Raw genomic sequence first — 56,199 nt, 5'->3', positions numbered from 1 at the left:
TGCGCATGGATGCGCTCGAGCCCGACGCTGTCGACATAATCGATCGCCGCGTGCAGCCCGACGACGCCGACGATATGCGGCGTCCCGGCCTCAAAGCGTGCGGGCGGTGGTGCATAGGTGGTACGCTCGAAGGTGACGCGATCGATCATCGATCCGCCACCCTGATAAGGCGGCATCGCGTCGAGCAAGTCGGCCCTGCCCCACAGCACGCCGATCCCGGTTGGGCCGTAGAGCTTGTGGCCCGAGAAGGTATAGAAATCGCAGCCTAGATCAGCGACGTTGACGGGCAACCGCGGCACCGCCTGACAGCCGTCGACCAGCAATTTCGCACCAACGCCATGCGCCAGCGCGACCGCACGCTTCACGTCGAGCACCGAGCCGAGCACGTTCGAGACATGCGCCAGCGCAACCAGTTTGTGCTGCTCGGTCAGCATCGCCGCCATCGCGTCGAGATCGATCCGGCCGTCGCCGGTCAGCGGCACGACGTCGATTGCGGCACCCACACGCTCGGCGACAAGCTGCCACGGCACGATATTGGAATGATGTTCGAGCATCGACAGCAGGATACGGTCGCCCGCGCGAAGCTGCGTCCCCGCCCAGCACTCAGCGACGAGGTTGATTCCCTCGGTCGCGCCGCGCACGAACACCACCTCGTCCGCCGACAGCGCACCGATGAAGGTGGCGACTCGCTTGCGTGCAGCCTCATAGGCCAGCGTCATATCCGCCGAGCGCTGATAGACGCCGCGATGGACCGTGGCGTAGGTCTCACCATAAGCCCGCGTGATCGCATCGACGACGGAGCGCGGCTTCTGCGCGGTCGCCGCGCTATCGAGATACGCCCAGCCCGCCGGGATCGCCGGAAAATCGGCCCGCACATCAAGCAGGCCGTTGGCGGGAAGATCAGGCGTGCGTGTCGCCAACGCCGTCGTCATAATGCCTTCTCCAGCCAGCGTTCGGCATCGGCGGCGAAGGCGTCCCTGACCGTTTCGTTGTCGATCCAGTCGAGCGCATCCGCGACAAACGCCCGCGTCAACAGGCCGCGCGCGCGCGCCGGTGCGATTCCGCGGCTTTCGAGATAGAACAATGCGCGGGCATCGAGTTCGCCCACCGTCGCGCCGTGCGCGCATTTGACGTCGTCGGCGAAAATCTCCAGTTCGGGCTTGAGGTTCACCGTCGCGGTGCGATCGAGCAGCAGCCCGCGTAACGATTGCTCGCCATCGGTCTTCTGCGCAGCCCGTGCCACCTCGACCCGCGCCGCCAGGCTCACCGCCGATTTGTCCTTGGCCACCGCGCGCCAGACCTGCCGGCTCTTGCCGCCCACCGCATCGTGACGCACCGCCACCGCGCATTCCTGATGCTGCTCGCGCTCGGTCAGCAAGGCACCGCCCATTTCGGCGAACGCCGTGTCGCCATGAACATTGATCGCGCCATCGATGCGGCAATCCATCCCGCCCGCGCCAAGGAAGATCGACACGAGGTTGGCATGTTTGCCCACCAGCGCCTCGTCACGCACCGATACGAAGCCCGATGCCTGCAACAGCCGCACCGAACGCATCAGCCGCGCCGAGCGCGCGAGTTCGATCTGCGTCAGCCGGTTCGACCAGCCCGCGCCGACATAGGTTTCGACGATCGACGCCACCGCCCCCTCGGCGAGCATGATGCGCGCGGGCAGATGATTGGCGCCCCCCGAAGCGACGTGGACGATCTCGATCGGCTCGGCAGCCTGTTCGGCGTCAAGCGTCAGCGACCAGCCCGCTCCGGTCGCGTGCCGGCCAAGTGGATGATCGGTGACCAGATCGAGCGCCTCGACGCTGACGCGGCCGGGGACACTCGCCCCCTCATCGAGCACGCCATCGACGAACACGAGTTGCGGGCCGCCGAGACCGATGAAATGCTGTGCAGCATCCTGCGCCGAACCACGCGGCGTCGCGGCGAGCGCCGGCAGCGCATCGAGCCGCGACCAGCGCCATTCCTCGTGCCGGCGCGTGGGGAGATCAAGCACGTCCGTCATAACGCCTCCCGATCTGTGAAGCTTCCATCACGCCGTCACCTCGGCATAGCCTTCGGCTTCGAGCTGCTGCGCCAGTTCGATCCCGCCCGAACGGACGATCCGGCCGTCGGCCAGGACGTGGACGCGATCGGGCTTCACATATTCGAGCAGTCGTTCGTAATGCGTGATCAGCAACACCGCCTTGTCGGGTGCGCGCATGATCCGGTTGATGCCCTCGCCCACCGCCTTCAATGCGTCGATGTCGAGCCCCGAATCGGTCTCGTCGAGGATCGCGAATCTGGGGCCGATAATCCCCATCTGGACCATCTCGTTGCGCTTCTTCTCGCCGCCCGAAAAGCCGACATTGACCGGGCGTTTGAGCATGTCGTGATCCATGCCGAGCAGATCGGCCTGCGTCCGCGCGAGCTTGAGGAATTCGCCCCCCGACAGCACCGCCTCGCCACGCGCCCGGCGCTGGCTGTTGAGCGCCTCGCGCAGGAACTGGACGTTCGAGACACCGGGTATTTCGACGGGATATTGAAAGCCGAGAAACAACCCCAAGGTAGCGCGTTCGTGCGGGTCCATGCCGAGCAGATCCTGCCCGAGCAAGGTCGCGGTGCCTGCGGTCACCTCATAGCCGGGCCGCCCGCCGAGCGCATAGCCCAGCGTTGATTTACCCGCGCCGTTCGGCCCCATGATCGCATGGATTTCGCCCGCGTTGACCTCGAGCGACAGGCCCTTGAGGATTTCGTTGCCGTCGATTTCGACGTGGAGATCAGTGATTTTGAGCATTGGCTTCCGTCTTCAATCTACTGAGCGGCGGCATCCGCCTGCCGCAAATAACGAGAATGTTGTTTCGCCACCCCGGACGTGTTCCGGGGGCCAACTCTCCACGAGCGCCAGCGCTTGCGGCTCATTGAATGCCGGAACAGGTCCGGCATGATGGCAGGCTGCGATCATCCGACCGACCCCTCCAGCGAAATGCCCAGCAATTTCTGGGCCTCGACCGCAAATTCCATCGGCAGTTGCTTGAGCACATCGCGCGCGAAACCGTTGACGATCAGCGCCACCGCCGCCTCGCTGTCGAGCCCGCGCTGCATCGCGTAGAACATCTGGTCGTCGCTGATCTTGGAGGTCGTCGCCTCATGCTCGATCTGCGCCGACGGGTTCTTGACCTCGATATACGGCACGGTGTGCGCGCCGCACTGGTCGCCGAGCAACAAGCTGTCGCACTGGGTGAAGTTGCGGACATTCTCCGCGGTCGGCCCCACACGCACGAGGCCGCGATAGGTGTTGTCGCTGCGCCCCGCGCTGATCCCCTTCGAGACGATCGTCGAACGGCTGTTCTTGCCGAGGTGGATCATCTTGGTGCCGGTGTCGGCCTGCTGGAAATGGTTGGTGACCGCGACCGAATAGAATTCGCCGACGCTGTTCTCGCCCGCGAGCACGCAGCTCGGATATTTCCAGGTGATCGCGCTGCCGGTCTCGACCTGGGTCCAGCTTACCTTGCTGTTCCTGCCCTGGCACAGCGCGCGCTTGGTGACGAAATTGTAGATTCCGCCCTTGCCCTCCTCGTCGCCCGGATACCAGTTCTGGACGGTCGAATATTTGATCTCGGCATCGTCGAGCGCGACCAGTTCGACCACCGCGGCATGGAGCTGGTTCTCGTCGCGCATCGGCGCGGTGCAGCCTTCGAGATAGCTGACGTGCGACCCCTTGTCGGCGATGATCAGCGTGCGTTCGAACTGCCCCGTATTCTCGGCGTTGATGCGAAAATAGGTCGATAGCTCCATCGGGCAGCGCACGCCTTCGGGAATGTAGACGAAGGTGCCGTCCGAAAAGACCGCGCTGTTGAGCGTCGCGAAATAATTGTCGCGCTGCGGCACGACCTTGCCGAGCCATTTGCGGACCAGATCGGGATGTTCGCGCACCGCCTCGCTGATCGACAGGAAGATCACCCCTGCCGCGGCCAGTTCCTTGCGGAAGGTGGTCGCCACCGAGACGCTGTCGAATACCGCATCGACCGCCACCTTGCGCGCGCCCTCGACGCCCGCGAGCACCTTCTGCTCCTCGATCGGGATACCGAGCTTTTCATAGGTCCGCAAAATCTCGGGATCGAGTTCGTCGAGCGACTTAAGCGACGGCTTTACCTTGGGCTCGGCGTAATAATACGCGTCCTGATAATCGATCGGCGGAATATTGACCTTGGCCCAATCGGGCTGCTCCATCTCCAGCCACATGCGAAAGGCCTTGAGCCGCCAGTCGAGCATCCATTCGGGCTCGCCCTTCTTGGCCGAGATAAACCGAACGGTGTCTTCGTTCAGCCCCTTGGGCGCGAATTCCTGTTCGAGATCGGACGAAAAGCCCCACTCATACTTCCTGTTCGCGGCGGCGAGCGCCTCTGCATTGCGGGTAGCCATCAGTTCAACACCTCTGCACCTGCCCGGCGATGGCCGGGGGCGATATGTGCGCCGCCCAACGCGGGACCGGCAGCGGGAAAAGAGGAAAGCGATGCCAGGCTCACCGCGGCGAGTGCATCACGCACCGCACTGTTGACGATGCTCCAATGCGGCTTCACGCGACAATTCTCCTCGATGCAACATTCGGCGCGCCCCTGTTCGAGACAGGTCGTCATCGCAATCGGGCCTTCGACCGCTTCGATAATGTCGGCGAGGTTGATCGTCGCCGGCGGCCGCGCCAGGCGCAGGCCGCCGCCGGTGCCGCGCAGCGTCTCGATCAGACCCGCACCGGAGAGCTTGCTGACCAGCTTCTGCACCGTGGGCAGCGGGATCCCCGTTTCCTCGGCGAGCATTGTCGCGTTCAACCGCCCACGCGCCCCACACCGGCGTGCGGCGGCGCTCAGGATCACGATCGCATAATCGGCGAGGCTCGAAAGACGCATGACATTCCCAAATGGCGCGCTTCCAGCGAAAACCGGTTTCCGCTCCATCCGGAAGCGCGCGATCCAAATCGGACTGATTCGTTCCGATTGGTCAAATGGGAGCGCGAGAGGCTTACGTCAACCGTCAAAACCGATGAGAATCACTCGCAACTCAGGTGTCGCTGATCAACGGGTTGACCAGCCCGCCCAGTGCGTGGCGCTGCGCGAAGGTCAGTCGGGCGAGCGCCGACGGCTCGGCCTTGATCTGGCGCGGCGTCAGCCCGGTGAATTGCTTGATCTCCCGAATCAAGTGCGACTGGTCGTAAAAACCGCGTTCGAGCACGTCGTCGAGCGACGCATCGTTGGAAACCAGCGCCACCGCCGCGCGCAGGGCGCGGTATTTTCGCGCCAGCAACTTGGGTGGCGCGCCATAGAGCGCGTTGCACTTGCGCTCGACCTGACGCCGCGACAGCCGCGTCACGGCCACCAGGTCCTCGATCTGCGGTGAAACGCTATCGGCAAGCCACGCGTCGACATGGCTGACGAAAGCATGCGCGCCCCCATCGCGGCGGGCGACGAGCGTGCTGATCAGTTCCTCCCCGATCCTGGCCATCGCCGCCATGTCGGGCGCGTCGATCAGCGCACGCCGCGCACGGCGCAGCACGTCGCGGCCGAACACGTCGTGCGCATCGACCACGCGGTTGATCATGCCCGAGGCGTCCACCCCCAGCATCGTCGCCCATCCGGTCGGCGTAATGCCGCATCCGAAGGCGTGCACCGGGCCTTCGACCGAAACCTTCATCGCCCCCGTCGTCGGCCCGATGATGTGGATCGGCCCGCCTTCCTGAACGCTCCCGTCGGGCATCACATAGGTCGCAACGCCTCCTGTCAGCCGAAAGCGCAATTGTGCGTGATCGGCCCGCTCGGTATCCTCGAACGACTGGATGTCGGCGCGAAAATGATAGAATAGCGTCACGAAGTCGGCGGCGTTGGCCGATGGGATGGCGTATTCCAACTCGATTTCAGGCATGACCCATTTTCACCCGGCTTTTATTGCCGAGTTTAGGCCGATTTGGCCGCGAAGAAAAGCGGCCCGGTCGGCTGAAGCCGCCGGGCCAGCTAAGGTGAGAATTCCCAAAACGAGAATTCTTTGGGTCGCGCGGTAGTTCTGGCCGCTATCGCGCGCGTTGTATTGGAAGAATCCGACACTCATCGCTTTGACGCACCGCACCGCCGGTGCCATGGACGCGCGATGACTGGAGGACTTTCCCGCGCGTTGTTCGCGCTCGATGCCGAACGCGCGCACGGCGTCGCGATCGAATCGCTCGCGGCCTGGGGCATGCTGGGCACGCCGTTCGGCGCGCGCGCGCCCGACCCGTTGCTCGCCACCGAACTGGCGGGGCTGCGCTTCGCCAGTCCGATCGGGCTCGCGGCCGGGCTCGACAAGGACGGGCGCGCGATCGACGGGCTGTTCGCGCTCGGCTTCGGCGCGGTCGAGATCGGCACGCTGACCCCGCTGCCCCAGCCCGGCAACCCCCGCCCCCGCCTGTTCCGCCTGACCGAGGACCATGCCGTCATCAACCGGATGGGGTTCAACAACGGCGGCATCGACGCCGCGCTGCACCGTGTGGGCAAGGCGAAACGCCGCGGCATCCTCGGCATCAACGTCGGCGCCAACAAGGACTCGCGCGATCGCATCGCCGATTACCGAACCGGCGTGACGCGCGCCGCACCGATCGCCGATTATGTGACGATCAACATCAGCTCGCCCAACACCCCCGGTCTGCGCGATCTGCAACACGGCGCCGCGCTCGACGAGCTGCTGACGGCGGCGCACGAAGCGCGCGGGACGACGCCGCTGTTCCTCAAGGTCGCGCCCGATCTCGATCCCGCCGCGATCGAGGCGATCGCGCACGCTGCGATCGCGCACCGTGTCGATGCGCTGATCGTCGCCAACACCACGATCTCGCGCCCCGCGCTGCACGCCCGCCACCGCGGCGAAGCAGGCGGGCTGTCGGGTGCCCCGCTGGCACCGCTCGCCCGTGCCGCGCTCGCCGGTTTCCGCCGCGCGACCGGCGGCGTCCTGCCGCTGATCTCAGCCGGCGGGATCGGCGACGCCGAGGAAGCCTATGCCCGGATTCGCGCCGGCGCGAGCCTGATCCAGCTCTATTCGGCACTAGTCTACCAAGGGCCGGGGCTGCCGCGCCGGATCGCGCGCGGGCTCGCCGAGCGGCTACGGCGCGATGGGTTCGCAAGCGTTGCACAGGCCGTGGGAACAGGCGCATAGCATAGCATCTTGCCAGTGCGACGCAGCACGCTAGGCTCGACATCCTAAGGCGGCGATAGCCGGCCAGGAGAGACGATGCGCACGCTCGAACATTTCCCCAACCTCGTCGCGATGTTCTTCAAACGAGCCCGCGAGGGCGGGGACAAGCCGTTCCTGTGGCGCAAGCAGAATGGCGGCTGGGTCGCAACGACCTGGGCCGAGGCCGCGCGCGACGTCGCGAGTCTCGCCACCGCGCTTCGGGCGCTGGGGCTCCAGCGCGGCGATCGCGTGATGCTCGTGTCCGAAAATCGCCCCGAATGGTGCATCAGCGACCTCGCGATCATGGCCGCGGGCTGTGTGACGGTGCCGACCTACACCACCAATACCGAACGCGATCACGTCCATATCATCGAGAATTCGGGCGCGGCGGCGGTGATCGTCTCGAACGCGAAGCTCGCCAGAACGGTGCTGCCCGCGGTGATCCGATCCTCGCACGCCCGGATCGTGATCGGGATGGAGGATCTGCGCGCGGCTCAATCGGGCGCCTACGAGGCCCATGTGTGGGCCGATCTGATGGCCGCGCATCCCGCCGATCCCGACGCGGTCGCGGCGAAAGCCGATTTCGCGCGCGAGGATCTGGCGTGTATCATCTACACCAGCGGCACCGGCGGCGCCCCGCGCGGCGTGATGCAGCATCACGGCGCGATCCTGCACAACGTCAACGGTTGCGCGCGCCTGATCGCGGAGGATTTCGGGTGGGACGACGAGGTTTTCCTGTCGTTCCTCCCCCTTTCCCATGCGTACGAACATACCGGCGGCCAGCATTTCCCGATCGGGCTCGGCGCGCAGATCTATTATGCCGAAGGGCTGGAAAAGCTCGCCTCGAATATCGAGGAAGTCCGCCCGACGATCATGGTCGTCGTGCCGCGGCTGTTCGAGGTGCTGCGCACGCGCATTTCCAAGGCAATCGAGAAACAGGGCAAGCTGCCGGCATGGTTGCTCGATCGCGCGCAATCGGTGGGCGCGCGCGATTATGAGGGGCGCCGGCGCGTCATCGATGCGCCAATGAAGCTGCTGCTCCACCGCACGCTGATGCCCAAGATCGCCAGGCGCTTCGGCGGCCGGATGAAGGCGATGGTCTCGGGCGGCGCGCCGCTCAATCCCGAAATCGGCATCTTCTTCCAGTCGCTGGGGCTGACCTTCCTGCAAGGCTATGGCCAGACCGAGGCGGCGCCCGTCATCTCGTGCAACCGCCCCTCGGCGGGCCTCAGGATGGATACGGTCGGCCCGCCGCTCGCCGATACCGAGGTCCGCATCGCCGAGGATGGCGAAATCCTCGTGCGCGGCGAACTCGTGATGCACGGCTATTGGCGCAACGAGGATGAAACCGCGCGCGTGCTCAAGGATGGCTGGCTCCACACCGGTGACATCGGCGAGATCGACGCCAAAGGGCGGATCAAGATCACCGATCGCAAGAAAGACCTCATCATCAACGACAAGGGCGACAATATCGCCCCGCAGAAGGTGGAGGGGATGCTCACGCTCCAGCCCGAGATCATGCAGGCGATGATCGCGGGCGACCGCAAGCCCTATATGGTCGCGACGCTGGTGCCCGATCCCGAATGGACCGCCGAATGGTGTGCGAAAAGCGGCGACCCCTGCAATTTCGCCAACCTCGCCCACGATCACGATTATCGCGCCGCGCTCGGCGCCGCGGTCGAACGCGTCAACAAGGATCTGTCACAGATCGAACGCATCCGCCGCTTCATCATCGCCGACGAGCCGTTCACGATCGAGAACGAGCAACTCACGCCCTCGATGAAGATCCGGCGGCATATCCTGAAGCAGGTTTACGGCGACCGGCTCGACGCGCTCTATCGAGGGTGAGGGTGCTTTCGCCCAAAGCCGTCATTGGTGGAAATACTTGATCGTCAGGCATCGGGGCGGGAAAGGCGATGATTGGTGGTAAGCGGAAATGGGGCTCTTGGTGCGGAGCCGAATATGTCGCCATGCGAGGATGACGCGGATGTTTTGTAACATCTATAAATGGGGGGATGGGGTAGCGATGAAGCGCATAATGTTCATATCGGCCCTGGTTGGCGTGATGTTGCCAGTTAACAGCGTCGCGCAGGACACAGGTAGCCAAGAGGTCATTGTTACCGCCAAGCGTAGCGAAGGGATCGACTATTCGGCAGCTATGCCAGTGGTGGGATTACGACGCAGCGCCGATTTTGCGGTGCAGGAAGTCACCATTACAGGTGATACGCGTGATGGAAGTCTCCGTCAGGACGAGATTTATAAGACGCTCGCAAACGCTATTGCGGCAGCGCCTCATGCAGGCGTTCAGATCGCATCCGGCGATGAAACATTGCAGATCGTCACATTGGAAAATTACCGCAATTTATCGCTCAAGAAGGACAGTCGGCCGGACAGTCAAAAATTGTCGTTCCTTGTGAAGGCTCCTCTTGGGGCCGGAAATGATGCGAGATCGGCTCAGGCGAAGATAGCCAGTTTTGTAAAGGTGGTGAAACCGGTTGGGCGCGCATTGATGGAAACGAGCGACGATTTGACATTTTCGGTTGTTGCACCAGACCAGTACCGCGGTGCGATCACTGATATCATCGCCGCAGACGCCAAATCCATGGCAGCGAAGCTTGGCGATGAATATGGCGTTGAGATTGAAGGGCTAAATCGCCCAGTCGAATGGGCGCGCTCCGGGTTATCCGAAGTGCTGCTCTACATTCCCTACAAGCTGGTGATCGTCCCGAAGCATTGAGTGGCCGCTTCGTGGTGCGCGGAACTTACTCCCGATCGATCACCACAGAGCGACGACCATCCATCCAGCGCTTCAGCATGCAATTCTGGGAAATGCGCGTCACAAACTGTGCTGTGTTGTCGTGTCGTCCGCTGACCTGTCCAGGCAACACTGCTGGATTGAAAACGTCGCCGAGAATGCGGGTCGAGGCGTTTTCCTCCATCGCATAATGATGTCTATCGGCTATCTGTCCCCTTAGAAACTGGCCTTCCGCCTTTCACTGCAGACGATCGCTGTGCTTCGATCACGGGCACGATTGCTCAGCCCTGCGGCTTTTCGGTTTTTATCGCCGCCGCGACCTGTTCGGGCACCACCTCCAGCGTCCAGTCCCTGTCGGGGCGCAGATATTTAGCCGCGGTGGCCTGAAGCGTTGCCGGGTTCAGCGCGCGCAGATCGCCGACGATCCCCTTGGCGGCCGCAACACGCCGCGGATCGCTGGTCGCGCCACCCAGTTGCTGCATCCAGAACTGGTTGCCGGTCGAGGCGCGCAGCACATATTGCGCGAGCGGGCCGACGGTGCGCTGCAATTCGTCCTCGCTGATCGGTTTAGCGACGAGATCGGCGGCGATCTTGCGCGCCAGATCGAAGAAGAATGCGGTCTTGTCGGGCGGCACCTGCCCCACCGCGATCATCCGCCCCCCCGATGCCAGCCCCACCGGCCAGTCGCTCGCCACCTGCGGGCTGTAGCTGACCCCCGCCTGCGAGCGGAGCTGGTCGATCAGCCGATCGCTGAACACCGCCGCGAGCACATCGAGCCGCCGCGAATCGGCGATCTGCTCCACCCCGCCGCCGGTCGGCCAGGCGATCACCGCCGCCGCTTGATTTTCGGGGCCGCTGTGCGTCCGCACGACCGGGGTGACATTGTGCTTCGGAAAGGCGATCGGCGCGGCGGGTGTCTTGCTCGCCGCGCGCGGTTTGAGCGCGCCGATCGTTGCTGCCACCTCGGCGATCGCGATGTCGGCGGGAATGTCGCCGAACACCTGAACCTCGATCGGCCCCTGCCGCAGCAACGGTTCCCACAGGGCGCGGAACGATGCCGGGGTCAGCGCCGAGATCGTCTTGGGATCGGGTGTGCCCCAGCGCGGATCGTCATTGTGGAGCAACCCTTCGAGATCGCGCGCGAGCACGCCGGCGGGGGAGCCGCCAAGGCTCGGATAGCCCGCGAGCATCACCGCGCGCGCCCGCGTGACCGGGTTGGGGTCCCAGCCCGGCACGGCGAGCTTGCCTGCGATCAGCTTAAGCTGATCGGCAAGGTCGTCGGGCGAGGTCATCGCGGAGAGCGAGAAGGCATCGTTGTCGATGCTGAAATTCATGCCGATCCGCCGCCCGGCGGTCAGCGCGTCGAGTTCCTCCTGCCCCAATGTGCCGATCCCGCCCGAGACCAGCGCAAGATCGGCGGCCCAGGCCGGGGTCTGCTTATCGGCGGGCAGCGCGTTGTACCCGCGCCCGAAGCGCACGTTGACATAGACCCGGTTCGCCTCGGCGTTGTTGGGAAACAGCAGCAGCCGCGCACCGTTGGCATAGACCACCTGCTCCATGTCGAGCCCGGTGACCGGCGTCCGGCTGACAACCTTGCCCGGCGTGCCGAGCGCGGGGAGTTGCGAAAAGGCGGTCGCGGCAAGTGCGCTTCGTTTCCCCGCCAGCCCGGACACGTCCTCGGCCATCACCGCGGCCAGCTTGGCAGCGGCGTTGGCGTCGGGCGCGCGCGTCGTCACCACCGCGCGCTCGATGCCCTCGAAGATCTTCGCGGTCGAGGCGAGCACCGAGGCGGGGGTGAACATCTTCTTGTCCTCGGCCCCGGTCAGGATCGCGTAGCTGGTCGCCGCCGAGGTGGTGGTTTCGCGAATGTCGAGCGCACCGACCATCATATCGGCGAGATCGGTGCCCTGCTCGGCCGCGGCGGTCTGCACGCCCTGCTTCATGATCGAATCGAATTCGGCCACCGCGCGGTCGATCTCGGCCTGATCGGGCGGGTTCGCGAGCGCATCGGCGATCACCGCGCGTACATCACGCACCGCGGCCTCCCAATCGTCGCCGATCGGCATGATGTTGACGAAGGTGCCGTTGACCGATCGCGATACGTCGTCGAGATCGACCTGCGCCTGAATGAAGCTGCCCCCCGCCCGCGCGCGCGTCTCCAGCCGCCGGTTGATGATCCGCGCCGCCAGCATGTCGATCATGCGCTTCTGGTTGAAGATCACCGTATCCTGGTTGAAATGCCACGGCCTGACCGTCGCCATCACCACCATCGGCGGCAACCCCGGCTCGGCGAGCGCGCCGCCTGCGGGCTGCGTCGCATCGGGTGTGCCGAAATCGGGATCGGCGGGATCGGGGCCGACGCCCTTCCAAGCGCCGAAATGCTGCGCGATCAGCCTGCCGGCGAGCACCGGATCGATGTCGCCGACGAGCACGACGACGGTCCGGCTCGGCCGATACCAGCGGTCGTGAAACGCCTGGACGGCATCGGGAGTCGCGGCCTCGAGCGCCTTGATGTTCCCGATCGGCGACCGGTCGGCAAGCGGCTGGCCCGCGAACAGCGTCGTGCGCACCAGATCGCTGAATTTGACCTGCGGCCCCGGCTGCTCGCGCTGTTCGGCAAGCACCACCGGTCGTTCGGCGGCCAGCGCGCCGGCGTCGAGGCTGGGCTCGGCCATCATGCCCGACAGCAGGCGCAGGCTCTCGCCCACCGAGGCTTCGGTCGCGGCGGGCAGATCGAGTTGGTAGACCGTCTGCGTCGGCGTGGTCTGGGCGTTGGTATCCGATCCGAAAGTCGCGCCCAGCCGCTGCCAGATGCGCCGCGCCTCGCCGTCGGGCACGCCCTTCGAGCCGCGGAACGACAGATGTTCGATCAGATGCGCGAAGCCGCGCTCGGTCTCGCTTTCGGCAAGCGACCCGGCGTCGATCCGTACCCGGATCGCCACCTGCCCCGGCGGCACCGAATTACGGCGCACGGCATAGCGCAGGCCGTTGGGCAGCGTCCCGAAATACCAGTCGGGATCGGGGGTGATGTCGCTGCCCTCGTACAGCCAGCCGGGCTGCTGGAAGATCGTCGACGTCGTCGCACTTTCGCGCGGGGCGAGCACCTTCGACTGCGCATCGAGCGCGCCGGGTGCGACGAACAACAGAAAAGGGAGGAGAAGCGACAGGCGCGGCGCGCGGGGGAAAGCGAACATCGCGGTGATCTACCCCGAATTCATGGCCGCCGCCAAGCCATGGCTGACGAACCTGTGCCCGGTCTCGGCCATGATTTGGACCAACAGCGCGCGTAGAGGGGCCTTCCAAGAAGCCGCCCCGATGCGGCCGGGCCGGGCGATCCCGGTGTGTTGTCGAGAGAGTGAGCGTGCACGCCGAGGTCAAGTCCAACGTACCAACCCTGTGGCACAATTCGGGCACATTGCTGACGGAGCCGGGGCGCGCGTCGCCCGCTCGCGATGTCGCCCCCGCCCCGCCCCTGCCGCGCGTGGCCGATGGCCGAAAACCCCTGCCGTCGCGACCGCTGGTGATCCGCATCGGCAAGCATCTGCGCCGGCTGATCGATCCGATCATCGCCGCCTCGTCGCTGGTCCCCAACGGCCCGGTGCTCGACGTGCGCGGGTTTGGCTGGACCGCCGAATTGCGCGCGCATTGGCGCGCGGTGCGCGACGAGGCGGTCGCGGTGGCACTCGACGGCGAGGCGGCGCCGCCGTTGACGGCGATCTCACCCGATCAGCAGGCGATCGCGGCCCCCGGCGAATTGCGCTCGTTCTTCCTCCAGGCCTACGACTACCGAATCGAGGAGAATCTTGCGCGTTGCCCGCAAACGGCGGCGCTCGTCGCGGCGATCCCGCAACTCCACAGCGCGCTCTTCTCGATTCTCGCGCCGGGCACGCACCTTCCCGCCCGCCGCGGCGTGACCAAGGGGCTGATCACCTGCCATCTCGGGCTGATCGTGCCGCGCGACGGCGACGCCCGCATGAAGATCGGCGACCGCATCGTGCGCTGGGCCGAGGGCGAGACCCTGGTGTTCGACGACACTTACCCTCATGAAATCTGGAACGAGACCGGGGGCACGCGGATGGTGCTGTCGATCCAGTTCCGCCGCCCGCTGCGCCAACCGGGGCGGCTGATCGCCGATCTGTTCCTCGACGCGGTCCGCCGCTCGCCCTTCGTGCAGGAGGCGCGCGCCAACCTGCGCCGCTGGAACGACGCGATCCGGCGGCGCGACATCTGATCGGTAGAGCGGCCCCGGCCCGCTCCCCCACCCCACCTCCCATGCAGTATAATGACTTGGGAGGTGGGGTGGGGGCGTAACCCCACAAAGTAATACTTTGTGGGGCCCCCGTGGGGGAGCGGGCCGGGGCCGCAATGCGCCGAAAGGCGCATCGAACGGACCTCTATTGCCCCGGGAACAGCGCCTTCGGCTCGGCTTCGTCCATCATCGCCTGCCGCACCAGTGGGATCGGTGGCCCACCATAGCTCAGGAACTGGTCGTGGAACGCCTTCCACGCCTTGCGCCCGCCGCGGCTCGCGGTCCAATCGTCGCGCAGCCGCAGGATCATCAGCTTGCCGAGCGTGTAGTTGAGATAGGCGGGATCATAGGTGCCGCGCGCCGCCTGCTGGCGAGCGGTGCCTTCGTCCTGATAACATTCGTCGACGAACAGCTTGCGCGACTGATCCTGCGTCATCCCCTTGGTGTGCAGCCCGATCGCCGACTGGAAGCGGCAATCGCGCAGCAGCGCGTTGGAAAGCTGGCCGATGTGGACTTCCGGATCGCCGTTCGAATAGCCGGCGTCCCACATCATCTGCTCGGCATAATGCGCCCAGCCCTCGGCATAGGCATAGCCGACGAACAACTGGCCGAAGATCGACGGCGAACGGTTCGCATGCAGGAATTGCACGAAATGCCCCGGCATGATCTCGTGGATCGTCGTGAACAGCAGATCGTCCTTCGCCGGAATGAAATCGAGCTGGACCTGCTTGGGCCACGCCGGATCGGGCGGCGAGATATAATAGACCGACGGAATCCCCTTATCGAACGGCCCCGGCGGATCGATATAGGCCGAGTTCTGCCGGTTGTAGGGCGGACTTTCCTCGACCTTGGCTTCCTCGGTGCCGGGGATGCTGACGATATCGTGGCTGACGACGAAATCGCGCAATTCGGGGATCTGCTTGCGCGCCGCGGCGACCGGGCCTTCGGGCGGCTTGTTCGCCTTCATCTTCGCGGTGCACGCGACGATCGTCGCGCCGGGCGCGAATTGCGCGCACGCCTGTTTGAGCGCGACCTGGTTCTTCGCGAGATCGGCCTTGCCGATCGCTTCGAGTTGATCGAGCGGAATATCGACGCCCTCGGTCGCGCGCAGCATCTTCGAAAAGCGCTCGGGGCCGAGCGCGAAACCGGTGTTGGCGGACGCCTTCTGGCTTGCCAGCCACGCGCCGAGATCGTGCATTGCCTTGGCCGCCCTGGCCGACGCGTCGGCGAATTGCTGTTGCAGCCTCTTGTCGTCGACATCGGCAAATGCCTGTCTCGCGTCGCCAGCGTAGAAATCGCCCAGCCCGTTGAAGCCCGCGACGCCATAATCGATGAAGCTTCTGGGCATCGGCGTCTTGAGATTGGCCCGGATCGCCTCGGCCGCGCTCGGCACCTGCCCGAAAAAGGCGATCATCGCCTTCATCCGGGTCGGCTTATCGGCATAATTGCGCGCGATATAGACATTGGGGTCGAGCCCGCCGCCGACATAATAAGCGGGGTTGGTGTGGGGGCTGTCGGCATCTTCGAGCCAGAACAATTTCCCTTCGGCCACCTGCACCAGATAGTCGCGTTCGAACCGTTGCTCGGGGCTGAGCGTCTCGGGCGTGAATTGTTGCGCCTTCTCGATCGCCTGATGGAGGAACGCCGCCTGCTTCTTCAGCCCCGCATCGCTCCAATCGGGAAGCTGGCCGTCGAATTCATGCTTGCCCTGATAGACCGCGAATCCCGGATCGAGCCGGAACCACCCGGCGATGAAATCATCGACGAACGGGGTCCATTTGGGGTCGCCGGCCTGTTTGTCGACGATGGTGAGATCGGTGTTGCCATTGCCGTCGCCCGGCGAGCAGGCCCCCATCGCGACCAGCGCCGCCAGCGCAATTCCCGTCAACAATCCGTTGCGCATCAATCCACTCCCGATTCGCGGTTGCAGGGGTTTTGGCATCTCGGGCCGATACGCGCCAGATAAAGCCCGTCATTCCTGAAACCTGAGCCACGCCAGTGCCAAGCGAAGCCTCACTTGCCGCGATCGCCCATCGCGCCCTAAAGCGAGCGCCAATGTCGACGGCCCCCCATCCTTTCCGCATCGCCAATTTCCGCGCCTATTGGGCGGCGCGGTTGACGATGACGCTGGCCCAGAATTCGATGATCATCGTCATCGGCTGGCAGACCTACACGATCGCGCGCGATACGATGTCGATGCCCGCGGCGGCCGCACAGCTTGGCCTGATCGGGCTGCTCCAGTTCCTGCCGCTGTTTTTTACGACGCCGATCACGGGGCTCGTCGCCGACCGGTTCGATCGCCGCTGGATCACGCGCGTCACGCTGTGCCTCCAGATCTTCTGCGCGCTGGTGCTCGCGATCGTCACGCATCAGGAAGCGATGAGCCTGCCGATATTGTTCGCCATCGCGGTGCTGCTGGGGGTCGGGCGTGCTTTCGCCGGCCCGGCATTCTCCGCGCTCGCGCCCAATCTGGTGCCGCAGGAGGTGCTGCCCACCGCGATCGCGCTCAGCTCGATCTCGTGGCAGGCCGGGGCGATCCTGGGGCCGGGGATCGGCGGCTATGCTTATGCCTGGACGCCCTCGGCCGCGTATTATTTGTCGGCGGCGCTGTTCGGGGCCGCACTCGTCTGCATGATGCTGGTGACCAGGGTGGCGCGCGACATCGCGATCAGCACCGCGCATCCGCTGCGGCAGATCGTCGAGGGGCTCGCCTATGTCGGGCAGAACAAGCTGATCCTCGGCACGATCACGCTCGATCTGTTCGCGGTGTTCCTCGCCGGCACCAACGCCCTCCTGCCGATCTACGCGCACGACATTCTCAAGGTCGGCACGCGCGGGTTGAGCGCGCTTGCCGCGGCCCCCGCGGTGGGCGCGACGATCACCGCGCTCTATTTCTCGATCCGCCCGCTCAAGACCAATGTCGGGCCGAAGATGCTCGCCGCGGTGCTCGTCTACGGCACCGCGACCGTCACCTTCGGCGTATCGACCTCGATGGCGCTCAGCCTCGGCGCGCTCGCGGTTGCGGGCGCATCGGACATGTTCTCGGTCTATGTCCGCCAGTCGCTGATCCAGCTTTACACCCCTGACGACAAGCGCGGTCGCGTCGGCGCGGTGTCGCAACTCACGATTTCCGCGTCGAACGAACTGGGTGAGGCCGAATCGGGCTTCCTCGCCGCGCTGCTCGGACCGGTCGGCGCGGTGCTGGTCGGCGGCGGCGGCGCGATTGTCGTGACGATCCTGTGGACCTATCTGTTTCCGAGCATCAGAAACGCAAAGACTTTCGATCCCCCCGAAACACTCCGCGACCCCGCGGCCATCGAGATGGAGACCGTACGATGAAAGCCAACACGATCCTCGAGACGATCGGCAACACCCCGCACATCCGCATGAACAAGCTGTTCGGCGATGCCGAAGTATGGATCAAATCCGAGCGGGCGAATCCGGGCGGCTCGATCAAGGACCGGATCGCGCTGTCGATGGTCGAAGCAGCGGAAAAGGACGGCAGCCTTCAACCCGGCGGGACGATCATCGAGCCGACCAGCGGCAATACCGGGGTCGGGCTGGCGATGGTCGCCGCGGTCAAGGGCTACAAGCTCATCCTCGTGATGCCCGAAAGCATGTCGCTCGAACGGCGCCGGCTGATGCTCGCTTATGGGGCCAGCTTCGATCTCACCCCCAAGGAAAAGGGGATGAAGGGCGCGATCGAGCGCGCGCTCGAACTGGTCGAGCAGACCGAGGGCGGCTGGATGCCGCAGCAATTCGAGAACCCGGCCAATGTCGAGATCCACGCACGGGCGACCGCGGGCGAAATCCTCGAGGACTTCCGCGAGACGCCGATCGATGTGCTCATCACCGGGGTCGGCACCGGCGGGCATATCACCGGGGTGGCCGAGACGCTCAAGAAGCACTGGCCGGGGCTCAAGGTCTATGCGGTCGAGCCCACGCTGTCGGCGGTGATCTCGGGCGGCAAGCCCGGCCCGCACCCGATCCAGGGGCTCGCGGCGGGCTTCATTCCCACCAACCTCCACACCCAGGCGCTCGACGGCACGATCCAGGTCGAGGGCGATGACGCCAAGGCGATGGCGCTCAGCGCCGCGCGGCAGGAAGGCATGCTGGTCGGCATCTCCTCGGGCGCCACGCTCGCCGCGATCGCACAGAAGCTGCCCGATCTGCCCAAGGGCAGCCGTGTGCTCGGGTTCAATTACGACACCGGCGAACGCTATCTGTCGGTGCCCGACTTCCTGCCGGAGCGCTGAGCGGGTAAAGCCGCCCGCCGATGACGACCGCTCCGCCACCAGCGCCCGACGCGCCCGGCTTCGTGCGCACGCATCGCGTGCTCACGGCCTTGCTGGCGCTCATCGGGCTGGTGGCGCTCGCGTTGCCGGCAGTGGTGGTGCTGACCACACCGACCCCGGTCAAGATCGCCAAGAAGCTCCAGAAGCACCAGCGCGTCGTGCCGCCGGCCGAGCTTCCGCCGGTCGAGCCGCTGTCGTACATCAACCTGACGCCCGACGACGCGCGGCGGATCAACGCCGCGGTGCCGTTTTCGAGCGATCCCAATCCGGCGGCGCGGCCGTTCCGCCTGCCCGGCGCCGATACCGATGCCGAACGCGCCCGCGCGCTCGATTGCCTCGCGGCGGCGGTGCTCTATGAAGCGGGCGACGATGCCGAGGGCGAGCGGGCGGTGGCGCAGGTGGTGCTCAACCGCGTGCGCCACCCCGCCTTCCCCAAAACGGTGTGCGGCGTCGTCTTTCAGGGATCGGAGCGATCGACCGGGTGCCAGTTCACCTTCACCTGCGATGGCGCGCTCGCGCGGCGCTGGCCCGATGCCGCATGGGTGCGTGCCCGCGCGATCGCGCAACTCGCGCTCACCGGGCATGTCGACAAGGCGGTGGGTCACGCGACGCATTACCACACCGACTGGGTAGTGCCGTATTGGAGTGCGAGCCTCGACAAGGTCACCGCGGTCGGCACGCACCTGTTCTTCCGCTGGACCGGCTGGTGGGGCACCCCGCCCGCGTTCAACCGCAATGTGCTCTCGGCCGAACCCGTGATCGCCGCGCTGGCGCCGCTCTCCGAGGCGCATCGCGATGCGAGCGGGTTGGCGGCCGCACCGGGCAGCGTCGATGCCGCGACGCTTGCCAACGCCGCGCTGCCGGTCTCGACCGCTGCCGATCCCGACAGCTTCCTCGTCACGCTCGACAAGAGCATCGCGCCCGCCACCTATCCCGCGCTGGCGGCGCGCGCGTGCGGGGCGCGGCCCTATTGCAAATTCATGGCCTGGACCGAGGCTAGCGCGACCCCCGCCGGACTGCCGCTCAACCCGCAGCAGGTGGCGACGATGGCGTTCAGCTACCTCCGCGATACCGCCAACGGTTATGACAAGCCGCTGTGGAATTGCGGCCAGTTCGAACGGCCGCAGCCCAGCCAGTGCATGAAACTGCAAGTGCTCGTGCCCGCGGCGCCCAAGCGCGTGGAGGACATTTTCCTGCGTGACCTTGGCCGCGATACCGCGCCGATCCCGATGATCGAGCAACCGGCGAAACGCACGCCGGCGCCGCTCGCGGGTGTCCACCACAAGGACGAACCGCCCGCCATCACCGTTCCGCAGATTGCACTGCCTCGCGAGCGCTAATCGCGGCCGTCACCCCGCCGCGAACATCTCCGGCGGCAAGGCCATCATCGCCTCGCTGCCGCCTTCGATCTTGCGCCGCAGCGCGCCCGCCTCGGGCATGATCCGATCGGCGAAATAACGCGCGGTGACGAGCTTGGCCTCAAGGAACGCCTTGTCCTCGGCGCCCGCCGCCAGCCCCGCGCTCGCGGCCCTGGCCATGCGCAGCCACATCAGCCCCAGCGCGACGATCCCCATCAGGTGCATATAGGGATGCGCGCCGGCACCCACCTGATTGGGGTTCTGCATCCCCTGCCCCATGAACCACATCGTCGCCGCTTGCAGTTCGCCGAGCGATTTCTCGAGCTTGCCCGCGATCCCGACCAGCGCCTCGTCGCTTTTGGCGGCGGCGGCTTCCTCGGCCACGAGCGAGAAGAACGCCTGTACCGCGCGGCCGCCGTTCTGCGCCAGCTTGCGGCCGACCAGATCCATCGCCTGCACGCCGTTGGTGCCTTCGTAGATCATCGCGATCCGCGCATCGCGAACATATTGCTCCATCCCCCATTCGACGATGTAGCCGTGTCCGCCATAGACCTGCTGCGCGTTGGTCGCGATCTCATAGCCCTTGTCGGTGCCATAGCCCTTGATGACCGGGGTCAGCAGCCCGACCAGATCGGCAGCGGTCTGCCGTTCCTCCTCGCTTGCCGCGCCATGCTCCAGATCGACCTGCAACGCCGCCCACAGGCACAAGGCGCGGAGCCCCTCGATGGTCGCCTTGGCATCCATCAGCATCCGCCGCACATCGGGATGGACGAACAGCGGATCGGCCTTTTCGCCTGGCTCGGCCGGCCCGGTGAGCGCGCGGCCCTGCCGCCGGTCCTTCGCGTATTGGACCGCGTTCTGATACGCGACCTCGGCGACCCCCAGCCCTTGCAGCCCGACGCCCAGCCGCGCCGCGTTCATCATGATGAACATCGCCGCGAGCCCCTTCATCTCCTCGCCGACGAGCCAACCGGTCGCGCCGTCATAGTTCATCACGCAGGTCGAATTGGCGTGGATGCCCATCTTATGCTCGATCGACCCGCACGACACCGCGTTGCGCGCGCCCAGCGAGCCATCCTCGTTGACGATGAACTTGGGCACCACGAACAGCGAGATACCCTTGGAGCTGTCGGGCGCGCCGGGCGTCTTGGCGAGGACGAGGTGGATGATGTTCTCGGTCAGATCGTGCTCGCCCGACGAGATGAAGATCTTGGTCCCGGTGATCGCGAACGATCCGTCCGCCTGCGGCTCCGCCCTGGTCCGGATCAGCCCCAGATCGGTGCCGCATTGCGGCTCGGTCAGGTTCATCGTCCCGCCCCATTTGCCCGAGACCATGTTGGGGACGTATTTCTGCTGCTGCTCGGGCGTTCCCTTGGTCAGCAAGGCCGCGATCGCACCATGGGTCAGCCCCGGATACATCGCGAACGCCATGTTCGAGGAAATCATATATTCCTGAAACGCGGTCGAGACGACGTGCGGCATCGCCTGCCCGCCGAACTCTTCCGGCGCCGAGAGCGTGCCCCAGCCCGAATCGACGAACTGGTCATACGCCGCCTTGAACCCGGCGGGCGTCGTCACGCTGCCATCGTCGTGGCGCGTGCACCCTTCGGCATCGCCGGGCTGGTTGAGCGGAAACAGCACTTCGGCGACAAACTTGCCGCCCTCGTCGAGCACCGCATCGACCACGTCGGGGGTGGCGTTGGCGAACCCCGGCAAATTGGCGTGCGCGCCCAGCCCGACGACATGTTCGAGAACGAAGCGCGTATCGCGCACCGGCGGGATATAATGGGGCATGGGTATCAGTCCTTGGCTGGGTGCGCGGCACGCGATTGCTCGAGCATGGTGACGAAATCGTCGATTTCGCCGATCGCGGCATCGATGTCGCGCTTCTGCGCCTGAAGCGTCGCGATCCGCTCCCGGCAGCGCGCGATCGTCACGTCGCGCTGGACGCGGCGGCCATCGCCGACATCGTAGAGATCGATCATCTCGCGAATCTCGCCGAGCGAAAAGCCGACGCGCTTGCCGCGCAGGATCCACGCGAGCCGCGCTCGATCGCGGTGCGAATAGATGCGTTGCGTGCCGCGTCGCTCGGGGGCGATCAGCCCTTCGTCCTCATAGAAGCGCAACGCGCGCGGGGTGACATCGAACTCGGTCGACAGGTCCGATATGGAGAAATGATCGCGATCGTGTCGCGGCGCGATCGGCGCATAGGCGGCGAGTACGGGCATAGCGTGAAACTAGAACGAGCTTACGTAAACGTCAACCTTGCCGCGCGCGCGTCAAGCGCGCGCGTCGAGCACCATGTTGAACGGGCCTTCGCAGGCCCGCCGCACGCGGCTGAACCCCGATTCGGCGAGCAATGCGGCAAGCCGCTGCTCGCCGGCCTGCGCGCCCAGCGCCTCGCCCACTTCCTGCGCGAGGGAGGTTGGCACGCAGATCATCGTCGAGGCATTGTAGAACAGCCGCGTCACCGGGCTGTCGAGCGCGGCCGTGGGCTCGTCGGCCGCGATCGGCTCGACGATCATCCACACCCCGTCGTCGGCCAGCAGCGAGCGCACGTGGCGCGCACAGCCACGCGGATCGCCCATGTCGTGCAGACAATCGAACATCGTGATGAGGTCGAAATCGCGCTCGGCAATGTCCTTCGCCACCGTTGTTGAAAAGGCAACCCGATCCCCCAGCCCATGGGCGCGGGCATGCGCCTTGGCCTCGTCGATCGAGGGGGCGTGGAAATCGTAACCGGTGAAGCGGCTGTTGGGAAACGCCTCGGCCATGAGCAGGGTCGAGAACCCGACGCCGCACCCGATATCGGCGACCTTGGCGCCCGCTTCGAGCCGCGGCACCACATCATCGAGCGCGGGTAGCCATGACGGGACGATCGCGTTGACATAACCGGGCCGGAAGAACGCCCCCACCGCGCAGAACAGGCACCCCGCGCTGTCGCCCCACGCCACCCCCTCGCCGGTGCGGAAACCGGCCTCGACCTTGGGTTCGCCCTCGATCATCGCCGCCGCAAGATCGAACGCGCCTTCGAGATAGACCGGGCTGTCCGGAATCGCGAAGATCATCGCCTGTTCGGGACTGAGGCTGAACCGCTGCGTCGCGCGATCGATCGTTACATAGCCGTTGGCCGCCTGCGCCAGCGCCCATTCGCGCACGTACCGCGGCGCCAGCCGCAGCCGCGCGGCGAGGTCGTCGGCGGTCAGCGGCCCTTCGGTGTGCAGCGCATCGAACAGGCCGAGACGGAGCCCGATCCGTACCGTCGGCACGCTATACGCCCCGCCCAGATCGCCCAGCATCTTGCCCACCAGCTGGTTGAGTTTGTCGCCGTCGAGTTCGGCCATCGCGGACCTCCATCGCATGCCACCGGCGATGCCGCATGCCGATGTGCAGCAAACGATATGCCGCTTGTCCGCGCGCCAATTCTATCCGGTACATCCCCTAAGGGACGATACCTGCCCAGCCCCGCGCCCTGAACGAGTGCCCTGAACGGGTGCCCTGAACGAGCGCCGCTCACGCCCCGCACAGCAGCCGCCCGCGCGCATCGCGCATCGCGCGTGCCTCGGCGGCGGAATCGCTCAGCCGATCGACCTCGACACCGGCCAACGACGCGCGACCGGTGCAATAATTGGTGCACCCCGCAGGCAAGGTTCCGGGCAGGACGATCCGATCGCCCTCGAAGCGCGCCTCGAACGCGCAAGGCTGCTTGCCGTCAAAACTGATCCGCAGCGTCTCGCCGTGGCGGCGCGCGGTGCCCGAGGCGCTGCAATGCTGGCCGTCGCCATAATCCATGTCGATGCCGATCGTGAAATCCTCGGCCGCCGGCAGCACGCAGATCCGATCGGTATCGCGCGCATAGAGGCCGGTGGGATCGGTGCTGTTGGGATCGGCGATCACCCCCGCCGCGATCGCCGCCGCTTCGAGGTCGCTTGTGCCATTCGTGGCCACCCTGTCATCGCCCGCCCCGCCGGAGCAACCCGCGAGCACGGCCAGCGCGATGACCGGCCATAACCTCATTCGACGGGTGCGAGGGCGTCACCCTCGATACGACGGAAAAAGCATGTGCGCTGGCCGGTGTGGCAGGCGGGCCCGGCGGGCTCGGCGATCACCCACAAGGCGTCCTGATCGCAATCGATCCGCAGCTCGCGCACCCGCAACACATGGCCCGAGCTTTCGCCCTTCTTCCACAGCCGCGCCCGGCTGCGCGACCAGAAATGCGCCTCGCCGGTCTCGCGGGTCCGGGCCAGCGCCTCGGCATTCATGTGCGCCACCATCAGCAGCGTGCCGTCCGCCGCATCGGTCACGATCGCCGTGATCAGCCCGTTGGCATCATATTTCGGATCGAGCGTCAGCCCGGTGTCGCGCGTATCGGTCATGGCGCCTTGCTATACCGAAGCAGGCGCGTGCGTCACCCCACCGCCACGCCGTCGAAAAATTGCTGTCCTACAACCCGGCGGATGCGGCATATACTGGTCGATGAGCGACCCCGATCTTTCCGACGACGGCGACGATCCGTTCGATTTCGCCCCCGTCCCCAGCGCGTCGTCCCGCCGCGACGGCTGGACGCCCGCGCGTCAACGCGCCTTTATCGCCAGCCTGGCGTGCCACGGCGGCGTCGCGGCGGCCGCGCGGGCGGTGGGCATGACACCGCAATCGGCCAACCGTCTCCGCAAACGAACCGGGGCGGACGGATTCGTCCGTGCCTGGGATGCCGCGCTCTGGCAGGGCAAGATGGAAGCACGCGATGAAGCCGTGCGGCGCGGGCGCGACGGCTGGTGGTCCCCGGTGCGGCGCAACGGCCAGATCGTCGGCCACCGCCATCGCGTCGACAACCGGCTGCTCTTTGCTGCCTGCTACGGCGTGCCCGCATCGCGCTTCGAGCCGCGTTGATGTCGTTTTCCCGGAACCTTCGGAACTTTCGATCATCCCTCGCGCGCCACGGCAGCACGGTGCTCATCCGGCGGACGACGGGGTGCCCCGGCGTGACGACAGCGGCAGCGCGACGCTCTTCACCGGTGCCGAATCGCGGCGATCAATTGCTCCTTGGTCATGGTCGATCGTCCCGCGATCCCGATTGCCCGCGCTTCGCGGTACAATGCCGCTCTGGTGCGGTTCTCGAGATGCGTGCTGTTGCGGTCGAGCGTGCCGGCCGCTTTGGCGTTCGCGATTCGCGCCGCTTTCTCCTTCGACGCGCCTTCGCGGCGCAAATCCTCATAAAGTTTGGCGTCTTTCACGCGCGATCCTTGGGCCTTTGCCATCGTCCTTCTCCTGCGATTGCCGGCGATTCCAACGGGCGGCGGCGGGGTTGGTTCGACGGCGAATGACAATTGTAAGACAAAGGGCGACAAACGCGGGGTCAGCTCCTATATGGCGGCCACCGGCAACCCTTAGGGCGGCAATGCTGACCACCAATCCATTCGATGACGACAAGCTGCGCGAAGAGTGTGGCGTTTTCGGCGTTTCGGGCGCGGCCGATTCGGCTGCCGCGCTCGTCGCGCTCGGGCTTCATGCCCTCCAGCATCGCGGGCAGGAGGCCGCCGGCATCACCAGCTTCGATGGCGCCCACTTCCACACGCATCGCGCGATGGGGCACGTCGCGGGCAATTTCGACAAGGACGACGTCATCCGCGCGCTGCCCGGCAACGTCGCAATGGGGCATGTCCGCTATTCGACGACCGGCGAAACCGCGCTGCGCAACGTCCAGCCGCTCTACGCCGATCTCGCCACCGGCGGTTTCGCGATCGCACATAACGGCAACCTTTCCAACGCGATGCGGTTGCGGCGCGATCTGGTTCGCTCGGGCTCGATCTTCCAGTCGACCTCGGATACCGAGACGATCATCCATCTCGTCGCGACCTCGAGCTACCGCACCCTGCTCGACAAGTTCATCGATGCGCTGAAGCGCGTCGAGGGCGCCTATTCGCTGATCGCGATGACCCCCGAAGGCATGATCGCCTGCCGCGATCCGCTCGGCATCCGGCCGCTCGTGATGGGGCGCCTGGGGGAAGCCGTCATCTTCGCGTCCGAAACCGTGGCGCTCGATGTCGTTGGTGCGAGCTTCGAACGCGAGGTCGAACCCGGCGAGTTGATCGTCGTTCAGGGCGAGTCGATGCGGTCGATCCATCCGTTCGCCAGGCTGCCGGCACGGCCGTGCATCTTCGAATATGTCTATTTCTCGCGCCCCGATTCGATCGCCGATGATCGCTCGATCTATTCGGTGCGCAAGGCGATCGGCGCGCAACTGGCGATCGAGAACCCGGTCGAGGCCGATCTGGTCATCCCGGTACCCGATTCGGGCGTGCCCGCCGCGATCGGCTATGCGCAGGAATCGGGGATTCCGTTCGAACTCGGGATCATCCGGTCGCATTATGTCGGCCGCACCTTCATCCAGCCCGGCGACAAGGTCCGCCACCTCGGTGTCAAACTCAAACATAACGCGAACCGTACGCTGATCGCGGGGCAGCGCGTCGTGCTGATCGACGATTCGATCGTCCGCGGCACGACCAGCCTCAAGATCGTCCAGATGATGCGCGAAGCGGGCGCGGCCGAGGTGCATATGCGCATCGCGAGCCCGCCGACCCGGCATTCGTGCTTCTACGGCGTCGACACCCCCGAGCGCGCCAAGCTGCTCGCCGCCAAGATGAATCTGGCGGAAATGAGCAAATATATCCAGGCCGACAGCCTCGCGTTCGTGTCGATCGACGGGCTCTACAAGGCGCTCGGCGAGACGCATCGTGCCGATATCCTGCCCTCGCATTGCGACGCCTGCTTCACCGGCGATTACCCGACATCGCTCACCGATCAGGATGACGCGGTGGAGGTCGATCAATTTGCGTTGCTCGCAGAGCGCGTGAACTAAAGCGGATAACCTAATGACTGACCAAGCTCTTTCGGGGCGCCTTGCGCTCGTCACCGGCGCCAGCCGCGGGATCGGTGCCGCCACCGCCAAGGCGCTCGCCGCGCAAGGGGCGCACGTCGTCCTCACCGCGCGCACCGCGAGCGACCTCGAGCAGGTCGAGGAAGCGATCTTCGCCGCCGGCGGCAGCGCGACGATCGCGCCGCTCGATCTCGCCCAGAACGACAGCATCGCCCGCCTTGCCACCGCGCTCGGCGAGCGTTGGCAGGCGCTCGATATCCTCGTGCTCAATGCCGCGATGCTGGGCACGCTCGCCGCCGTCCCCGCGTTCGACGCCCGCGAACTGGCCAAGGTGCTGACGCTCAACATCAGCGCGCAGGCCGCGCTGCTGGCGGCGTTCGATCCAATGATGCGTGCATCGAATGATGCGCGGGTGATCGCGCTCACCTCGTCGGTCGCGCGCAATCCGCGCGCTTTCTGGGGGATGTACGGCGCCTCGAAGGCCGCGTTCGAGAATCTCGTTTCGGCCTATGGCGACGAGGTCGGGAATGTCAGCAAGATCCGCACCGCGATCATCGACCCCGGCGCAACCCGCACCAAGATGCGCGAGCACGCCTTTCCCGGCGAAGATCCGGCAACGCTCAAATCACCCGATGTCGTGGGCGCGCGCATCGCCGCGCTGGCGATCACCGGTTTCGACTCGGGCCATTTCGAGCGGATCGACGGGTAACGTCGGCACCGCTCAGAGCAGGTGCGGCTCCTTCTCCACCTGCCAGGTCTGCCCCTTGGCGAGCAGTTTCTGAAGATCGCCGACCTTGCCCTCGCTCGCCGCGCGATTCTGTTCGACGACGGCGCTTTCAAAGGTCGGCGCAGGGCTATCGTAAAGCACACCGAGCGCGACCGGGAAGCCCGCCTCCGGCATCTCGACCAGCATATGCGCCAGCCCGCGGTTGGTCTGGTCGTGGACGATGACCCCGGCGGCCTGCCAGTCGCCATCCGTGACATCGACAACCTTGAGCGTCAGATGCTCGCTATCCATCGTCAGCCCCCTGGTGCCGCCATCGAACAGCAAGGGTGCACCATGCTCGACCCACAATTGATTGGCGGCCGCATTGGGTTTGGCGGTGAAGGGCGCGAACACGTCGTCGTTATAGACGATGCAATTCTGGAAAATCTCGATGAACCCCGTGCCCTTATGGGCATGCGCCGCCTTCAGCACCTTGGGCAGGTTCTTGTGAACGTCGATCGCGCGCGCCACGAACCGCGCCCCCGAGCCAAGCGCAAACGCGCACGGCCGCGCGGGCCGGTCGATCGAGCCGAACGGCGTCGATGGCGAGCGCGTACCGACGCGACTGGTGGGTGAATATTGGCCCTTGGTCAGACCGTAAATCTCGTTGTTGAACAACAGCACCTGACAATCGAGGTTGCGCCGCAGCAGGTGCATCGTGTGGTTGCCGCCGATCGACAGCGCATCGCCATCACCGGTGATGATCCACACATCGAGATTGGGATTGGCGAGCTTGACCCCCGTCGCCACCGCCGGCGCGCGACCGTGGATGGTGTGGAAGCCGTAGGTCTCCATATAATAAGGGAAACGCGACGAGCAGCCGATACCGGACACGAACACCGTCCTGGCCGGATCGGCGCCGATCTCGGGCAAGGTGCGCTGGACGGCCTTGAGGATCGCGTAATCGCCGCACCCCGGGCACCAGCGAACCTCCTGATCCGATTCCCAATCCTTGATCGTGGTGGTGATGGGCGTCATTTCATTCATTCGTCTTCTCCACGTCATGCCAGCGACCGCTGGCATCCCTCGGCCAAGAGCCCCCGGCTTGCGCCGGGGTGACGCATCAAGTGGCCAGTGCCGCGTCGATCGCGGCCTCGATCTCGGCGATGCGGAAGGGCTGGCCCGACACCTTATTGAGCGGTTTGGCATCGACGAGGAACTGGTCGCGCAGCACCGTCTTGAGCTGCCCCGTGTTCATCTCAGGCACAAGAATATGCTCGAAACCTTTGAGCAAGCCTCCCAAATTCTTCGGCATCGGCCAGATGTGGCGCAGATGCACATGGCTGACATCGAGCCCCCGCTTGCGCGCGCGGCCGACCGCCTGATGGATCGGCCCGAAGGTCGAGCCCCAGCCGACCACCACGAGCTTGCCCGAAGCCTCACCGAGGTCGACCTGCTGATCGGGGATCGCGATCCCCGCTACCTTATCGTGGCGCAGATCGGTCATGAACTGGTGGTTCTCCGGCGAATATTCGATATTGCCGGTGTCCGCTTTCTTCTCGATGCCGCCGATGCGGTGGAGCAGCCCCGGTGTTCCCGGCTTGACCCACGGCCGCGCCAGTTTGGCGTCGCGCGCATAAGGCAGGAAGCCGCCTTCGGGGACATGATCGAGGAAAGTGACAGGAAACGGCTCATACCCACTGATATCGGGTACTTTCCACGGCTCGGCCGCGTTGGCGATATAGCCGTCTGTCAAGAGCATCACCGGCGTCATATATTGCGTCGCGATTCTGCACGCCTCGATCGCGCAATCGAATGCATCGGCGGGCGAACGCGCGGCAATCACCGGCATCGGCGCGTCGCCGTTGCGACCGTAGACCGCCTGATACAGATCCGATTGCTCGGTCTTGGTCGGCAGGCCGGTCGAAGGGCCGCCGCGCTGTGAATTGACGATCACCAGCGGCAACTCGGTCATGATCGCAAGCCCGATCGCCTCGGTCTTGAGCGCAATACCGGGGCCCGACGACGACGTAACCCCGAGTTGACCCGCATAAGACGCCCCGATTGCGGCGGCGATCGCGGCAATCTCGTCTTCGGCCTGAAAGGTCGTGATGCCGAATTCCTTGAGCCGCGACAGATGGTGCAGGATCGCCGAGGCCGGGGTGATCGGATAGCCACCGAAGAACATCCGGACATTGGCAAGCTGCGTCCCCGCGACCAACCCCAGCGCAATCGATTCGGCGCCGGTGACGGTGCGATACAGCCCCGGCTCGACCGGCGCGGCGGGCACGCTCATCTGGCCGATCTGGCCGCCCAGTTCGGCAGTTTCGCCATAGGCATGGCCGGCATTGAGCGCGGCGATATTGGCTTCGGCAAGCTCGGGCGCCTTGGCGAACTTGGCCTTGAGCCAGTCGGTCACCGGCTTGCGCTCGCGATCGAACATCCACAGCGCCAGCCCCAGCGTCCACATGTTCTTGCAGCGCAACGCTTCCTTGTTGCCGAGCCCGAACGGCTTCACGGCATCGAGCGTGAGTTGCGAGATATTGAGCTTGAGCAGCCGCCAGTCGGCAAGGCTTTCGTCATCGAGCGGGTTGCGATCATATTTGGCCTTGGCGAGGTTGCGATCGGAAAATTCGCCCTCGTCGGCGATGATCAGCCCCCCCGGCTTCAACGCCGCGACATTCACCTTGAGCGCCGCCGGGTTCATCGCGACAAGCACATCGGGCGCATCGCCCGCGGTATCGATCGCCGCCGAGCCGAAATTGATCTGGAAGGCCGAGACGCCGAACAGCGTGCCTTGCGGCGCGCGGATCTCGGCAGGAAAATCGGGGAAGGTCGCCAGATCGTTACCCGCCAGCGCGGTCGATAGCGTGAATTGCCCCCCGGTTAGCTGCATACCGTCGCCACTATCGCCTGCAAAGCGTACGACGACCGATTCGGAGGGGGGATGTGCGTTCGCCTCTTCGGGCGTGACCTGATGGGCAGCGGTGGCCATGGAACCTTCCTGCTAGCGAACGATGCCGGCCCCTATGCCTGGACCGTTCCGGCCCAACGTAGAATTTCCGGGCGCGCCTGCAAATGGTTCTTTTTCGGACGCTCGCGATGGCGCCGCGACAGGGGGATTGCCCACTTCGCCCATGGCCGTTGCGAATGGCGCTGTGACCTCGATTCGGTCGAGCCAGACCGCGGCATTGCGCAGTGCAGTACGGTCTCAATCAAGCATGGCGACGGCAGCATCGATACGCGCTGTCCTCGCTGAACGGCCTTAGTGCGCCCCCGGAGGCGGGGCGCCCATCCCACCCATCATCTGCTGCTGCATCTGCATCTGGCGGATAACGGCCTTGGACAGGAAATCGATCATCTCGATATCGAACACGAGCACCGAGTTCGCCGGGATCACGACATTACCAGCGCCATCGCGCCGCTCGGCAGCGCCATACGCCAGATCGGGCTTGATCCAGAACCGGTATTTCGCACCCTTGGGCATCAGCTTCAGCGCTTCCTCGAAGCCCGGAATCGCGGCTTGCTCGCCGAGCGGGAACGGCGTCGGCTGCTGCGACTTGTCGAAGCGATTCCCATCGGTGAGCGTGCCGTCATAATTGACGAGCGCGACATCCTCGTCGGTCGGCGCAGCGCCAGTGCCCTTCGTGAGCACCTTATATTGCAGCCCCGACGCGGTTTCGACCACACCTTCCGCGCGCGCATTTTCGGCAAGGAAGGCGCTGACCGCGTTGGTCGGCGCGGCAAAGGCGAGGCTCGCCGCGATCGCGACGGCCGCGATGATGCCTGCCCACAACATCACGACGAAACGTCGCGGTGTGGGCTGCAAAGGAACGGCGGTCACAGACATGAACAGGCCTCGCTGGCACGATCAGAGGGAAAGCGACGGGATCACTGCCCGGCGGCAGCGCAACGGCAACTCAGCCGTCGCGTTCCATCCGCTTACGCTCGAGCTTGCGGGCGCGACGAACGGCCGCCGCACGCTCACGCGCGCGCTTCTCGCTCGGCTTTTCATAATGCCGGCGCAGTTTCATTTCGCGATAGACGCCCTCGCGCTGCAGCTTCTTCTTGAGCGCGCGCAGCGCCTGGTCGACATTATTGTCGCGAACGATGATCTGCATAAACCCTTCAGTCTCCGGCTCGATGGCTCAATAGAAAATGGTCGTCGCGAGCAAGCCCGCGCCGTGTGTCGCGCGCCGTACCAGCGGTGCGGCTGTTGATCAAGCGAATTGCCGCAGCGCATGGTTCCCGGTTGCACGGGCGTGCGGCTCGTTTATGTCGGCGGGCATGACCGGGACGCCACTCAACCTTTATAACAGCCTCACGCGCCACGTCGACCGCTTTACGCCGATCGATGCCACCAACCTGCGCGTCTATTCGTGCGGGCCGACCGTCTACAATTATGCGCATATCGGCAATCTGCGCGCTTATGTCTTTACCGACACGCTGTCGCGCACGCTGACGTGGAAGGCCAAGGCCATGGGCTGGGGGCCGCTCACGCATGTCATCAACATCACCGATGTCGGCCATCTGACCTCCGACGCCGATGCCGGCGATGACAAGATGGAGGCCGCCGCGCGCGCCGCGGCCAAAAGCATCTGGGACATTGCCGCGCACTACACGCAGGCGTTCAAGCAGAACCTCGTCGATCTCAACATCCGTGCACCGAGCCGCTGGTCGGTCGCGACCGACCATATCGACGACATGATCGCCTTCGCCGAACAGATTGCGCCCACGCACTGCTACATGCTCGACAGCGGCCTGTATTTCGACGTGTCGACGGTGCCCGATTATGGGGCGCTGGCTGGCGGGCGCGACGATGCCGCGGCCAACCGGATCGACGCCGTCACCGGCAAGCGCCATCCACAGGACTTCGCGATCTGGCGTACATCGGCGCCAGGCGAGAACCGGCAGATGGAATGGGAGTCGCCCTGGGGCCGCGGCGCGCCGGGCTGGCACCTCGAATGCTCGGTGATGAGCAAGAAATATCTCGGCAGCCAGTTCGATATCCATACCGGCGGCATCGACCATCGCGAGATCCACCACCCCAATGAGATCGCGCAGAACCAGGCGCATTGCGATTGCGCGGACACCGGCGCGAACTGGTGGATGCACAACAATTTCCTGCTCGAGCGTAGCGGCAAGATGTCCAAATCGGCCGGTGGCTTCACGACGCTCCAGAGTTTGATCGACAAGGGTGTCCATCCCCTCGCCTATCGCCTGATGTGTCTGTCGGCGCATTATCGCAGCGAGCTCGACTTCTCGGGCGAGGCGCTGGCGGCGGCGGTGACCCGGCTCAAGCGGCTGGCGATGACCGTGGCCACGTTGCGCGACCGCGCAGCGGCCGATCCCGCGGTCCCCGGCGCCGAGCGCGCGCTCGGCTATCGTGAACGACTCGATCAGGCGATGTCGGACGATCTCAACACGCCAAAAGCGCTGCCGGTGCTCGACGAGATGCTCGCCGACAAGAAGCTCTCCCCCGCCGAGCGGATCGCCGCGCTGGCCGATTTCGATGCGGTGCTCGGGCTCGATCTGGCGACGATCACGCGCGAAATGCTGCGGGTGCGCCCCAAGACCGCGACGATCGCCGCCGAGGCGATCGCCGGTCATCTCGCCGAACGCCGTGAGGCGCGCGCGGCCAAGGATTTCATCCGCTCCGACGCGATCCGCGATACGTTGACGGCGGCGGGGGTCGAGGTGATGGACGGCGATCCGCTGGGCTGGGACTGGAGGCTCGAACTCGACCGTTGAGCGCGCCCCAAAGAGCGCCAGGCCCTTGCGAACGACCGGTGTGTTGTCGATACAAGCCGCCTTATAGGGAGGGTCACGAATGCGCGGACAGGTGCTCGGGGTCGATCGAGAAACGGGAAACGGCCAGATTTCCGGCGATGACGGTCAGCGTTATGTCTTTCGACCGCGCGACTGGAGCGACCCGATAGGCCCCTCGGTCGGCGCATTGATCGATTTCGAAGCCGAAGGGACGACCGCGCGCCGCATCTATCGGCAACCCGGCACCACCATGATGCCCGTCGCCGCACCACCCCAGGCGGGCGGGCGCAACAAATATATCGCTGCCATTCTTGCCTTTCTGTTCGGCATGCTCGGGGTCCACCGTTTCTACCTCGGCCGCAACGGATCGGGCGTCGTGATGCTGGTCCTCAGCCTGACCGTCGTCGGGCTGCCGGTCAGTTGGCTATGGTCGATGGTCGATACCATCCGCTATCTCGTCATGCCCGACGATGAGTTCGCCGCGCGTTACGGGCACCGGCCGCAATGAAGGCCGTTCTCCCCGCTTTCGCGCGGCCGATGGTCGAAGCGCAACTTCCCGCCGATCTCGAAGTCGCGTGGTTCACGACCCCCGACGAGGCGAATGCCATGGTGGTCGATGCCGATATCGCCTGGGTCGACATGCAGCAGCCGCTCTACGCCGGTGAAGCCGTCGCGCGCGGGACGCAGATCAAATGGCTGTCGACGATCTTCGCCGGGCTCGATGCCTTCCCCCTGCCCTTGCTCAAGGAGCGTGGGGTGATCGTCACCAATGGCAACGGGCTCAACGCGCACACGGTGGCCGATTATGCGGTGATGGGGATCCTCGTTGCCGCCAAGCGCTTCGACGAGGTCGTCCGCACCGCCGACCGGCACGAATGGCCCTTTGTCGCGCCCGGACAGGCCGAACTGGCGGGCAGCCGCGCGCTGGTGATCGGCTACGGCACGATCGGGCGCCTGATCGGCCAACGGCTCGCGGCATTCGATGTCGCGATCACCGGCGTCACCCGGACCGGCCGTGAAAATACGCTCAGGGGCGATCAATGGCGCGCCCGGCTAGGCGAATTCGATTGGGTCGTGCTCGCGGCGCCCTCGACGGGTGCCACCAGGGCAATGATCGGACCCGACGAACTGGCGGCGATGAAGCCCGATGCATGGCTGGTCAACATCGCGCGCGGCGATATGATCGACAAAGCGGCGTTGATCGATGCGCTGACGACGCGACGCATCGCGGGCGCGTTCCTCGATACCGTCGACCCCGAGCCCCTGCCTCCCGCCGATCCGCTGTGGAACGCGCCCAACGCGATCCATTCGATGCACCTCGCCGGGCGCAGCCAGCGCTCGATGTTCCCGCGCGGCGCCGCGCTTTTCCTCGATAATCTGGCTGCCTTTCGCGCGGGACGGCCGATGCGCAATGTGGTCGATCTCGACGCAGGCTATTAGGCTCCCGGAATGGCGCCCCGCAGTGTGCGGCCGCGCGCGGTTGCGCGGGAGCAAGCATCGACCCCATCGCGGGCACCGCGGCGGGCTCGGGCGCAGGAACATCATACGCTCCGCCATCGCCGCCACGATCGCGACGATCAACATCGCGCCGCTATTCCTCCCGCGGCGTGCCATGCTCTTGGCGAATTGGGTTCAACACACGATATCGGCCTTTCGGGCGGATGCAATTTCGCCTGATCGCGCGCCTGCAGTTTTCATTGATTGCGGGCCCTGTCTTTTTCCCGCATGGACGCGGGTTGCTTTCACATGAGGATCGACATGGCCGCCAAATGGGCTCCCGACAGCTGGACCGCCGCCGAAGCTCGCCAGCTTCCCGACTATCCTGACGCCGCTGCGCTCGATGCCGCGACCGACCAGCTCGGCAATTATCCCCCGCTCGTCTTTGCCGGCGAAGCGCGCAACCTGACCGCCGACCTCGCGCGTGTCGCGGCGGGCGAAGCGTTCCTGCTTCAGGGCGGCGATTGCGCCGAATCCTTTGCCGAGTTCCACCCGAACAACATTCGCGATACGTTCCGCGTCATCCTGCAGATGGCGGTCGTGCTCACCTATGCCTCGAAGCTGCCGGTGGTGAAGGTCGGCCGGATGGCGGGGCAGTTCGCCAAGCCGCGCTCGGCGCCGACCGAGACGATCGATGGTGTCGAGCTTCCCAGCTATCGCGGCGACAATATCAACGACATCGCCTTCACGCCCGAGGGGCGGACCCCCGACCCGCAGCGGATGCTGCGCGCCTATGCGCAATCGGCGGCGACGCTCAACCTGCTGCGCGCGTTCGCGCAAGGCGGCTATGCCAACCTTCATCAGGTTCATCGCTGGACGCACGATTTCATGGGCCGCAGCCCGTGGGCGAAGAAATATGCCGAGATGGCCGACCGGATCGGCGACGCGCTGGAATTCATGGAAGCGTGCGGCATCAACGCCGAAAGCGTGCCGCAGCTCTCGCAGACCCAATTCTATACCAGCCACGAAGCGCTGCTGCTGCGTTACGAACAGGCGCTGACCCGGCAGGACAGCCTGACCGGCGACTGGTACGACACGTCGGCGCATTTCCTGTGGATCGGCGATCGGACGCGTTTCGAGGGCTCGGCGCATGTCGAGTTCCTGCGCGGGATCGGCAACCCGATCGGGATCAAATGCGGGCCGAGCCTCGAGCCCGATGCGCTGCTCTCGATGCTCGATACGCTCAATCCGGCGCGGATTCCCGGCCGGATGACGCTGATCACGCGCTACGGCCACGACAAGATCGAGACCGGGCTGCCCAAGCTGGTCCGTGCAGTGCTGCGCGAAGGCCATCCGGTGGTGTGGAGCTGCGATCCGATGCACGGCAACGTCGTCAAGGCCGCGAATGGCTATAAGACGCGCCCGTTCGACCGGATTCTGGCCGAGGTACGCGGCTTCTTCGCGGTGCACCGCGCCGAGGGCTCGATTGCGGGCGGCATCCATGCCGAGATGACGGGGCAGAACGTCACCGAATGCACCGGCGGTGCGGTGGCGGTGACCGAGCAGAGCCTTGCCGATCGCTATCACACCCATTGCGACCCACGCCTCAACGCCAGCCAGAGCCTCGAACTCGCTTTCCTGCTGGCCGAGATGCTCAACCGCGAAATGGCCGAGCGCCGCAAGGCCGCAGCCTGAACCGAAACGAGCGACCGGGCCGGCATCCGGTCGCTCACTCCGGCGGCGCAAGCACTTGACGCTTACGCACAAGCCCCGTAATCGCCCGCTTTCGCTGCCCAGCGCGGCCCCTTCGTCTAGCGGTCAGGACGTCGCCCTCTCACGGCGAAAACACGGGTTCGATTCCCGTAGGGGTCACCAGACAGCCGCTTCGGCGTGGTGGCGATGGACGTTGGTTGGTCGAAGCCGTGCCCCGACACACGACGGCGGGCATTTCCCAAGCGCGATGCTTCTGCTAGATGGCGGTTATGAGCCGCCTTATCGCATTGTTGACAGCCTGCGCGCTTGTCCTCGCTTTGGGGCTGGGATCAATAGCGCACGCCATGGAGCCGATCGGCTGCGTTGATGCGGCGACAGAAGCGGCGGTCGGCCACCTCGAGGGCAATACCGACCAGAATTCGGGCGGCGCTGAGGCCCCCTTGCATCATCACGGCGGGTGCCACGGCCACCATATTTCGACGACCTCCGATGGTTCGCCATCGGTGCCGCATGTTCTGACGTCCGCGCTGGCACCCTCCCATGATGCTGCCGCGCTGCCGGGTCGCGGTGCCGGCCCCGCCCTCAGACCCCCTATCGCCTGACGGTCCTCCGCTCGCCTGCGCCGATGCGCGGGCTGGTTTGAACCGTCAGGAGTTCTTTCATCATGCATCGATTAATCGCGGCCTTGCTGGCTGCGGCGTCGTGCGCCGGTATGGCGCAGGCGCAAAATACGCCGCCTGCCGCAGCAGGCGCTTTGCTCACCCTCGAGCACGCACTCGACCTGGCCGGCGCCGCCTCTCCGTCGCTTGACGCGGCGGCGGCGGACCGTCGCGCGGCGGCGGCAGGGCAGCGGATCGCGGCGCTGCGCCCCAACCCCAGCGTTACCGTCGATGCCGAGAACATCGTGGGCACCGGCCCCTATCGCGATATCGAGAGCCTCGAAACGACCGCCTCACTTGTCCTGCCGATCGAACGTGGCGGCAAGCGATCGGCGCGGATCGCGGTTGCCGATGCGTGTTCCGATCGAGCCGCCGTTGCGGCTGCGATCGCACAGGCCGATCTGCGGCGCGCCGTCATCACCGCTTATGCCGAGTTGATCGCTGCGGAGCGGCGGCTAGAAACCGCGCGCGATCAGGCGGTTCTTGCGGCTGAGTGGCTGCGTGGCGCGGACGTTCGCGTGCGGGCCGGGCGTGCATCGCCGATCGAAATCCAGCGCGCGGCCGTGGCACGGCTCAACGCCGATGCCGCGGTCGAGCGGGCTGCGCGGCTTGCCGATGTCGCGCGCTTCACGCTCGCGCGGCTGATCGGGCAACCGGTCACGGCACCACTCGACATGGCATGGTTCGCGCACGTGCCCTCCGGTCATGGCCCAGGCGCTCCGATCGACAGTCGCGGCACGCTCACGCTGGCGGCTGCCGAGGCCGATCTCGCGACGGCTGATGCCGGGGTTCGGCTCGCGCGATCGCATCGCGTGCCCGACCTGACGCTGAGCGCGGGTGCGCGTCGGTTTGAGGCAACCAGCGACACCGCAGCGATGTTCAGCCTGTCGATCCCGATCCCGGTGTTCGATAACGGCAAGGCCGCATTGGCGGAGGCCACGGCCGAACACCAGCGTGCCGAGGCGTTGCGCCGCGCGACCGCGATCGAGGTCGATCAGGCGATCGCCCGCGCGCGGGCCGATGCCGCCAATGCCGCCACGACCGCAGCGACCGCCAGCGGACCGGCGCTGCGCGCGGCCGAGGAGAGCGCCCGCATCGCCCGCATCGGTTATCGCGAAGGCAAGTTCGGCCAGCTCGACCTGCTCGATGCCGAGCGCACACTCGCCGAGACGCGGACGGCCGCGATCGACGCCTTGCTCGCATACCATATCGCGCAAGCGCAGCTCGACCGCCTCACCGCGCGCGCGCCGATCCAGGATCAATGACCATGAACACCATTTTCAAGGCGGCACTGCCGCTGACCCTCGCCGCGCTGGTCGCGTCGGGCTGCACCGGCCAGGACGCCGCGCCCGACAACGCCACGATTGAAGAGGCCGGCCACGCCGAACAAGAAGGCGTGATCGACCTGACACCCCAGCAGATCGCCGCGGCGGGAATCGAGATCGTGCGACCGACGACGACCGGTGGCGGGATGCTGACGCTTCCGGCGACGATCGAGGGCGATCCGCAAAAGACGCACGTCGTGTCGGCGGCGATCGGGGGACGTATCGTCACGCTCAACCGCAATCTGGGCCAAAGCGTGGGGCGCGGTGAGACGCTGGCCGTGATCGAGAGCCGCGAGGCCGCCTCGCTCAAGGCCGAGATCGAGGCCGCGCGTGCGCGGCTGGCGCTGGCGCAATCCAATTTGCGCCGCGAGGAGCGCCTGTTTGCCGAACGCGTGTCGCCTGAACAGGATGTGATCGCCGCACGCACCGCCGCCACCGAAGCCGGGATTGCGCTGCGCCTCGCCCAGCAACAACTGTCGGCGGCCGGTGCGGGTGGCGGCGATTTCAATCGCCTTGGCATCGCCGCGCCGATCGATGGCCAGATCACGTCACGCAGCGTGACGCTTGGCCAGACGGTCGCGGCCGATGCGGAATTGTTCCGCGTTGCCGATCTCTCGCGTGTCGCGGTCACGATGGCGCTCTCGCCGGCCGATGCCGGGCACGTCAAACCGGGGGCGACGGTGGACGTGGTGTCGGGCGACCGGCGCTCGGCGGCACAGATCAGCTTCGTATCGCCGGTGCTCGACGAGACCAGCCGGCTCGTCACCGCGATCGCCGCCATCGACAATCGCGCGGGCCAGTGGCGCGTCGGCGAGCCCGTGACGGCCTCGATCAGCACGCCCGAGACGACCAGCGGCGCGCGAGTGCTCGTTCCTTCGCTCGCGGTCCAGACGATCGAGGGGCGCCCCCACGTTTTCGTGCGCACCCAAAACGGGTTCAAGGCCGTGACCGTCACACTCGGCCAGCCGAGCGGTGACCATGTCGTCGTCACCTCGGGGCTTTCCGGCGATGAGCAAATCGCGGGCAACGGCAGCTTCACGCTCAAGGCCGAACTCGGCAAGGGCGATGCCGAACACGGGGGGCATTGATCGATGATCGATCGTATCGTCACCCTCTCCGTCGAACGGCGCTGGTTCGTCCTGCTGATGACGCTCATCGCCGCCACGATCGGCGGCTGGGCGATCAGCCAGTTACCGATCGACGCCGTGCCCGATATCACCAACAACCAGGTGCAGGTGAACGTCCGCGCGCCTGCCCTCTCCCCCGAACTGGTGGAAAAGCAGGTCGCTTTCGCGATCGAAACCGCGCTCGCAGGCGTTCCCGGGCTCGATCACACCCGATCGCTCAGCCGCAACGGCTTTGCGCAGATCACGGCGGTCTTCACCGACGCCACCGACATCTATTTCGCCCGCCAGCAGGTTGCCGAGCGCCTGCGGATCGCCGAAGCGAGCCTGCCCGACGGGGTGACGCCCGAAATGGGGCCGATCGCCACCGGACTCGGCGAAGTCTATATGTGGACCGTCCACCTCCAGCATCGCCGCGAAGACCGGCACAAGCCCGGCGAACCCGGCATCCAGCCCGACGGCAGCTACATCACCCCCGAGGGCGAGCGGTTGATCAGCGAGGCCGACAAGGCGACCTATCTGCGCACGACGCAGGACTGGATCGTCGCGCCGCTGCTCAAGAACACGCCCGGCCTTGCCGGGGTGGACACGATCGGCGGCTATGTGAAGGAGTTTCAGGTGATCCCCGACGTCCAGCGCCTCGCCGCGCTGGGCATCAACCTCAGCGATCTCGCCCGCGCGCTGGAGGAAAACAATGTCGGAGTCGGCGCGGGCGTGATCGATCGCGGCGGCGAAGGTCTTGCGGTGCGATCCGACGCCCGCATCCGCAACGCGCAGGAACTCGCGGACACTGTCATCGCCACGCGCGACGGCGTACCGATCAGGCTCGATCAGGTCGCGCAAATCCGCATCGGTCAGGCCATCCGCTACGGCTCGGCCTCCGAAAACGGTCAGGAAGTCGTCGTCGGGACCGCCGTGATGCGGATCGGTGAAAACAGCCGCGCGGTCGCCTTGGCGGTGGCCGAGCGGCTCGAGGAGATCAATGCCTCGCTGCCCACCGATATCGTGGTCCAGCCGGTGCTTGATCGCACCGCGCTGGTCAATTCGACGATCAAGACGGTGGCGAAAAACCTCAGCGAAGGCGCGTTGCTGGTGGTCGTCGTGCTGTTCGCGCTGCTCGGCAATTTCCGGGCGGCGCTGATCGCGGCGCTGGTGATCCCGTTGACGATGTTGCTCGCCAGTTTCGGGATGCTCAGAGGCGGTGTCTCGGCGAATCTGATGAGCCTGGGGGCGCTCGATTTCGGCCTGATCGTCGATGGCGCGGTTATCATCGTCGAGAATGCGCTGCGCCGGATCGCCGAACGTCAGCATCAATACGGGCGCACATTGGCGCATGACGAGCGGCTGTCGGTCGTGGCGCAGGCCGCGCGCGAGATGATCCGGCCATCGGTATTCGGGCAGGCGATCATCATGCTCGTCTATGTCCCGCTGCTGATGCTGACGGGCATCGAGGGAAAAACCTTCACGCCGATGGCGCTGACCGTCATCATCGCGCTCGCCTGCGCCTTCGTCCTGTCGCTGACCTTCGTGCCCGCGATGCTCGCCATCTGGCTGTCGAAGCCGGTGGCGGAGAAAGAAGGGCGCATCATGGCCTGGCTCACGCGCAAATATGAGCCGGGCATCGATCGCGCGATGAAGCGGCCGACGCTGACGCTGGGGATCGGGATCGGCAGTTTCGCCGCCGCCATCGCGCTCTTCTCGCTGCTCGGGCAGGAATTCCTGCCGCAGCTCGATGAAGGCGATCTGACCGCCCAGATGCTCCGCATTCCGGGAACCTCGGTCGATCAGAGCCAGGCGATGCAATCGCGGATCGAACGCGCGATCGGCACATTGCCCGAAGTCAAGTTCGTATTCTCGAAAACGGGCACGGCCGAACTCGCCTCCGATCCGATGCCGCCCAACATCTCGGATACGTTCATCGTCATGAAGCCGCGCGCCGAATGGCCCGACCGGCGGCTGCCCAAGGCCGCGTTGATCGCCAAGGTCGAACGCGTGCTCGATGGCATACCGGGCGGGGCCTATGAGATCAGCCAGCCGATCCAGATGCGGTTCAACGAACTGATCGCGGGCGTGCGGGGTGACATCGCGGTCAAGGTGTTCGGCGACGATTCCGATGCAATGAACGCCACTGCCAATGCCGTCGCCGCGATCCTGCGCCAGACCGACGGCGCCACCGATGTTCGCGTCGAGCAGACCGAGGGCTTGCCGATGCTCGACATCCGCCCCCGCCGCGACATGATGGCACGGCTGGGCATTACCGCGCAGACCGTTCAGGATACGGTTTCCGCTGCGATCGGCGGGCGTGATGCCGGGGTGATCTTCGAAGGCGACCGCCGCTTTGCCGTGACGATCCGCCTCTCGGATGCCGCACGCGCCGATCTTCAGACGCTCGGCCAGGTACCAGTGCCGCTGCCTGACGGCGGCTTCGTGCCGCTTCAGAGCGTCGCGGCGATCGGCGTTACCGATGGCCCCAATCAGATCAGCCGCGAAAACGGCAAGCGGCGCGTCGTCGTGCAGGCCAATGTGCGCGGCCGCGATGTCGTCAGCGTGGTCGCCGACGCGCAGCAGCGGATCGACAAGGAGGTGCGGCTGCCGGCCGACGAATATCTCGAATGGGGCGGACAGTTCGAGAATCTCCAATCGGCGACCAAGCGGCTGATGCTGGTCGTTCCCGCCTGTTTCGCGCTGATCCTGTTGCTGCTCTACAGCGCGCTGCGGAGCGTACGCGATGCGGCGATCGTGTTCACCGGGGTTCCGCTGGCACTGGGGGGCGGCGTGCTGGCGCTGTTCCTGCGTGGGATGCCGTTCTCGATCTCGGCGGCGGTGGGGTTCATCGCCCTGTCAGGGATCGCGGTCCTGAACGGGCTGGTGATGGTGACATCGATCCAGACGCTGATGGCACGCGGGATGGCGCGCACGCAGGCCGCGCGCGACGGGGCGATGATGCGCCTGAGGCCGGTGGTGATGACCGCGCTGGTGGCAAGTCTGGGTTTCGTGCCGATGGCGATCGCAACCGGCGCGGGCGCCGAGGTACAGAAACCGCTCGCTACCGTGGTAATCGGCGGGCTCATCTCGGCCACCTTGCTCACGCTGTTCGTGCTGCCGACGCTCTATGCCCGTTATGGGCAGCGCGAGGCCGCCGCACCGCCCGTGCAGATGGACGAAGCGATGGAGATCGGGGCCCGCTGATCGCCGCGACGGACAGCCCGCATCAGCCAGCGCCGGATTGCCAACTTGCGTCGGCGATCAGGGCGATCGGTCCGGCGCTGCGGGCTGTCCAGAGCTGCATGGTGTCGGCCTCGGCCGCGCCGGCATGCAGGACGAAGGGCGTGCCATCGAACAACGGTGACTGGCCACGGAAAATGAACCGATCGGGCGGGATACCGTCCCGTTGCCGGGTCGCGAACTGGAGCAGCAGCGTCGCCTGTAACGGCCCGTGGACGATGAGGCCGGGATAGCCCTCGCTCTCGGTCACATGAGGGTGATCGTAGTGGATACGGTGCCCGTTGAAGGTCAGCGCCGAGTAGCGGAACAACAGCGTTGGCGTCGGATCCACGGTCTCTGCGACGACGCCAGTCGGGGCGACATCCTCGACTGGTGCTGCCGGTGCGCCCGCAGTGTCCGCAGCGCGATAGACGATCGTCTGCCGGTCCTCGACCCGCATTGTGCCCGCGCTGTCGATATGATGATCGACGGTAACGAAGCACAACAGCCCGCTGCGCCCTTGCTTGACCACGACATCGGCGACACGCGACCGACGCCGGACAAGATCGCCCACGCGCAGGTCGCCGGAAAAACGGATGTCGCTCCCCGCCCACATCCGGCGCGGCAAGGGGACTGGCGGCAGGAATCCGCCGCGAGCGGGATGCCCGTCTTCACCCAATGCGCCGGTGGGAGCAGCGGGCTGGCAAAGGCAGAAGTGAATCAGGCGCGGCGCGATGTCGCCTGGTTGCGGAGGCAGCCCGGCAAGATCGAAGGTCGCCTGGAAGCGCTGGACCAGCGCGGGCGTCAATTGCTCTTCGGCGACCTCCTCGCCACCGATCCATGTCCGAAGATGGCCCACATCCAGTTTTTCGATCACCGCATCGCTACCATTTCGTTGTCCCCAATGCCGCAAGGGCATTGGCCGGTCCTGTAGCCGCATGTCTCGGGCGGAGGAATGCCTGAGAGGATAATGAACCGAATGCCCGGCGGATGGTTGTCCGCCTGAAGAAGCGTGCTGCTCTCGCAGCCGGAAAAGGCTCCCCGATCGTCACCCGTCGCAATCGCCGGATGGGGCAGATCGAGGCCGCAAGCAGCGATCGTTTCCGTAACCTGATCGGAGAAAGACGATGGCGGCCAGCAAACAGTTCGAGACGTCGCGCGGCAAGGGCGGCGAGACCCATCAACACATACCCGAAGGCGGTCCGCACGATGGCATCCACCATCTGACCACCGATCAGGGTATCCGTATATCCGACAACCAAAACAGCCTGAAATCTGGCATGCGTGGCGCGACATTGCTGGAAGATTTCGCGCTGCGCGAGAAGATTTTCCACTTCGATCACGAACGCATTCCCGAACGAATCGTCCATGCTCGCGGCAGCGCAGCGCACGGCTATTTCGAGCTTTATGACAGCCTGTCGGACATCACCAAAGCCGATCTGTTCCAGCGCAAGGGCGAGAAGACGCCGCTGTTCATCCGTATGTCCACCGTGGCCGGCGGCGCGGGATCGGTCGATACGCCGCGCGACGTGCGCGGCTTTGCGGTAAAATTCTACACCAAGGAGGGCAATTGGGATCTGGTCGGCAACAACATCCCGGTGTTCTTCATCCAGGATGCGATCAAATTCCCCGATCTGGTCCACGCGGTAAAAATGGAGGCCGACCGCGGCTACCCGCAAGCCGGCAGCGCGCACGACACCTTCTGGGATTGGGCGTCGCTGATGCCCGAATCGACGCATATGCTGATGTGGGCGATGTCCGATCGCGCCATTCCACGCTCGCTGCGGATGATCGAGGCGTTCGGCGTCCACACCTTCCGCATGGTGAACGCGGCGGGGAAGGAACATTTCGTCAAATTCCACTGGAAGCCCAAATTGGGGATGCAATCGACCGTCTGGGACGAGGCGTTGAAATTGCAGGCGGCCGACAACGATTATCACCGCCGCGACCTGCGCGAGGCGATCGACGGCGGCGACTATCCCGAATGGGAACTGGGCTTGCAGGTGTTCGACCAGAAATTCGCCGACGCCCAGCCTTATGACGTGCTCGATCCCACCAAATTGATTCCCGAGGAGGATGTGCCCGTGCGGCGTGTCGGGCGGATGGTGCTCGATCGGAACCCTGACAATTTCTTCGCTGAGACCGAGCAGGCCGCGTTCTGCCCCGCGAATATCGTGCCCGGAATCGATTTCACCAACGATCCGCTGCTGCAAGGGCGGCTGTTCAGCTATCTCGACACACAGAAATCGCGGCTCGGCACCGCCAATTTCCATCAGATCCCGATCAACGCGCCCAAATGCCCGGTGATGAACTTCCAGCGCGACGGCATGATGCAGACGCAACTACCCAAGGGTCGGGCCAATTACGAACCCAACAGCCTTGCCGAGCACGGCGAGGAAGGCGGACCGCGCGAATGCCCGGCGACGGGTTTTACCACCTTTACCGGCCGCACCGATCATGACGAGACGGGGGAGAAGCTGCGCGTCCGCCCCGAATTGTTCGCCGACCACTACAGCCAGGCGCGGCTGTTCTGGATATCGCAGACCGACAGCGAGCGCGCGCATATCGCGTCGGCGTTCGTGTTCGAACTGTCCAAAGTGCAACTCGAGCACGTGCAGTCACGAATGGTCGCGAATCTGCGCAACGTCGATGACGATTTGGCGAAGCGCGTCGCCGACGGCCTTGGCATTCCGCTCCCCAAAAAGGCCGAGGCCGCACGCGCGCCGTTCGACATGAAGCCTTCGGACGCGCTGTCGATCCACAAGAACATGAAGCCGACGCTTCAGGGGCGGCAAGTCGGCGTGCTGATCGCCGACGGCAGCGATGCCGGCCTCTTCAAGGCGGTACAGGCCGCGATTACCAAGGCGGGCGGCAGGTGCTTCGTTGTCGCGCCCAAGGTCAATGGGATCACGCTGTCCGACGGCAAAGCCGTCAAACCCGATGGTCAACTTGCGGGTTCACCCTCGCAATTGTTCGATGCGGTCGCGATCCTGCTGGCGCCCAAAGCGATCGAGACCTTGCTGGACGATGGGGCTGCGGTGCAATTCGCGATGGACGCTTTTGGTCACCTCAAGGCGATCGGCCACAATCCGGATGCCAGGCCGTTGCTCGACAAAGCGGGGGTGAAGCCAGACGCGGGCGTGACCGATCTTGGCGACGCTTTCGTCAAGGCAGCAACCAAACGCTTCTGGGACCGTGAACCGAGCGTCCGCACGCTGGCTTAAAGGTTAGGGTATCGGCTCCAGACGCAGCGTCCGGAGCCGGATATCGCCGTCCTTCACCGCGATCTTCACGCGGTTGATGCCGGGGAGCAGCGCCACCTCGATTGGCTGCGTCGTCGCCCAGCCGCGCGCAGCGCGCATCGCGATAGACTTTTCTGACCCACCGTTGACCTCCACGCCGAGTGTTGCCGGTCGGATCGCGCTGCCGGTGAGCACCAGTCGCGTGGGGCCGCCTTGCGCAGCGCTGATCGTGAAGTGCAGCCACTCGCCGGCCTCGAAATGATCGACGAACGGTGCGCCATCGGCGTCGCGAGCGATGTCGACGCCGTCGTTGCGATAGGTGCGGCCGTCGTTCCATGCGGCGCGTCCACCGCCGGTCGCGATATGGTAATTGGCGTCGACGCGGTCGTGATAGGCCACCCCCGCGGGGCCCATGTCGTAATCGACCGCCGCGATCGTCAGCGGGGCCGCGCCAAACCAGTGCGGCACGAAGGGAATCGCGCGATCCGAATGCGGCAACCGAAACATCGCGTCGATGACGTCGGGGTGCTGGATGTTGTTCGCGAAGGCGATGTCGTGCGTGGCAAGGCGCATCAATGCCTGCTCCGCTTCGGCACGGGTCGGACGCGCGCCATTGTGCAGCCAGTAATCGACAAGCTTTTTCCATCCCGGATTGGGCGCAATTTCGAGCGGGTTGTTGAAACCGATCTTCTTGAGCGGCCACCATGACCAGCCGATGCCATGGCGCTCGACCAACGCAATCGCGTCGCGGAACCAGACGTTTGAATTTTCGCCCGATTCGCCGAGCCAGACGGGTATTCGATATGTGTCGCGCAAGGCCAGAATGTCGGCGAGTTCGGCGTCGGTGTTGCGGTTCCAATATTTGTGGAAGCTCAACACCATATTGTCGTCCCACGCCGGCAACATCCCGGCATAATTATTGCCCCAGCAATTGCCCTCGATCACGATCAGATGCTGTCGATCGACCGCGCGGATCGCATGCGTGATGCGCTTGAGCAGCGCCGTCAGCGGGGCGTTGCGTTGTTCCTTGCAGCCATGCCCGCCGCCCTCGCCGTCAAAATCCCAATTGGGCTCGTTGAGGATGTCGTAGCCGCCGATCCACGGCTCGTCGGCATAACGCGCGGCGAGCTTGCCCCACAAGGCGACGGTACGGCGCTGGTTTTCGGCGCTATCCCACAAAGACGGCACGCCCGGATCGCGGTCGGCGATCGGCAGATCGCTCCCCTGCCCGCCTGGTGCAGCGTGCAGATCGAGGATGACGTACATCCGGTTGGCGCGCGCCCAGGCGACCAGCGCGTCAATCCGCGCGAACCCTTCCTCTTGCCAGCGGTCAGTACCGACCGGCGCCGTATCATCGAGCAGGAGGTTGTAATGGAGCGGCAGCCGGATCGAATTGAAGCCCCAGCGCCCCATCGCATCGACATCGGCCTTGGTGATGTAATGATCGAGCCACGCGCGATAGAAATCGGCGGTGCGATCAGCCCCGATCAGGTCGGCGATGTGCCGCCGGATGACATGCTGCTGGCCCTTTTCAAGATCACCCAGCCCCAGCATATAGCCTTCCTGGAGCATCCAGCCGCCCAGCCCCATCCCGCGCAACAGCACCGGGTTGCCGTCGCCGTCGACGATCTCGGTATCACGCGTATGGAGGAAACCCTGCGCCTGCGCCGCGGCGCTCGACAGGCACAGCAACGCGGCGGCGATCAGGCGAAACAGCATCATTCCGGCTCCCCTCTGGCGAGGGATATAGACTAGGCTTCAGCCAAAGTGAACGTTCTCACATCTCGCCGCGTGCGCGGCGGATCGCATACCATTTGGCGACATTGGCGTTGTGCTGATCGAGCGTGTCGGCGAAAACGTGCCCGCCCGTGCCGTCGGCAACGAAATAGAGCGCGTTGGTTGTCGCCGGATCGAGCACTGCGTCGATCGAGGCGCGGCCGGGATTACAGATCGGCCCCTCGGGCAGCCCCGCCATCGCATAGGTGTTATAGCCGTTTTTGGCTCGCAGCTCGGAGCGCAAGATGCGGCGGCCAAGCGGCTTGCCGTGGGTGATCGGATAGATCACCGTCGGATCGGCCTGAAGCGGCATCCCGCGCTTGAGGCGGTTGGTATAGACCGCCGCCACCGTGCGGCGCTCCGAAGGCTTGCCGGTCTCCTTCTCGACGATCGAGGCTAGAATCAGCGCCTCACGCGGGGTTTTCACCGCGATCCCCGGCTTGCGTCGTTGCCACGCCGCCGCGAGATAATCGTCCATCGCCCGCGTCATCCGCGCGAGCACCGCAGCACGGCTATCGTCGCGCTGATAGCTATAGCTGTCGGGCAGTACCGAGCCCTCGGCCGGCACCGCGACATCCCCCGTCAGCTTGGGCGCCTCGATCAATCGCTGGTGGACATAGATCGACGCCATCCCTTCGGGAATCATGACCAGCCGCTGGAGCGTCTGGCCGGCCTGCATCGCCGCGAGAATGTCCGACTGGCTGACATGCGCGGGCAATTCATACTCGCCCGCCTTGATCGGCGCCGCACCGCCAAACACCTTGGCGAGCAGCAGGAAGCGGCGGGCCGACCCGATCGCCCCCGCCGCCTCGAGTTGATCCGCCGCGCGCGTCAGCGTCGCGCCCTGCGGCACGACGATGGTAACGGGCTTGTCTGCCGGCCCCGCGCCGCTCCAGCTCTGGGCGACAAGGAACGCCCCGAGGATCGCGACGAGCGCGATCAGCAGGCCGAGACAGCCGGGCTTGCGCATCGAACTAGAGCGCCCGCATCACCAGCGAGGCGTTGGTGCCGCCAAAGCCGAAGCTGTTGTTGAGCACGGCCTTCACCTTGCGCTTCTTCGCCGTGTGCGGAACGAGATCGACCCCCGTGCACCCCTCGCTCGGATGATCGAGGTTGAGCGTCGGCGGCACGATCTGGTCGCGCATCGCAAGGATGCAGAAGATCGATTCGACCGCGCCGGCGCCGCCGAGCAGATGCCCGATCGCCGATTTGGTCGAGCTCATCGACAGGTCGCCGATCGCATCGCCGAACAACCGCCGTACCGCGCCCAGTTCCAGTTCGTCACCGAGCGGGGTCGAGGTGCCGTGGGCGTTGATATAATCGATGTCCGACAGCGCGAGCCCCGATTTGCGGAGCGCCATCTGCATCGAGCGGAAAGCGCCCGAACCTTCGGGATGCGGCGCGGTGACGTGATAGGCGTCGCCCGACAGGCCGTAGCCGATCACCTCGGCATAGATTTTCGCACCGCGGGCCTTGGCGCGCTCATATTCCTCGAGCACGACAACGCCCGCGCCCTCGCCCATCACGAAACCGTCGCGATCGACATCGTAGGGACGGCTGGCCTTTTCGGGCGTATCGTTGAAATTGGTGCTGAGCGCGCGCGCCTGCGCAAAGCCGGCGATGCCCAGCGGGCAGATCGCGCCCTCGGCGCCGCCAGCGAGCATGACATCGGCATCGTCCATCGCGATCATCCGCGCGGCGTCGCCGATCGAATGCGCACCCGTCGAACAGGCGGTGACGACCGCATGGTTGGGGCCCATCAGACCGTATTTGATCGAAACCTGCCCGGAAATCAGGTTGATCAGGCGGCCATGAACGAAATGCGGGCTGACGCGGTTCGGCCCCTTTTCGTGGAGCACGATCGATTCGCTGGCGATCCCCGGCAAGCCGCCGATCCCCGAACCGATCGAACAGCCCGCGCGGAAACGTTCTTCCTCGCTCATGTCGGTGAGCCCGGCATCTTCGATCGCCTGCCCGGCAGCGTCGATACCATAGACGATGAACGGATCGACCTGACGCTGCACCTTGTGATCGACACGCTTCGAAGGGTCGAATCCATAAGCGTGGTCGGCAGGCTTCACCTCGCACGCGATCCGACACTTCTGGTCGGACGCATCGAAACGGGTGATCGGCCCCGCGCCTGAGCGGGACGCGATGATATTGGCCCAACTCGTCTCGACATCGGCACCAAGCGGGGTGACCAGGCCAAGACCAGTGACGACGACACGGCGCATGCCGCTTCTCCTAGTGCGTCACCCCGACGACGTGCCGGGGTCTCTTGGAAACAACGTGCGGCCGACGATTGCCGACAGCGCGTCGATGAGCAAACAGAAACGGCCCCCGGCACCGGAAACCGGGCGGGAGCCGTCTATCGAGCGACCAAGCCTGAAAGCAGGCTTCGATCAGCCCTTGTGCTCGTCGATATAGGTGATCGCGTCCTTGACGGTCGTGATCTTCTCGGCAGCATCATCGGGGATTTCGACGCCGAATTCTTCCTCGAACGCCATCACCAACTCGACGATGTCGAGGCTGTCTGCACCGAGATCGTCGATGAAGCTCGCGTCTTCGGTGACCTTGTCGGCCTCGACGCCGAGATGCTCGACGACGATCTTCTTCACGCGATCGGCGGTCTCGCTCATGTCCCTAGTCCCTCTCTAGCTTGGGGGTTGAATTTCCTGAACGCACCTAGAACGCGTGTCCCGCCGTGGCAAGTCCGGACGTCAGATCATCGCCATGCCACCGTTGACGTGGAGCGTCTGACCGGTGACGTAGCCGGCTTCCCTGCTGGCCAGATAGACCACGGCCGCGCCGATATCGTCGCCGGTGCCAAGATCGCCCGCCGGGATGCGGCCGAGGAGCGCCGCTTTCTGCGCATCGGGCAGCACATCGGTCATCGCCGAACGGATAAAGCCCGGCGCGACGCAATTGACGGTGATGTTCCGGCTGGCGAGTTCCTGCGCCAGCGCCTTCGACATGCCGACGAGCCCCGCCTTGGAGGCGGCGTAATTGGCCTGCCCCGGATTGCCGGTCTGCCCGACGACCGAGGTGATCGAGATGATCCGGCCAAAGCGGGCCTTCATCATCGGCCGGGCCGCGGCGCGGGCGAGGCGGAACGCCGCCTCCAGGTTGACGCGGATCACCTGATCCCATTCGTCGTCCTTCATCCGCATCGCCAGATTATCGCGCGTGATGCCGGCATTGTTGACGAGGATGTCGAGCTTGCCGCCCAACGCCTCGACCGCGGCCGGCACGAGCGCATCGACATCATCAGCATCCGACAGATTCGCCGGCACCGCGACGTGATCGCCACCAAGCGCATCGCGAAACGCGTTCAGCTTGTCGGCATTGGAGCCCGATACGGCCAGCCGCGCGCCCTGCCCTGCCAGCGCCGTCGCGATCGCCGAGCCGATCCCGCCCGACGCTCCCGTCACCAGCGCGGTCATGCCTGTCAGGTCGAACATCATGTTACTCCAGAATTGTCATATGCGTGGTCGAGCGTGCGGCGCTCAGATGTCTTTCACCAGCGATTCGATGTCATCCATCGTGATGACGCTGTGGGTGCCGGCATCGGGGGTCGTCCGCTTGACCATCGCGCCAAGAACCTTGGCACCGAATTCGACGTACAGCGACACCCCGACATCGCGCATCGCGAGCACCGATTCGCGCCAGCGCACGCGCCCCGTGACCTGTTCGACCAGATGGGCGCGGATCGCGGCGGGGTCGCTCACCGGCGCAGCGGTGACATTGGCGTAGAGCGGCACCAGCGGCGCGTCGATCCGGGCGTCGGCCAACGCCGCGTGCATCGCATCGGCGGCGGGCTGCATCAGCGGGCAATGGAACGGTGCCGACACCGGCAGGGAAATTGCGCGCTTGGCGCCCATATCCTTGGCGAGCGCGATCGCGCGCTCGATCGCCTCACGCGCTCCCGACAGCACGACCTGGCCGGGATCGTTATCGTTGGCGACGGTGCAAACCTGCCCCTCAGCGGCCGCATCGGCGATTTTCTGCGCCATCACCACATCCGCACCGAGCAGGGCCGCCATCGCGCCTTCACCCACCGGCACCGCAGCCTGCATCGCGCGCCCGCGCAGCTTGAGCAGCCGCGCGGTGGTGGCAAGATCGATCGCACCGGCGGCGCACAGCGCACTATATTCGCCAAGGCTGTGCCCAGCGACGAAATCGGCCTTGTCGGCGAGCCGGATACCGCCTTCCTGTTCGAACACCCGGAGCGTCGCGATTGCATTCGCCATGATCGCGGGCTGCGCGTTCTCGGTCAGCGTCAGTTCGTCCGACGGCCCGTCGAGCATCAGCCGGAACAGATTCTGGCCAAGCGCCTCGTCGACCTCCTCGAACACCGCACGCGCGACGGGGCTGGCATCGGCGAGCGCGCCGCCCATGCCGACGGCCTGGCTACCCTGACCCGGAAAGATGAACGCGCGCATCATGGTCTCCTCAGCGAAACGAACCGCCCGGTTAGAAACGCGCGTCGACGATGGCAAGCCGCGAGCGCGGCGCCTTTTCAGCCGTCGCGACAATTTGCGACCATTTCGCACGATTGCCGACACATCTGCGCGACACCCGCTGCCTAGCTTGGCACTGACGCCGAACAAGGGCGTCGATACAGACATGGAGTAGCAGTCATGAAAAAGTTTCTCCTGAGCGCGGCCGCCGCATCCATGGTCGCCATTCCCCTGGCCGCCGCCGCGCCCGCCGAGGCAGCGCCGCGCCACCAGACGAGCAAACAGGTCGTCAAGCACACCGTGAAGCACAAGGCGAACGGCCGCACGGTGACCACGCAGCGCAAGGTGGTGCGGGCTCCTGCCAAGCAGACGGTGCGCTACCAGACCACCTATCGCCCCGGCCACGCGACGTATCGGCCGGCCTATGCGGCCCAGCACCGCAGTTGGGCTCGCGGTCAGCATTTCGACTATCGCTATGCGCCGCGCTATCGGGTGGTGAACGATTACCGCGGCTATAACCGCCTCTACACGCCGCCGCGGGGCTATCATTGGGTACAGTCGGGTAACGACGCGGTGCTGGTGGCCATCGCCAGCGGACTGATCGGCGCGGTGATCGGTGGCGCGTTCCTGAACTAAAGCGTCATCTGATCGGTGCCGGCCCACTCCCCCACCCGGCCACCCAATATTAATATCCTAATGGGTGGTCGGGTGGGGGAGTGGGCCGGCACCGCCTTGACCGAACACGACTTGCGTTTCGCCCGGATTTCGCTATGGAACCCCGGCAACTAGGGTGGCGAGCTTGGCTTTCCGCCCTGGTTTTGCATTCGAAACAGACGACAGCCGGAGGGGCCTGCGCACGGGGCGCAGGTCAGCGATCGGCCAAGACGAAGGACGAGACATGGCTCTGTACGAGCACGTGTTCCTTGCGCGCCAGGATTTGGCACAGGCGCAGGTGGACGCGCTGGCGGAAACCGCCACCAAGATCATCGAAGACAATCAGGGCAAGGTCGTCAAGACCGAGACCTGGGGCCTGCGCAGCCTGGCCTACAAGATCGCGAAGAACCGCAAGGCGCATTACGTGATGCTCGAGATCGAGGGCCCCGGCTCCATCGTCGCCGAGCTTGAGCGCCAGGAAGCGATCAACGAAGATATCATCCGCTACATGACCATCCGTGTCGACGAACTCGAGAACGGCCCGTCGGTCATGATGCGCAAGAGCGACCGTGACGGCAGCCGCCGTCGCGAGCGCAATTAAGGAGGCAGATCCATGGCACGCCCGTTTTTCCGCCGCCGCAAGAGCTGCCCCTTCTCCGCGAAGGATGCGCCCAGAATCGATTATAAGGACGTTCGCCTGCTTCAGGGCTTCGTCTCCGAGCGCGGCAAGATCGTTCCTTCGCGGATCACCTCGGTGAGCGCGAAGAAGCAGCGCGAGCTCGCTCAGGCAATCAAGCGCGCCCGTCATCTGGGCCTGCTGCCCTATCTCGTGAAGTGAGGAGCTGAACCCATGGACGTGATTCTGCTCGAACGGGTCGAGAAGCTCGGCGGCATCGGCGATGTCGTCAAGGTCAAGGACGGCTTTGCGCGCAACTTCCTGTTGCCGCGCAAGAAGGCGCTCCGCGCCAATGACGCCAACCGCAAGGTATTCGAAGCCAATCGTGAGCGCCTGGAGGCCGAAAACGCCGCCCGTCGCACCGAAGCCGAAGCCGAGGGCAAGGGCCTTGACGGGACGTCGCTGACGCTGATCCGCCAGTCGTCGAACACTGGCCAGCTTTACGGCTCGGTCGCGGTGCGCGACGTCGTCGAGGCGCTCGATGCCGATGGCCACAAGGTCGCCAGGAACCAGGTGATCCTCGATCGCCCGATCAAGACGATCGGCGTGCACGAGATCAAGGTCGCGCTGCACCCCGAGGTTGCGGTGACGATCAAGATCAACGTCGCGCGCTCGCCCGAGGAAGCCGAAATGCAGGCCGAAGGCGTCGACGTGATGGCGCAGATGTTCGAGGAAGCCCACGACGTGTCGGGCTTTACCGAGGACTATCAGGCCTCGCAGGAAGCGGCGGCAGCGCTTGGCGAAGGGCCCGCCGAAAAGGCGGACGACGCCGGCACGGACGACGCCGACCAGGCCTGATCCGCACCACGCGACTTATGAAAAAGGGCCGTCCGACCGATGTCGGGCGGCCCTTTTGCTATGTGGCTGCTAATCGAGGCGCCGGCTGCGTGGCAGGATGATCAGGCTGAACAGGCTGAGCACGCCCGCGGCGACGAGATACAGCCCGACCTGCCCCAGCCCACCGCGATCGGCGAGCGCCTGCGCGATCATCGGCGCGAGCCCACCGCCGACGATGCCACCAAGATTGAACGCCATCGAGGTGCCGGTATAGCGCACCCCCGCCGGGAACAGGCTCGGCAGCCAGCCACCGAGCGGCCCATAAGCGAAACCCATCACGAACAGCGCCAGCGCGAGCCACAGCCAGACGACGAACAGCGATGTCGCACCCAGCATCGGCCCGAGCAGCAGCCCGACCGCGATCGTGCCCGCAAAGCCCCAGCCGAGCATCCTGCCCGCGCCCACGCGGTCCGCGAGGATCGAGGCGATGACGATGCCGGCTGCCAGAAACACGATCGCGGCTAGTTCGATCGCAAGGAACGCCTCGCGGCTATGGCCGAGTTCGGTGGTGCCGTAGCCCATCGCAAAAGCGGTCGCGAGATAGAAGGTCGCAAAACAGGCAATCACCGAGACGGTACCCGCCAGCGTCGCACGAAAATGATCGCGCAGCAGCGTCGCGATCGGCACCTTGGGCAGCGCTTCGGTCTTGGCCGCCTCCAGAAATTGCGGGGTTTCGGTGAGCTTGAGCCGGACCCACAGCCCGAGCCCGACGAGTACCGCGCTCGCCAGGAACGGCAACCGCCAGCCCCATGCCAGGAACTGCTCCTCGGTCAGAAACACGCCGAGCAGCAGGAAAAAGCCATTAGCGGCGATGAACCCTACCGGCGCGCCCAGCGGTGGGAACATGCCGAAACGGTTGCGCCAGCCCTCGGGCGCGTTTTCGACGGCGAGCAACGACGCCCCACCCCATTCGCCACCGAGCCCGAGCCCCTGCCCCAGCCGCAGCACGCATAGCAATAGCGGCGCGACCCACCCCACTTGCGCATAGGTCGGCAGAAAGGCGATCGCGACGGTCGAGGCGCCCATCAACACGAGGCTGGCGACCAGCGTCGACTTGCGCCCGATCCGGTCGCCGAAATGGCCGAACAGGATCGCGCCCACCGGCCGCGCGATGAAGGCCAGCCCGAAACTCGCATAAGAGAGCATCAACTGCACCGAGGCCGATTCGGACGAAAAAAACAGTGGCCCGAATACGAGCGCCGCGGCGGTGGCATAGATGTAGAAATCGTAGAACTCGACCGCGGTGCCAACCAGGCTCGCGAACAGAATGCGCCGATGCGATGCCCCGCCGGTAGCCGCCATATCGATCCCCCTGTTACGCTTCGGGCCAGTGAAAGCCGCGTGCTGCCCTGATTGCGGACGCCGTACAACCGTTCGCGCCGCCTGCCACGGAAAAACGCGCGTGACGATCGCCGAAGCCCCTGGGGACAACGTGTCGTGTGCATGGCCCGACGCACCGCAAGGCCGTGCCTTCGTTCATCGCGCGGCAAGCCGGTGCGTGTTCTCCTGACGCCGCGATGCAACAACCGAAAAGCAGGATAATCCCATGCGTGATCGGACAACGGGCATCATCCGGCGAGCGGCCATCGGAGCGATCCTGGCCGGGCTGATCGTCGCTTTTGCCAACCCCGCGCCGCGGATCGCACGCGCCGCCACCAACGACGAAATCGCACTCGACAAGGCCGCACATCAGGTTGCGGGGCTGGTCGATCGCGCCGCACGCCCGCTTTCTGCGGTCGCAGCCGGGGCTGATGCCCTGCGCACAACGTGATCATTATCACTAGAGTCAGATGACCTCATGCTGACCCGTATCCTGCGTTGAGCAGATAGTTGCGGCATTCTGCTGGCGGGAAGGCGTCGAGCAAGGTGCCGATGCGTCGCCATGTTGTTTCGTGGGATCGTTCGGC

50 protein-coding genes, 1 tRNA gene and 1 pseudogene (1 of these 52 only partly in view) are annotated in these 56,199 nt (G+C 65.4%); 25 read left to right on the top strand and 27 right to left on the bottom strand.

The genetic code is table 11. The features are described from left to right. From NFE57_RS14185 to NFE57_RS14160, 6 genes are all read right to left on the bottom strand, one after another. Nucleotides 1–932, bottom strand: the 5' portion of a protein-coding gene (locus tag NFE57_RS14185; protein ID WP_252136249.1) for a cysteine desulfurase. It extends 307 nt beyond the left edge of the window; only the first 932 of its 1,239 coding nucleotides appear in the window; its start codon is at nucleotides 930–932; its stop codon lies off the left edge, out of view. Further along, complete coding sequence (locus tag NFE57_RS14180) at nucleotides 929–2,011, bottom strand: SufD family Fe-S cluster assembly protein (protein WP_252136248.1); 1,083 nt, start codon at nucleotides 2,009–2,011, stop codon at nucleotides 929–931. The genes NFE57_RS14185 and NFE57_RS14180 overlap by 4 nt, the downstream gene beginning before the upstream one ends. A 27-nt stretch (nucleotides 2,012–2,038) precedes the next feature. Beyond that, on the bottom strand, nucleotides 2,039–2,782 hold the full coding sequence (gene sufC, locus NFE57_RS14175; protein ID WP_252136247.1) for a Fe-S cluster assembly ATPase SufC: 744 nt from the start codon (nucleotides 2,780–2,782) through the stop codon (nucleotides 2,039–2,041). Between the two features lie 164 nt (nucleotides 2,783–2,946). Beyond that, nucleotides 2,947–4,410: a Fe-S cluster assembly protein SufB gene (gene sufB, locus NFE57_RS14170; RefSeq protein WP_252136246.1), complete on the bottom strand. Its 1,464-nt coding sequence runs from the start codon at nucleotides 4,408–4,410 to the stop codon at nucleotides 2,947–2,949. Continuing rightward, on the bottom strand, nucleotides 4,410–4,892 hold the full coding sequence (locus tag NFE57_RS14165) for an SUF system Fe-S cluster assembly regulator (protein ID WP_252136245.1): 483 nt from the start codon (nucleotides 4,890–4,892) through the stop codon (nucleotides 4,410–4,412). The genes sufB and NFE57_RS14165 overlap by 1 nt, the downstream gene beginning before the upstream one ends. A 151-nt stretch (nucleotides 4,893–5,043) precedes the next feature. Beyond that, nucleotides 5,044–5,886, bottom strand: a complete 843-nt coding sequence (locus NFE57_RS14160; RefSeq protein WP_252136244.1) for a helix-turn-helix domain-containing protein — start codon at nucleotides 5,884–5,886, stop codon at nucleotides 5,044–5,046. A gap of 237 nt (nucleotides 5,887–6,123) precedes the next feature. Here NFE57_RS14160 and NFE57_RS14155 point away from each other — a divergent pair, with 237 nt between their 5' ends. The 3 genes from NFE57_RS14155 to NFE57_RS14145 all read left to right on the top strand — a co-directional run bounded on the left by NFE57_RS14155 (nucleotide 6,124) and on the right by NFE57_RS14145 (nucleotide 9,913). Further along, nucleotides 6,124–7,158 carry a quinone-dependent dihydroorotate dehydrogenase gene (locus NFE57_RS14155; RefSeq protein WP_252136243.1) on the top strand — a complete coding sequence of 345 codons (1,035 nt, stop codon included), beginning with the start codon at nucleotides 6,124–6,126 and terminating at the stop codon, nucleotides 7,156–7,158. A gap of 75 nt (nucleotides 7,159–7,233) precedes the next feature. Beyond that, nucleotides 7,234–9,024: an AMP-dependent synthetase/ligase gene (locus NFE57_RS14150; RefSeq protein WP_252136242.1), complete on the top strand. Its 1,791-nt coding sequence runs from the start codon at nucleotides 7,234–7,236 to the stop codon at nucleotides 9,022–9,024. Between the two features lie 139 nt (nucleotides 9,025–9,163). Beyond that, nucleotides 9,164–9,913 (top strand): TonB-dependent receptor, encoded by a 750-nt coding sequence (locus tag NFE57_RS14145; RefSeq protein WP_252136241.1) that lies wholly within the window; start codon nucleotides 9,164–9,166, stop codon nucleotides 9,911–9,913. A gap of 299 nt (nucleotides 9,914–10,212) precedes the next feature. Here the strand turns inward: NFE57_RS14145 and NFE57_RS14140 are convergent, their stop codons facing one another. After that, a complete protein-coding gene (locus tag NFE57_RS14140; RefSeq protein ID WP_252136240.1) occupies nucleotides 10,213–13,125 on the bottom strand; it encodes a M16 family metallopeptidase in 2,913 nt (970 codons plus the stop codon). Nucleotides 13,126–13,292: 167 nt separating this feature from the next. Between NFE57_RS14140 and NFE57_RS14135 the strand changes: the two genes are divergently transcribed. Further along, on the top strand, nucleotides 13,293–14,162 hold the full coding sequence (locus tag NFE57_RS14135) for an aspartyl/asparaginyl beta-hydroxylase domain-containing protein (RefSeq protein WP_252136239.1): 870 nt from the start codon (nucleotides 13,293–13,295) through the stop codon (nucleotides 14,160–14,162). Nucleotides 14,163–14,325: 163 nt separating this feature from the next. Here the strand turns inward: NFE57_RS14135 and NFE57_RS14130 are convergent, their stop codons facing one another. Further along, on the bottom strand, nucleotides 14,326–16,083 hold the full coding sequence (locus tag NFE57_RS14130; RefSeq protein ID WP_252136238.1) for a DUF885 domain-containing protein: 1,758 nt from the start codon (nucleotides 16,081–16,083) through the stop codon (nucleotides 14,326–14,328). Between the two features lie 152 nt (nucleotides 16,084–16,235). Here NFE57_RS14130 and NFE57_RS14125 point away from each other — a divergent pair, with 152 nt between their 5' ends. The 3 genes from NFE57_RS14125 to NFE57_RS14115 are packed head-to-tail and all read left to right on the top strand — an operon-like array spanning nucleotide 16,236 to nucleotide 19,815. Further along, nucleotides 16,236–17,519, top strand: a complete 1,284-nt coding sequence (locus tag NFE57_RS14125; protein WP_252136237.1) for an MFS transporter — start codon at nucleotides 16,236–16,238, stop codon at nucleotides 17,517–17,519. Then, nucleotides 17,516–18,436 carry a cysteine synthase A gene (gene cysK / locus NFE57_RS14120; protein WP_252136236.1) on the top strand — a complete coding sequence of 307 codons (921 nt, stop codon included), beginning with the start codon at nucleotides 17,516–17,518 and terminating at the stop codon, nucleotides 18,434–18,436. Before NFE57_RS14125 ends, cysK begins: the two co-directional genes overlap by 4 nt. 20 nt (nucleotides 18,437–18,456) lie before the next feature. Beyond that, nucleotides 18,457–19,815 (top strand): cell wall hydrolase, encoded by a 1,359-nt coding sequence (locus NFE57_RS14115; protein ID WP_252136235.1) that lies wholly within the window; start codon nucleotides 18,457–18,459, stop codon nucleotides 19,813–19,815. A 9-nt stretch (nucleotides 19,816–19,824) separates the two neighbouring features. Here NFE57_RS14115 and NFE57_RS14110 read toward each other — a convergent pair whose 3' ends face one another. The 5 genes from NFE57_RS14110 to hisI all read right to left on the bottom strand — a co-directional run bounded on the left by NFE57_RS14110 (nucleotide 19,825) and on the right by hisI (nucleotide 24,209). Beyond that, on the bottom strand, nucleotides 19,825–21,627 hold the full coding sequence (locus NFE57_RS14110; protein WP_252136234.1) for an acyl-CoA dehydrogenase C-terminal domain-containing protein: 1,803 nt from the start codon (nucleotides 21,625–21,627) through the stop codon (nucleotides 19,825–19,827). A gap of 5 nt (nucleotides 21,628–21,632) precedes the next feature. Next, nucleotides 21,633–22,061, bottom strand: a complete 429-nt coding sequence (locus NFE57_RS14105; protein WP_252136233.1) for a MerR family transcriptional regulator — start codon at nucleotides 22,059–22,061, stop codon at nucleotides 21,633–21,635. Between the two features lie 51 nt (nucleotides 22,062–22,112). Then, nucleotides 22,113–23,177: a class I SAM-dependent methyltransferase gene (locus tag NFE57_RS14100; RefSeq protein ID WP_252136232.1), complete on the bottom strand. Its 1,065-nt coding sequence runs from the start codon at nucleotides 23,175–23,177 to the stop codon at nucleotides 22,113–22,115. Nucleotides 23,178–23,346: 169 nt separating this feature from the next. Continuing rightward, complete coding sequence (locus NFE57_RS14095; RefSeq protein ID WP_252136231.1) at nucleotides 23,347–23,781, bottom strand: hypothetical protein; 435 nt, start codon at nucleotides 23,779–23,781, stop codon at nucleotides 23,347–23,349. A 65-nt stretch (nucleotides 23,782–23,846) separates the two neighbouring features. Further along, nucleotides 23,847–24,209 carry a phosphoribosyl-AMP cyclohydrolase gene (gene hisI, locus NFE57_RS14090; protein ID WP_252136230.1) on the bottom strand — a complete coding sequence of 121 codons (363 nt, stop codon included), beginning with the start codon at nucleotides 24,207–24,209 and terminating at the stop codon, nucleotides 23,847–23,849. Between the two features lie 100 nt (nucleotides 24,210–24,309). Here hisI and NFE57_RS14085 point away from each other — a divergent pair, with 100 nt between their 5' ends. Beyond that, on the top strand, nucleotides 24,310–24,723 hold the full coding sequence (locus NFE57_RS14085; protein ID WP_252136229.1) for a hypothetical protein: 414 nt from the start codon (nucleotides 24,310–24,312) through the stop codon (nucleotides 24,721–24,723). A 119-nt stretch (nucleotides 24,724–24,842) separates the two neighbouring features. On the opposite strand, the gene NFE57_RS14080 is transcribed toward NFE57_RS14085, so the two are convergent. Further along, complete coding sequence (locus NFE57_RS14080) at nucleotides 24,843–25,091, bottom strand: DUF7218 family protein (RefSeq protein ID WP_252136228.1); 249 nt, start codon at nucleotides 25,089–25,091, stop codon at nucleotides 24,843–24,845. A gap of 140 nt (nucleotides 25,092–25,231) precedes the next feature. Here NFE57_RS14080 and purF point away from each other — a divergent pair, with 140 nt between their 5' ends. Together purF and NFE57_RS14070 are read left to right on the top strand one after the other, a co-directional pair. Then, nucleotides 25,232–26,692, top strand: coding sequence for an amidophosphoribosyltransferase (gene purF, locus NFE57_RS14075; protein ID WP_252136227.1), 1,461 nt, complete (start codon nucleotides 25,232–25,234; stop codon nucleotides 26,690–26,692). Nucleotides 26,693–26,705: 13 nt separating this feature from the next. After that, nucleotides 26,706–27,419 (top strand): SDR family NAD(P)-dependent oxidoreductase, encoded by a 714-nt coding sequence (locus NFE57_RS14070; RefSeq protein ID WP_252136226.1) that lies wholly within the window; start codon nucleotides 26,706–26,708, stop codon nucleotides 27,417–27,419. Between the two features lie 12 nt (nucleotides 27,420–27,431). On the opposite strand, the gene NFE57_RS14065 is transcribed toward NFE57_RS14070, so the two are convergent. From NFE57_RS14065 to rpsU, 4 genes are all read right to left on the bottom strand, one after another. Further along, a complete protein-coding gene (locus NFE57_RS14065) occupies nucleotides 27,432–28,463 on the bottom strand; it encodes a 2-oxoacid:ferredoxin oxidoreductase subunit beta (protein WP_252136225.1) in 1,032 nt (343 codons plus the stop codon). Between the two features lie 76 nt (nucleotides 28,464–28,539). Then, the gene (locus tag NFE57_RS14060; protein ID WP_252136224.1) at nucleotides 28,540–30,411 is read right to left on the bottom strand and encodes a 2-oxoacid:acceptor oxidoreductase subunit alpha; all 1,872 of its coding nucleotides are present in this window, start codon (nucleotides 30,409–30,411) and stop codon (nucleotides 28,540–28,542) included. A gap of 270 nt (nucleotides 30,412–30,681) precedes the next feature. Then, nucleotides 30,682–31,266 (bottom strand): FKBP-type peptidyl-prolyl cis-trans isomerase, encoded by a 585-nt coding sequence (locus NFE57_RS14055; protein ID WP_252136223.1) that lies wholly within the window; start codon nucleotides 31,264–31,266, stop codon nucleotides 30,682–30,684. Between the two features lie 70 nt (nucleotides 31,267–31,336). Continuing rightward, nucleotides 31,337–31,537 (bottom strand): 30S ribosomal protein S21, encoded by a 201-nt coding sequence (gene rpsU, locus NFE57_RS14050; protein WP_252136222.1) that lies wholly within the window; start codon nucleotides 31,535–31,537, stop codon nucleotides 31,337–31,339. 166 nt (nucleotides 31,538–31,703) lie between these two features. Between rpsU and cysS the strand changes: the two genes are divergently transcribed. The 9 genes from cysS (at nucleotide 31,704) to NFE57_RS14005 (ending at nucleotide 42,632) form a co-directional block, all read left to right on the top strand. Continuing rightward, nucleotides 31,704–33,167, top strand: a complete 1,464-nt coding sequence (cysS, locus tag NFE57_RS14045; protein ID WP_252136221.1) for a cysteine--tRNA ligase — start codon at nucleotides 31,704–31,706, stop codon at nucleotides 33,165–33,167. A gap of 79 nt (nucleotides 33,168–33,246) precedes the next feature. Further along, nucleotides 33,247–33,693 (top strand): TM2 domain-containing protein, encoded by a 447-nt coding sequence (locus NFE57_RS14040; RefSeq protein WP_252136220.1) that lies wholly within the window; start codon nucleotides 33,247–33,249, stop codon nucleotides 33,691–33,693. Further along, nucleotides 33,690–34,625, top strand: coding sequence for a D-2-hydroxyacid dehydrogenase (locus tag NFE57_RS14035; RefSeq protein WP_252136219.1), 936 nt, complete (start codon nucleotides 33,690–33,692; stop codon nucleotides 34,623–34,625). Before NFE57_RS14040 ends, NFE57_RS14035 begins: the two co-directional genes overlap by 4 nt. 318 nt (nucleotides 34,626–34,943) lie before the next feature. Continuing rightward, nucleotides 34,944–36,317 carry a class II 3-deoxy-7-phosphoheptulonate synthase gene (locus NFE57_RS14030; RefSeq protein ID WP_252136270.1) on the top strand — a complete coding sequence of 458 codons (1,374 nt, stop codon included), beginning with the start codon at nucleotides 34,944–34,946 and terminating at the stop codon, nucleotides 36,315–36,317. A gap of 105 nt (nucleotides 36,318–36,422) precedes the next feature. Then, nucleotides 36,423–36,497, top strand: a tRNA-Glu gene (locus NFE57_RS14025). A gap of 107 nt (nucleotides 36,498–36,604) precedes the next feature. Beyond that, the gene (locus tag NFE57_RS14020) at nucleotides 36,605–36,937 is read left to right on the top strand and encodes a hypothetical protein (RefSeq protein ID WP_252136218.1); all 333 of its coding nucleotides are present in this window, start codon (nucleotides 36,605–36,607) and stop codon (nucleotides 36,935–36,937) included. A 62-nt stretch (nucleotides 36,938–36,999) separates the two neighbouring features. Continuing rightward, nucleotides 37,000–38,259, top strand: coding sequence for a TolC family protein (locus tag NFE57_RS14015; RefSeq protein WP_252136217.1), 1,260 nt, complete (start codon nucleotides 37,000–37,002; stop codon nucleotides 38,257–38,259). After that, nucleotides 38,256–39,407 (top strand): efflux RND transporter periplasmic adaptor subunit, encoded by a 1,152-nt coding sequence (locus NFE57_RS14010; RefSeq protein ID WP_252136216.1) that lies wholly within the window; start codon nucleotides 38,256–38,258, stop codon nucleotides 39,405–39,407. Before NFE57_RS14015 ends, NFE57_RS14010 begins: the two co-directional genes overlap by 4 nt. Nucleotides 39,408–39,410: 3 nt before the next feature. Beyond that, nucleotides 39,411–42,632 carry an efflux RND transporter permease subunit gene (locus tag NFE57_RS14005; protein ID WP_252136215.1) on the top strand — a complete coding sequence of 1,074 codons (3,222 nt, stop codon included), beginning with the start codon at nucleotides 39,411–39,413 and terminating at the stop codon, nucleotides 42,630–42,632. Nucleotides 42,633–42,654: 22 nt separating this feature from the next. On the opposite strand, the gene NFE57_RS14000 is transcribed toward NFE57_RS14005, so the two are convergent. Further along, a complete protein-coding gene (locus tag NFE57_RS14000) occupies nucleotides 42,655–43,524 on the bottom strand; it encodes an HTD2 family dehydratase (protein WP_252136214.1) in 870 nt (289 codons plus the stop codon). 250 nt (nucleotides 43,525–43,774) lie between these two features. On the opposite strand from NFE57_RS14000, the gene NFE57_RS13995 reads away from it, so the two are divergent. Beyond that, nucleotides 43,775–45,871 (top strand): catalase, encoded by a 2,097-nt coding sequence (locus tag NFE57_RS13995; RefSeq protein ID WP_252136213.1) that lies wholly within the window; start codon nucleotides 43,775–43,777, stop codon nucleotides 45,869–45,871. A 3-nt stretch (nucleotides 45,872–45,874) separates the two neighbouring features. Here the strand turns inward: NFE57_RS13995 and NFE57_RS13990 are convergent, their stop codons facing one another. The 6 genes from NFE57_RS13990 to fabD form a co-directional block, all read right to left on the bottom strand. Then, entirely contained in the window at nucleotides 45,875–47,611 is a 1,737-nt protein-coding gene (locus NFE57_RS13990; RefSeq protein WP_252136212.1) for a cellulase family glycosylhydrolase, read from the bottom strand. Between the two features lie 55 nt (nucleotides 47,612–47,666). After that, nucleotides 47,667–48,635 carry an endolytic transglycosylase MltG gene (gene mltG / locus NFE57_RS13985; RefSeq protein WP_252136211.1) on the bottom strand — a complete coding sequence of 323 codons (969 nt, stop codon included), beginning with the start codon at nucleotides 48,633–48,635 and terminating at the stop codon, nucleotides 47,667–47,669. 4 nt (nucleotides 48,636–48,639) lie between these two features. Beyond that, nucleotides 48,640–49,899, bottom strand: a complete 1,260-nt coding sequence (gene fabF / locus NFE57_RS13980; protein ID WP_252136210.1) for a beta-ketoacyl-ACP synthase II — start codon at nucleotides 49,897–49,899, stop codon at nucleotides 48,640–48,642. 168 nt (nucleotides 49,900–50,067) lie between these two features. Beyond that, nucleotides 50,068–50,304: an acyl carrier protein gene (locus tag NFE57_RS13975; protein ID WP_019515010.1), complete on the bottom strand. Its 237-nt coding sequence runs from the start codon at nucleotides 50,302–50,304 to the stop codon at nucleotides 50,068–50,070. An 81-nt stretch (nucleotides 50,305–50,385) separates the two neighbouring features. Continuing rightward, complete coding sequence (fabG, locus tag NFE57_RS13970; protein WP_252136209.1) at nucleotides 50,386–51,126, bottom strand: 3-oxoacyl-[acyl-carrier-protein] reductase; 741 nt, start codon at nucleotides 51,124–51,126, stop codon at nucleotides 50,386–50,388. 45 nt (nucleotides 51,127–51,171) lie between these two features. Next, nucleotides 51,172–52,107, bottom strand: a complete 936-nt coding sequence (gene fabD, locus NFE57_RS13965; protein WP_252136208.1) for an ACP S-malonyltransferase — start codon at nucleotides 52,105–52,107, stop codon at nucleotides 51,172–51,174. Between the two features lie 198 nt (nucleotides 52,108–52,305). Between fabD and NFE57_RS13960 the strand changes: the two genes are divergently transcribed. The 4 genes from NFE57_RS13960 to rplI all read left to right on the top strand — a co-directional run bounded on the left by NFE57_RS13960 (nucleotide 52,306) and on the right by rplI (nucleotide 54,253). Further along, a complete protein-coding gene (locus NFE57_RS13960; protein ID WP_252136207.1) occupies nucleotides 52,306–52,761 on the top strand; it encodes an RcnB family protein in 456 nt (151 codons plus the stop codon). Between the two features lie 262 nt (nucleotides 52,762–53,023). Then, on the top strand, nucleotides 53,024–53,380 hold the full coding sequence (rpsF, locus tag NFE57_RS13955; RefSeq protein ID WP_252136206.1) for a 30S ribosomal protein S6: 357 nt from the start codon (nucleotides 53,024–53,026) through the stop codon (nucleotides 53,378–53,380). A gap of 12 nt (nucleotides 53,381–53,392) precedes the next feature. After that, the gene (gene rpsR, locus NFE57_RS13950) at nucleotides 53,393–53,617 is read left to right on the top strand and encodes a 30S ribosomal protein S18 (protein ID WP_066583513.1); all 225 of its coding nucleotides are present in this window, start codon (nucleotides 53,393–53,395) and stop codon (nucleotides 53,615–53,617) included. 12 nt (nucleotides 53,618–53,629) lie between these two features. Next, nucleotides 53,630–54,253, top strand: a complete 624-nt coding sequence (gene rplI, locus NFE57_RS13945) for a 50S ribosomal protein L9 (RefSeq protein ID WP_252136205.1) — start codon at nucleotides 53,630–53,632, stop codon at nucleotides 54,251–54,253. A gap of 69 nt (nucleotides 54,254–54,322) precedes the next feature. On the opposite strand, the gene NFE57_RS13940 is transcribed toward rplI, so the two are convergent. Then, the gene (locus NFE57_RS13940) at nucleotides 54,323–55,594 is read right to left on the bottom strand and encodes an MFS transporter (protein WP_252136204.1); all 1,272 of its coding nucleotides are present in this window, start codon (nucleotides 55,592–55,594) and stop codon (nucleotides 54,323–54,325) included. A gap of 244 nt (nucleotides 55,595–55,838) precedes the next feature. Between NFE57_RS13940 and NFE57_RS13935 the strand changes: the two genes are divergently transcribed. Continuing rightward, nucleotides 55,839–56,063 (top strand): hypothetical protein, encoded by a 225-nt coding sequence (locus tag NFE57_RS13935; protein WP_252136203.1) that lies wholly within the window; start codon nucleotides 55,839–55,841, stop codon nucleotides 56,061–56,063. A gap of 25 nt (nucleotides 56,064–56,088) precedes the next feature. Here the strand turns inward: NFE57_RS13935 and NFE57_RS13930 are convergent. Then, nucleotides 56,089–56,199 (bottom strand): annotated as a pseudogene (locus NFE57_RS13930) (IS630 family transposase); the annotation flags it as partial.

Origin of the sequence: Hephaestia sp. MAHUQ-44, from assembly GCF_023806085.1 — a bacterium.
GTDB lineage: Bacteria > Pseudomonadota > Alphaproteobacteria > Sphingomonadales > Sphingomonadaceae > Sphingomonas.
This window is presented reverse-complemented; position numbering and strand designations above follow the sequence as displayed.

Excerpts from the sequence above, each read along its gene's own strand:
- NFE57_RS14105 (WP_252136233.1), bottom strand. The coding sequence starts at position 22,061 with ATGCCCGTACTCGCCGCCTATGCGCCGATCGCGCCGCGACACGATCGC.
- NFE57_RS14015 (WP_252136217.1), top strand. The coding sequence starts at position 37,000 with ATGCATCGATTAATCGCGGCCTTGCTGGCTGCGGCGTCGTGCGCCGGT.
- NFE57_RS14080 (WP_252136228.1), bottom strand. The coding sequence starts at position 25,091 with ATGGCAAAGGCCCAAGGATCGCGCGTGAAAGACGCCAAACTTTATGAG.
- NFE57_RS14005 (WP_252136215.1), top strand. The coding sequence starts at position 39,411 with ATGATCGATCGTATCGTCACCCTCTCCGTCGAACGGCGCTGGTTCGTC.
- sufB (WP_252136246.1), bottom strand. The coding sequence starts at position 4,410 with ATGGCTACCCGCAATGCAGAGGCGCTCGCCGCCGCGAACAGGAAGTAT.
- NFE57_RS14165 (WP_252136245.1), bottom strand. The coding sequence starts at position 4,892 with ATGCGTCTTTCGAGCCTCGCCGATTATGCGATCGTGATCCTGAGCGCC.
- NFE57_RS14040 (WP_252136220.1), top strand. The coding sequence starts at position 33,247 with ATGCGCGGACAGGTGCTCGGGGTCGATCGAGAAACGGGAAACGGCCAG.
- NFE57_RS14030 (WP_252136270.1), top strand. The coding sequence starts at position 34,944 with ATGGCCGCCAAATGGGCTCCCGACAGCTGGACCGCCGCCGAAGCTCGC.
- cysS (WP_252136221.1), top strand. The coding sequence starts at position 31,704 with ATGACCGGGACGCCACTCAACCTTTATAACAGCCTCACGCGCCACGTC.
- rpsU (WP_252136222.1), bottom strand. The coding sequence starts at position 31,537 with ATGCAGATCATCGTTCGCGACAATAATGTCGACCAGGCGCTGCGCGCG.
- NFE57_RS14070 (WP_252136226.1), top strand. The coding sequence starts at position 26,706 with ATGACTGACCAAGCTCTTTCGGGGCGCCTTGCGCTCGTCACCGGCGCC.
- rpsF (WP_252136206.1), top strand. The coding sequence starts at position 53,024 with ATGGCTCTGTACGAGCACGTGTTCCTTGCGCGCCAGGATTTGGCACAG.
- NFE57_RS14010 (WP_252136216.1), top strand. The coding sequence starts at position 38,256 with ATGACCATGAACACCATTTTCAAGGCGGCACTGCCGCTGACCCTCGCC.
- NFE57_RS13995 (WP_252136213.1), top strand. The coding sequence starts at position 43,775 with ATGGCGGCCAGCAAACAGTTCGAGACGTCGCGCGGCAAGGGCGGCGAG.
- NFE57_RS14110 (WP_252136234.1), bottom strand. The coding sequence starts at position 21,627 with ATGCCCCATTATATCCCGCCGGTGCGCGATACGCGCTTCGTTCTCGAA.
- NFE57_RS14130 (WP_252136238.1), bottom strand. The coding sequence starts at position 16,083 with ATGCGCAACGGATTGTTGACGGGAATTGCGCTGGCGGCGCTGGTCGCG.
- NFE57_RS13940 (WP_252136204.1), bottom strand. The coding sequence starts at position 55,594 with ATGGCGGCTACCGGCGGGGCATCGCATCGGCGCATTCTGTTCGCGAGC.
- NFE57_RS13975 (WP_019515010.1), bottom strand. The coding sequence starts at position 50,304 with ATGAGCGAGACCGCCGATCGCGTGAAGAAGATCGTCGTCGAGCATCTC.
- NFE57_RS14140 (WP_252136240.1), bottom strand. The coding sequence starts at position 13,125 with ATGTTCGCTTTCCCCCGCGCGCCGCGCCTGTCGCTTCTCCTCCCTTTT.
- NFE57_RS14145 (WP_252136241.1), top strand. The coding sequence starts at position 9,164 with ATGTTTTGTAACATCTATAAATGGGGGGATGGGGTAGCGATGAAGCGC.
- NFE57_RS14085 (WP_252136229.1), top strand. The coding sequence starts at position 24,310 with ATGAGCGACCCCGATCTTTCCGACGACGGCGACGATCCGTTCGATTTC.
- NFE57_RS14180 (WP_252136248.1), bottom strand. The coding sequence starts at position 2,011 with ATGACGGACGTGCTTGATCTCCCCACGCGCCGGCACGAGGAATGGCGC.
- NFE57_RS14055 (WP_252136223.1), bottom strand. The coding sequence starts at position 31,266 with ATGTCTGTGACCGCCGTTCCTTTGCAGCCCACACCGCGACGTTTCGTC.
- NFE57_RS14060 (WP_252136224.1), bottom strand. The coding sequence starts at position 30,411 with ATGGCCACCGCTGCCCATCAGGTCACGCCCGAAGAGGCGAACGCACAT.
- NFE57_RS14035 (WP_252136219.1), top strand. The coding sequence starts at position 33,690 with ATGAAGGCCGTTCTCCCCGCTTTCGCGCGGCCGATGGTCGAAGCGCAA.
- mltG (WP_252136211.1), bottom strand. The coding sequence starts at position 48,635 with ATGCGCAAGCCCGGCTGTCTCGGCCTGCTGATCGCGCTCGTCGCGATC.
- fabG (WP_252136209.1), bottom strand. The coding sequence starts at position 51,126 with ATGTTCGACCTGACAGGCATGACCGCGCTGGTGACGGGAGCGTCGGGC.
- NFE57_RS14100 (WP_252136232.1), bottom strand. The coding sequence starts at position 23,177 with ATGGCCGAACTCGACGGCGACAAACTCAACCAGCTGGTGGGCAAGATG.
- rplI (WP_252136205.1), top strand. The coding sequence starts at position 53,630 with ATGGACGTGATTCTGCTCGAACGGGTCGAGAAGCTCGGCGGCATCGGC.
- sufC (WP_252136247.1), bottom strand. The coding sequence starts at position 2,782 with ATGCTCAAAATCACTGATCTCCACGTCGAAATCGACGGCAACGAAATC.
- hisI (WP_252136230.1), bottom strand. The coding sequence starts at position 24,209 with ATGACCGATACGCGCGACACCGGGCTGACGCTCGATCCGAAATATGAT.
- NFE57_RS14125 (WP_252136237.1), top strand. The coding sequence starts at position 16,236 with ATGTCGACGGCCCCCCATCCTTTCCGCATCGCCAATTTCCGCGCCTAT.
- NFE57_RS14020 (WP_252136218.1), top strand. The coding sequence starts at position 36,605 with ATGAGCCGCCTTATCGCATTGTTGACAGCCTGCGCGCTTGTCCTCGCT.
- NFE57_RS13960 (WP_252136207.1), top strand. The coding sequence starts at position 52,306 with ATGAAAAAGTTTCTCCTGAGCGCGGCCGCCGCATCCATGGTCGCCATT.
- fabF (WP_252136210.1), bottom strand. The coding sequence starts at position 49,899 with ATGCGCCGTGTCGTCGTCACTGGTCTTGGCCTGGTCACCCCGCTTGGT.
- NFE57_RS13990 (WP_252136212.1), bottom strand. The coding sequence starts at position 47,611 with ATGATGCTGTTTCGCCTGATCGCCGCCGCGTTGCTGTGCCTGTCGAGC.
- fabD (WP_252136208.1), bottom strand. The coding sequence starts at position 52,107 with ATGCGCGCGTTCATCTTTCCGGGTCAGGGTAGCCAGGCCGTCGGCATG.
- cysK (WP_252136236.1), top strand. The coding sequence starts at position 17,516 with ATGAAAGCCAACACGATCCTCGAGACGATCGGCAACACCCCGCACATC.
- purF (WP_252136227.1), top strand. The coding sequence starts at position 25,232 with ATGCTGACCACCAATCCATTCGATGACGACAAGCTGCGCGAAGAGTGT.
- NFE57_RS14150 (WP_252136242.1), top strand. The coding sequence starts at position 7,234 with ATGCGCACGCTCGAACATTTCCCCAACCTCGTCGCGATGTTCTTCAAA.
- NFE57_RS14065 (WP_252136225.1), bottom strand. The coding sequence starts at position 28,463 with ATGAATGAAATGACGCCCATCACCACCACGATCAAGGATTGGGAATCG.
- NFE57_RS13935 (WP_252136203.1), top strand. The coding sequence starts at position 55,839 with ATGCGTGATCGGACAACGGGCATCATCCGGCGAGCGGCCATCGGAGCG.
- NFE57_RS14155 (WP_252136243.1), top strand. The coding sequence starts at position 6,124 with ATGACTGGAGGACTTTCCCGCGCGTTGTTCGCGCTCGATGCCGAACGC.
- NFE57_RS14115 (WP_252136235.1), top strand. The coding sequence starts at position 18,457 with ATGACGACCGCTCCGCCACCAGCGCCCGACGCGCCCGGCTTCGTGCGC.
- rpsR (WP_066583513.1), top strand. The coding sequence starts at position 53,393 with ATGGCACGCCCGTTTTTCCGCCGCCGCAAGAGCTGCCCCTTCTCCGCG.